The organism is Isoptericola sp. NPDC055881, from assembly GCF_053615895.1.
The window spans coordinates 1-53391 of record NZ_JBSHCR010000027.1 but is presented as its reverse complement, the minus strand read 5'-3'; the positions used below and the strand labels follow the sequence as shown (position 1 = coordinate 53391).

The window sequence follows — 53391 nt, the reverse complement described above, 5'->3', positions numbered from 1 at the left end:
TTTTTTTTTTTTTTTTTTCTCCCTCGGGGGTGGGGTTGCCTACCCCCCCCGGGGGGGGGGGGGGGGGGGCCCCCCCCCCCCCCCCCCACGACCGCCCGCCCCGCGGGCACCCGGGACGCGAGACACGCGCCCGGCAGGACGACGAGGGAGTGACCGTGACCTGGCTGGACGACCGATCGATGGCCGTGATCACCGGCGCTGCGGTGGGCGACGCGCTCGGCGGTGCCGTCGAGGGCTGGACCCCCGAGCAGATCGAGGAGCGCCACGGCGGGCGGGTGACCGGCATCGTCGGGCCCTGGTACCCGAACTGGCGGGACGCACGTCCCATCGCGCCGTACCACAAGGGCGACGGGCACATCACCGACGACACCCTCATGACGCGCGCCGTCGTGGAGGTCTACGCCAAGCGTCGCGACCACCTCGACGCGTACGCGGTGGCGGAGGACCTCGTGCCGCTGATGATCGGGGAGCCGCGCTGGATCCCCGAGCTCGAGTCGACGGCGCTGCTGCTGCAGCGTGTCTTCCTCGCCGAGAAGTGGATGGTGGCGCGGCTGCACTACGGTCACGTCGACCCGCGGGAGGCGGGCGTCGGCAACGTGGTCAACTGCGGCGCCGCGATGTACGTCGCACCGGTCGGTCTCGCCAACCCGGGGGACCCGCGGGGTGCGTACGCGGAGGCGATCGACCTCACCGGGGCGCACCAGTCGAGCTACGGCCGCGAGGCCGCGGGCGTGTTCGCAGCGATGGTCGCGGCCTCGGTGACGCCCGGTGCGACGCTCGACGACGTCGTGCACGCGGCGCTCGACGTCGCCCACGACGGGACCGCGGACGCCCTGCACGCGATGGTCGACGCCTTCGACGGCTGGACCACCCCGCCCACCACGGACGAGGAGGAGCGCGAGCTGGGGCGTCTCGTGCGCGACACCGTGGCGCCGTTCGACTCCGTCGGTCCGGCCTACCGGCAGATGTCGATGGACGCCCGCCGCCCGTCGCGGACCAAGTCGATCGAGGAGCTGCCCGCCGCGCTGGGCATGCTGCTCGGGCACCGCGGCGACTACCGCGGCGCGGTCCTCGCGGCCGTGAACTACGGGCGCGACGCGGACTCGATCGCCGTCATGGCGGGTGCGGTCGCCGCCGGCCTCGGCGGCAGCGACGTCGTCCCCGCCGTGTGGCTGGACGCGATCGAGGAGGCGAGCCGGATGGACGTCCGCGAGACCGGGCGCCTCATGGCCTCGGCCGCCGCCGACATCGTCCGCGCCGACGCCGAGCGGGCCAAGGCTCGTCTCGCCGGCATCGACGCGCTCCGTCTCGATGCCGAGGTCGAGGGCGCCGAGGTCCGGGCATGAGGCTCACCTGGGCACAGCCGGAGGACCTGCTCGCGCACGAGCTCGTGCAGTCGACCGCGGAGGGCAAGGAGACCGCGGACGTGCGCGCCCGCTGGGTGGCGGCCGGAGGGGACCCAGCCCCCGCGGTGAGCGGAGCCGGTCCCGCGGCCGCGTCGCCCGCGCTGCGGGCCCTCGCCCGCACCCTGCTGGACGAGCTGGACGCCCGCCCGGCCCCGGACGCACCGCACGAGCCGGACGACTGGGACGCGATCCTCGCGCTGCTGCCTCCGGCGCCGAGGCTTCCGCGGCGGCCCCGCGCCGGCACGGCGCTGGAGGAGCGCGTGCGGGGAGCGTGGACGGGCCGCGCGGCGGGCTGCCTGCTCGGCAAGCCCGTGGAGAAGATCCCGCGCGAGGGCATCGAGGAGATCCTGCGAGCGACCGGCCGCTGGCCTCTGGACCGCTGGTTCACCGCGGTCGGGCTGCCCGACGACGTCGCGGCCCGCTGGCCGTGGAACCGTCGCTCCGCCCCCACCTCGCTCGAGGAGAACATCCACGGGATGCCGGAGGACGACGACCTCAACTACCCGATCCTCGCGCTGGAGCTCCTCGAGACCCGGGGGCGCGCGTTCACCACGGACGACGTCGCGCAGCTCTGGCTCGACCTCATGCCCGCGGGCCGGTCCTTCACGGCCGAGCGCGTGGCGTACCGCAACGTCCTCGACGCCCGCCCCGTGCCCGAGACGGCCACGCACCACAACCCCTTCCGGGAGTGGATCGGCGCCCTCATCCGCACCGACCTGCTCGGCTGGGTGGCGCCCGGCGACGTGCGCGAGGCCGCCCGGGCGGCCTGGACCGACGCGCGGCTCAGCCACACACGCAACGGCGTCTACGGCGCGATGTGGGCGGCGGCGCTCGCGTCCGCCGCGATGGTGTGCGACGACGTCCCCGCGATCCTCGACGCGGGCGACGCCGTCGTCCCGCCCGACAGCCGGCTGGCCGCGGCCCTCCGCCTGGGACGTGCGCTGGGCGCCGCCTCTGACGGCGGCGAGGCCGCCGTGCGGGCGGACCTCGACCGGCTGCACGCCACCTACGGCGACCTGCACTGGGTGCACGTGCTGCACAACGCCGCCGTGATCGCCTATGCGCTCGAGGCCGGACGCGGCGAGTTCGGCGCGAGCGTCTCGATCGCGGTCACCGCCGGCTGGGACACCGACTCGGCGGCCGCCACCGTCGGTGGCGTGGTCGGCGCCCTGCGCGGCGTGGACGGCATCGGGGCGCGCTGGACCGACCCCCTGGACGGGCGGATCGCCACGTCGCTGCCCGGGGGCGAGCGCCGCATCGACGACCTGGCCGCGCGCACGACGGCGCTCGCCCGTGCAGCTGCCCACGACCCCGCCGGCGACGCCGCGGGCGCGAAGGCCGCGCCGTGAACGCCGCGGGTCGTGTCGTCGTGGTCGGCTCCGCCAACGTCGACCTGGTCGTCGACGTGCCCCGGCACCCGGGTGGCGGCGAGACCGTCCTGGGCGGGGACCTGCGCCGCAGCCCCGGTGGCAAGGGGGCGAACCAGGCCGCGGGCGCCGCGCGCGCCGGGGGAGCGGACACCTCGTTCCTCGGCGCCGTCGGGCGTGACGACTCCGCCGCCCTGCTCCTCGCCTCGCTCCGCCGCTCCGGCGTCCGGACCGACCTCGTGTGGCGCCTGGACGTGCCCACCGGCACGGCGCTGATCACGGTCTCCCCGGACGGCGAGAACGCCATCGTCGTCGCCCCCGGGGCGAACTCGCACCTCGCGGTCGAGCGGCCGCAGGCCGAGCGGATCGCAGCGGCGGACGTCGTCGTGGCACAGCTCGAGGTCCCGGTCGACGTGGTCCTGGCGGCGGCACGGGAGCGGCGGCCGGGGGTGCCCCTGGTCCTCAACGCCGCGCCGTCGCGCCCCCTGCCGGACGCGCTGTGGGACGCCGTCGACGTCCTCGTCGTGAACGAGCACGAGGCGGCGGACCTGGCGGGCGACGCGGGGGCCGCGGCGGACGGCGACCCGGAGGCGCTCGCGGCCGTGCTGCTGCGCCGCGTGCCGGCGGCCGTCGTCACCCTGGGCGGCGCGGGGAGCCTGGTGGCCCGCCGGGGCCGGCCGCCGGTGCGCGTCCCCGCGCACCGGGTCGAGGTCGTCGACACCACCGGCGCGGGCGACGTGTTCTGCGGCGTGCTCGCAGCGGCCCTCGCCCGCGGGGAGGACCTGGTCGCCGCCGCACGGTTCGCCGCTGCGGCCGGCGCCCTCGCCGTGACCCGCCGGGGCGCCCAGGACGCCGTCCCTGCGGCGTCCGAGGTCGTCGCCCTCGCCGCCGCCGGCCCGGGCTGAGCCCGGGCGCCGCCCCTCCCGAGACCCGTCGTAGAGAGCAGCCATGACGTACACGTTCGACCCCCTCGTCCCGCGGCCGATCGACCGGCCGACCGACGTCCCCCTCGACATCCCCCTGAGCGCGGACCAGAGCGTCGCGCTGGACGAGGCGAAGATCTTCGTCGGCCCGGCCGACCCCGCCGACCGCCCGGCGTGGCGGGAGCGGCTGACCGCCTGGCGGGCGGACGCCCGCGAGCGCCACGGCTACACCGGTGCGGCGTACGACCGGCCCGAGGCGGCGTGGGCGGCGCGCTGCCGGACGGTCGCGCAGGTGTGGCTGTGGGACGAGCTGCTGTACTCGTTCGCCGAGCACCGGTTCACGCCGGAGCGGTTCCTCGTCGACGCGGCCGAGCGGTTCGCCGGGCTCGACGCGGTCGTGCTCTGGCACGCGTACCCGGTGATCGGCATCGACGACCGCAACCAGTGGGACTTCTACCGCGACGTGCCGGGCATCGTCGACCTGGTCTCGGCGTTCCACGACGCCGGCATGCGCGTCTTCGTCGACTACAACCCGTGGGACACCGGCACGCGCCGGGGCGACGACGACCTCACGGAGCTGGCCGCGCTGGTCCGCGACCTGGGCGCGGACGGGGTCTTCCTCGACACCCTGAAGAAGGCCGAGCCCGAGCTCGTGGCCCGGCTGGAGGCCGCCCGCCCGGGCATCGTGCTGGAGGGCGAGTCGAAGCTGCCGGTGGAGCGCATCGAGGACCACCAGTCGTCGTGGGCGCAGTTCTTCGCCGACTCCCCGGTGCCGGGAGTGCTGCGCGCGCACTGGTACGAACGGCGGCACATGCAGCACCACGTGCGGCGCTGGCACCGGGACCACTCCGAGGAGCTGCAGTCGGCGTGGCTCAACGGCGTGGGGGTCATGGTCTGGGAGGTCGTGTTCGGGGTGTGGGTCGGCTGGTCCGCCCGTGACGCCGCGACCGTGCGCCGCATGGTGACCGTGCAGCGCGCCGCGGCCGACCTCCTCCTGACCGGCGCGTGGACCCCGCTGGCACCGCTGTCGTCCGACGCCGACGCGGCGGGCGTGTACGCGTCGCGGTGGGAGGCCGAGGGCGTGACGCTGTGGACCCTCGTGAACCGCGGCGAGACGGACTACACGGGTCCGTTGCTCGACGACGATGCCGCCGCGCGCGTCGTCGTCCCGGCACGCGGTGTGGCCGCCCTGGTGCGCACGGCGCCCGGCGCGGTGCTCCCGCCGTGGGCGGCACGGCTGCGCGCCGTCGTCGAGGGGCTCGACGGCGAGGGCGGTGACCGGCACGACCCGGACGGCCGCTTCCCGCACCGGGTCGCGCGCCGGCTGCGCCCGGAGGCCCCGCCGGGGATCGCACCCGCCGCCGGTGCGGGGCCGGAGGCGGACGCCGTCGTGCTGCCGGCCGGACCGTACGCGTTGACGGTGCGGTACCGCGCCCGTGAGACGGGCATGTACCAGGGTGCCCCGTACGTCGACGAGTGGAAGCCGCTGCCCCCGCGCCTGCACGACGCACGCACCCTCCAGAGGGACGGTGAGCTGGTCACCCCGGTCGCCGTCGCCGCCCACGAGGTGACCAACGCCCAGTTCGCGGCGTTCCTCGACGCGACCGGCTATCTGCCGGCCGAGCCCCACCGGTTCCTGGCGCACTGGAAGGACGGGCGCCCCGTCGCCGGCACCGAGGACCACCCGGTCTCCTTCGTCGACCTCGACGACGCGCGGGCGTACTGCGCCTGGCGCGGCGGCCGCCTGCCCACCGAGGACGAGTGGCAGCTCGCGGGCGGCGAGGCCGTCTTCGGGCGCGCGGCGCGCGCGGTGTGGGAGTGGACCGAGAGCGAGCACAGCGACGGCCGCACCCGCTACGTCATGATCAAGGGAGGCAGCGACTACCGCGCCGAGGGGTCCGACTGGTACGTCGAGGGCGGCCGGCACGCGCCCGACCGGGCGGTGAAGCTGCTGCTGCCCGGCCTGGGCCTGGCACGCGGCGCCACGGTCGGCTTCCGGTGCGCCTGGGACCTGCCCGACGCCCTGGTGGACACCACGGAGGTGACCCGATGACGGTCTCGCGCGACCCTGGCGCCGGCGCGCTCGCCGGCCTGCGCGTCGTCGACGCGTCGACCCTGTTCGCCGGCCCGATGGCCGCCATGCACCTGGGCGACATGGGCGCCGACGTGGTCAAGGTGGAGCACCCGGCGAAGCCGGACCCGTCGCGCACGCACGGGGCGGCGAAGGACGGCGTCAACCTGTGGTGGAAGACGCTCGGGCGCAACAAGCGCACCGTCACGGCGAATCTCGGCAGCCCTGGCGGGCGAGAGGTGTTCCTGGCGCTCGCGGAACGGTCGGACGTCGTCATCGAGAACTTCCGCCCGGGCACCCTGGAGCGGTGGGGTCTCGGTTACGACGAGCTCGCGGAGCGCAACCCGGGTCTGGTGCTGGCGCGGGTGAGCGGCTTCGGCCAGATCGGCCCGTACCGCGCACGGCCCGGCTTCGGCACCCTCGCGGAGGCGATGAGCGGCTTCGCGGCGATGACCGGGGAGCCGGACGGGGCGCCCACCCTGCCGCCGTTCGGGCTGGCCGACGGCGTGGCCTCGCTGGCGACGGCGTTCGCGGTCATGGTCGCGCTGTCCACCCGGGAGCGCACGGGTCGCGGGCAGGTGGTGGACACGGCGATCGTCGAGCCGATCCTCGCGATGCTCGGCCCGCAGATCACGCGGTGGGACCAGCTGCGCACCGTGCAGCCGCGCACGGGGAACCGGTCGGCCAACAACGCCCCACGCAACACCTACCGCACCCGCGACGGTCAGTGGGTGGCGGTGTCGACGTCGGCACAGTCCATCGCGGAGCGGGTGATGCGGCTGGTGGGCCGCCCGGAGCTCATCGAGGAGCCGTGGTTCGCGCGCGGGGTCGACCGGGCGCAGCACGCCGACGAGCTCGACGAGGCGGTGGGCGGGTGGATCGCCGCGCGCACCCGCGACGAGGTGGTCGCCGCCTTCGAGCAGGCGCAGGCCGCGGTGGCCCCGATCTACGACGCGCGCGACATCGTGGACGACCCCCAGTTCCGTGCCCTCGGCACGATCCACGAGATCGACGACCCGGAGCTCGGACCGCTGCTCATGCAGGGGCCGCTGTTCCGCCTGTCCGGCAACGACGGCGTCATCCGGCACACCGGCCGGGCGCACGGCGCGGACACCGACACCGTCCTCGGTGAGCTCGGGTTCGACGCGGAGCGCATCGCCGCGCTGCGGGCGCAGGGGGCGGTATGACCACGTCCGGCGCGGTCCCGCGGCCTTCAGCCGCTCCACCGCTCGCTCTCCTGTACGTGCCGGCCGACCGGCCCGAGCGCGTGGTCAAGGCGCTCGCGTCAGGAGCCGACGCGGTGCTCGTGGACCTCGAGGACGCCGTCGCGCCGGCTGCCAAGCCCGCCGCCCGGGAGAACCTCGCCGGGCTCCTGAGCGACCTCGACGGACCGGCTCCCCAGGCTCCGTCCGGCGGACCGGCCGTACAGGTGCGCGTCAACCATGCGGGCACGCCCTGGCACGCCGACGACGTCGACGCGGTGCGGGCGCTTCCCGTCGGGGTCGGGGTGCGGGTGCCGAAGGTCGAGTCGGCGGACGAGGTGCGCGCGCTCGCCGCGGCACTGCCCGGCCGTGCTCTGCACCTGCTGCTCGAGTCGGCCCTCGGGGTCGAGCGGGCGTTCGACCTCGCCACGGCGTCGCCGCAGGTCGCCTCCCTCGCGCTCGGCGAGGCGGACCTCCGCTCCGACCTGCGGGTGGACGACGAGGCGGGCCTCGCGTGGCCGCGCAGCCGGGTCGTCGTGGCCGCGCGTGCTGCGGGGCTGCCCGCGCCCGTCATGTCCGCCTACACGCACGTGCGCGACCTCGACGGGCTCGACGCGTCGTGCCGGGCAGGGCGCGCCCTGGGGTTCTGGGGCCGCACGGCGATCCACCCCGCCCAGCTCGCGACCATCCGCACGGCGTTCGCTCCGGCGCCGGACGAGGTCGCGCGTGCCCGCGAGGTGGTGCGTGCCGTGGCCGAAGCGACCGGCGCGGGCACGGGGACGGTCGTGCTGCCCGACGGCACGTTCCTCGACGTCGCGATGGTCGAGCGTGCCCGCTGGACGCTCGCGGTCCACGCCCGGGCGGGCGAGGCGCTGCCGGGCCCCCGGGAGCCGCGCTGACGGTCGGGGCTCGCCCGGTCAGAGCTGCTTGGGGAACGACAGGACCACGGCGGTGGCGACGACGAACAGGACGATCGCCGCGCCGAGCAGCCCGCGCCGCGCGGTGTGGTGGGCCAGCTTGGTGCTGAGAGCCGCGAACAACGCGACCGACGCGAACAGGATCGACGTCAGCACGTAGTTGTCGCCGTTCTGGTTGGCGTGCCGTGCCGTGGCGGACAGCGACTCGGCGAGCTGCAGCTGGTCGTCCGCGCGCTCCTGCGCCTCCAACCGGTACTGCGGCATCAGGAACGGCGTGCGGGGTGCGGTCTTGTCGTGCAGCGGGTCCGTGGCGATCCAGGCGTCGAACGCCGGGACCATCTCGGGCCGGAACCGGCCGTACAGGAACGCGGACTCGGTGCCGTCCTGCGGTTCGTACGTGCCGTCGTCGGCGAGCCCGGAGTCCCTGCCGGCGCGCTTCTCCGAAGCGACGGCGTCGATCCAGGAGGCGAACGCCGTGACGTCCATCGTCGTGAGCTGGCCGGCCTGCGTGGAGGCGCGCGTCGACTCGGCGCGGGCCGCCGACGCGGCGGCATAGCTGTTGGCCTGCACCCCGGACCACTTGGTGCTCTGGAACGCCGACCATGCCGTGACGACGGTGGCGAGCGCCAGCAGCACGGTCGCGACGAGCTCGACACGGCGGCTCACCGTGGAACCCGAGCCCGGCTCCGGCGCGCGCGCCGGGACGGGGGCGGGGGCGGGGGGCGTGGCGGGACTCGCCGGTGCGTCCTCGGTCGGGTCGTCCCGGGTCTCGGCCATCGTGTCCCCCTCGTGCGACCGCTGTCGTCTCCTGGCACATCGTGGCGGATGACCTGGAGTTTCGCTTCCTGAGCGCGGGTCGCGCCTCACCCCTCCCCGGCATGCGCCTGGCACCCAGCGGTGCGAGAGTGTGCCGCATGAGGAGAACGGGCGGCGGTGAGCCGTCGGTGTGGGCCGTGGGCGGCACGGCGCTCGCCGCGGCCCTCCTGATCATGGCGGGCCTGTTCCAAGGGTTCGAGGGGCTCGCCGCCCTGCTCGACGACGACTTCCTGCTGCGGCCCGACGGCTACGCGTTCGCCCTCGACCTCACCGCCTGGGGCTGGATCCACGTCCTGCTCGGGGTGGCCCTGGCGCTCACCGGGGTGTTCCTCCTGCGGGGGAGCCCCGTGGCCGCGGGCGTGGCGATCGCCGTCGCCGGCCTCAGCGCCGTCTCGAACTTCCTCTTCCTCCCGTACTACCCGCTGTGGGCCGTGCTCGTGATCGCCCTGGACGTGTTCGTCGTCTGGGCGATCCTGCGCACGACGACGAGCGGGTGGGCTTCCCGCCCGCAGACCGACTGAACGACAGAGAGGCAGGACATGGATTCCACCGGACCCGTGGAGCTCGTGCTGATCGAGTTCCCCCAGACGGACTTCAAGGGCGAGGTGATCGCCGAGCTCGGCCGGCTCGTCGACGCCGGCACGATCGACGTGCTCGACGCCCTGCTGATCCGCAAGGCGCAGGACGGCACGATCGAGTGGCTCGAGGCCACCGAGGGCGGCGACGACGAGCTCGCCCGCATCGTCGGTGAGCCCGCAGGCCTGCTCGGGGCGGAGGACGTCGACGACATCGCCGAGGACCTCGCCCCCGGCGCAGCGGTCGGCATGCTCGTCTTCGAGCACCTGTGGGCGCGGGGGCTGACGGGTGCCCTGCGCGGCGCGGGCGGCCGGCTCCTCGACTGGACCCAGGTGCCCCCGGCGGCCCTCGAGGCCCTCACCGCAGAGATCGAGAAGGAGAACTGAGATGCCCCCCATGCGACGGATGGGACGCCCCGGGCTCATCGGCACGATGGCTCGCACGGCCGTGATCACCGGCACCGCACAGGCCACCAGCCGGGCGATGAACCGGCGCGCGGCCTCCCGGGAGGAGCAGCGGTACGCCGCCGACCAGTACAACGCCCAGCAGCAGCAGCAGGCCTACGAGCAGCAGCAGGCCCAGCTGCAGGCCCAGCAGGCGCAGCTGCAGGCGCAGCAGGCGGCGCAGGTCACGCAGGCCCCGGCCCAGGACGACCTCATCGCCCAGCTCCAGCGCCTGGGCGACCTGAAGACCGCAGGCGTGCTCTCGGACGCGGAGTTCGCGGCGGCCAAGGCCAAGCTCCTCGGCTGAGCGGGTGCCGCACGAGGACGGGGCCGGACGCGTGCGTCCGGCCCCGCCCTCGCTCGTCCTGCCCCGTCCGGGGCTCCCGGGGGACGACGAGAGCAGGACGACGAGAGCGGGACGACCCGCAGGAACGGAGGACCGGTGAGCGACGCCACGGCAGCACCACCCGTCATGTGGCGACCGTACGCCCGGCTGCTCGCGGTGTCGGCGCTGCTCGGCATCGTCATCTCGGTGGCGGCCTTCGCCTTCCTCGCGCTGCTGCACCTCATGACCCACGCCGTGTGGGAGGAGCTGCCCCACGCGTGGGGCTTCTCCGAGCCGCCCTGGTGGTGGCCGGTCCCGTGGCTCCTCATCGGTGGCGCAGGTGTCGGGATCGCGGTCCGCTCCCTGCCGGGCCACGGCGGACACGCGCCGGTGCAAGGGCTCAGCATGGGCCCCGTTCCCGCCTCGCACGTCCCGGGCATCCTCCTCGGGGCGCTCGCAGGCCTGCCGCTCGGCGCGGTCCTCGGCCCGGAGGCGCCCCTCCTCGCCCTGGGCTCGGCGCTCGCCCTGATCGTCGTCGGCCCGTGGCGCGCGTCGCTCAGCGACCCGGCGCGCAACGTCCTCGCCCTGGCAGGCGCTGCCGCCGCGATCTCCGCGATCTTCGGCAGCCCCGTCGTGGGCGCGGTCTTCATCGTGGAGGCGACCGCGCTGGCCGGCGTCGCCGGGCAGAACCTCGCACGGACCGTCCTGCCGGCCGTCCTGGCGTCGGGCATCGGTGGGCTGGTCTTCACCGGGGTGGGCCAATGGACCGGGCTCGAGATCGCCTCCCTCGCCCTGCCGGGCATCCAGGGCCCGGCCCGCCTCGACCTGGCCGACGTCCTGTGGACGATCCCCCTGGCGGTGGTCGTCGCCGCCGCCGTCCGCGGTGTGCGCGGCCTGGGCGGTGTGGTCGCCCGGTGGTCGGCCCCTCGCCCGTTCGTCGGTGCCGTGGTCGGCGCCGTGGCCGTGGCCCTGTGCGCCTCCGCGTACGCGCTGCTGACCGGGCGCTCGCCCGAGGACGTGGTGCTCTCCGGCCAGGGGCTGCTCGGCCCCCTGGCCGCGGACCCGGCGGCCTGGGGGGTCGGTGCCCTCCTCGCCCTGCTCGTCCTCAAGGGGCTCGGGTACGCCGTGTCCCTCGGGAGCCTGCGCGGCGGGCCGATCTTCCCCGCCGTGCTCCTCGGGGCGGCGGCGGGCGCCCTCCTGGGCGACCTGCCCGGGTACGGGGCCGTGCCGGCGCTCGCGGCGGGCATGGCCGCGGCGACCGCCGCCTCGCTCCCGTTCCCCGTGTCGGCGTCGGTGCTGGTCGTGCTCCTGCTGGGCTCCGCGGCACCGCCGCTGACCCCGGTCGTGCTGCTCGCCGCCACGGTCGGGTACGTCACCGAGCACTATGTGCTGGGGCCGAGCCGCCACGCCGAGCAGCACGCCCCGGCGCACTGACCCGGTCCTGCGCCGGCTACTCGCCCGTCACGCCGTCCAGGGCCTCGCGCAGCAGGTCGGCGTGACCGTTGTGCCGTGCGTACTCCTCGACCAGGTGGACCAGGATCCAGCGCAGGCTGAACGTGCCCTCGCCGGGGCGCCGGGACTCGACGACGGACGTGCGGTCGAGAGGACCCGGGGCGACGGGGGCGTCGAGCGCGGCGTCCAGCGCCCGGTCGGAGGCCGTCACCGCGGTGTCGAAGAGGGCGCGCAGCTCCTGCGGCGTGTCGTCGGCGGCGCTGTGCCACTCCCAGTCGGCGTCCGCGGCCCAGTCGGCGGTGTCGAACGGCGCGAGCGCCGAGCCGCCCTCGAACACCTGGAGGAACCAGTTCGACTCCACGTAGGCGAGGTGCTTGAGCAGCCCGCCCAGCGTCATGGTGCTCGGCGGCAGCGGCGTCCGCAGCTGCTCGGCGGTGAGCCCGCCGGCCTTCTGGCGCAGCGTGTCGCGGTGGTAGTCGAGGAAACCCCGCAGGGTCGAGACCTCGTCGCCGCGCAACGGCGGCTCGACGCGGGAGTCCTCGACGGCCGTGGTCGGGGCCGCGGGCAGGCGGAACGCCCCGGCGGCGAGGGCCGAGCGGACGGCCGCGGCGGTGTCCGCAGGTCCCTCGGCGCTCGTGTCGCGCACGTGCGCCTCGAGCTCGGCCAGGTCGGCGAAGGCGGCGTGCACGCTCCGCACCGCGTCCGGGTCGCGCAGCTCGGCGTCGGCGCGCGCGGTCGCCCGGTCGAGGGTGACGTCGAGGGCGGGGCGCAGGACGACGTACGCCAGGTCCCAGCCCTCGCGGGCGGCGGCGACGCGGAACGGGGCCAGGAACCACGGTCCGACGACGCCGTCCAGGACGACGTCGTACCCGCCGCGCGCGTACGCGCTCGCCGCACCGACGACCGCCGCGGCGACGGTCCCGTTCTGCCGCTGCGAGCCGGCCAGGTAGGGCGGCACGAAGCCCGTCGCGATCGACCGGTAGAAGGTGTCGGTCGTGAGGTTCACGGTGGGGCGGGCCACGTCCGCGGCGAGCAACGCCGCCACGGTGGTCTTCCCGGCGCCCGGCGGCCCGGTGAGGATGGTCACGGTCACGCGGCGACCCTACCGGTCGGTGTCCGCCGCGATCCCCGCGAGCTCCCGGGCGCGCAGCAGCACGGCGTCGAGCATCGCGGGGGTGAGGCGCCCCGTGAACGTGTTCTGCTGCGAGACGTGGAAGCAGCCCAGCACGGTGAGGGCGGGCACGTCCTGGCTCCCGGTGCCGCCCGTGCCGCCCGTGCCGCCGGTGCCGCCGGTGCCGTCGGCGACCCGCGTCAGCGTCACCTCGGCGCCGTGCGCGAACCGTGGCCGGGGGCGCGGCACCTGCCAGCCCTGCTCCGCGAGCGTCGTCAGCAGCGCCTGCCAGCCGATCGACCCGAGCGCGACCGCCACCCGGACGCCGTCGCCGACGAGCTCGACCTCGCGTGCGAGGTACGGCGCGCACCGGCGCCGCTCCTCGGGGGTCGGCTTGTTGGCCGGGGGAGCGCAGCGCACGGGCGCCGTGACGCGCACGCCCCGCAGCGTGAGGCCGTCGTCGGCCGCCACGGACGTGGCCTGGTTCGCGAACCCGGTGCGATGCATGGCCGCGAACAGGAAGTCGCCGCTGCGGTCGCCGGTGAACATCCGCCCCGTGCGGTTGGCACCGTGCGCGGCCGGGGCGAGCCCGACGACGACGACAGGCGCCGCCGGGTCGCCGAACCCCGGCACCGGGCGGCCCCAGTAGACCTCGTCGCGGAAGGCGGCGCGGCGCTCCCGGGCGACCTCCTCGCGCCAGGCGACGAGCCGCGGGCACGCGCGGCACTCGACCAGGTGGGCGTCGAGCGCGGACAGCGTCGGGGCGGTGCGGGCGGCGTCCGGGTAGCCGGGGTCGTCGGGAGGACGTGGGTCGTCGGGGGAGCGCGGGGCGTCGGAGGGCACGGGCCCATCGTGACCCGTGGGTGGTCGGTCCGCGTGCCGGCGCGTGCCGACGCGTCCGGACACGCGAGGGCCCGCCTCCCGGGGGACCGGGGGCGGGCCTGGCGAGCGTGCGGCGGTCAGACCGCCGGGTTGAGACGACCGCGGGCCGGCGTGGTGGCTGCGGCGGCCGGGACCGTGGCGGTGGCGACGGCGGGGGCTGCGGCGAGGCTGCGCAGCGACCAGCCCATGAGGCCGAACAGGACGCCGAGGCCCATGACGAGGGCGCTGACGCCGTAGGCGACGACCGAGGTGAACAGCGAGGCCCGCAGGAACGAGGCGTTCATGGCCGTGGCGCGCAGCGGGTCGTCCTGGCCGAGCTGGGCGTAGGTCTGGCCGCCGGTGGCCTCGAGCGCGTGCTTGTCGATGACCTGCGCCTGCGCGTAGGCGGTGAGGGGGCCGTCGACGGTGGCGCCACCGAGGAACGCGGCGTCCTCCGAGACGGTGATGTCCTGGGCGGCGAGCTGGCTGCTCACGGTGGCCCACGTCGCGGCGCCGGCACCGATCATCAGGATGCCGGCGATCAGCGCGACGAGGCCGACGATGCGAACCGGTCGCTGGGTGGTGCGGGTGGTGGTCATGGTCCCCTCCGGGTGCCGGGTCGCGGGGTGCGCGGCCGGTCTGGTCGACGCCGGGTCCGGCGCTGTCTCTATGGTAAGACCACAGGACCTGACCAGCACCGGCGTTGCTCGTGAAATCCTTCACAAGGTTGCCGGAGGTAACGATCGTCGCGGCGGACGCCCGCCTGGCCCAGCTCGCGCCGGGTGCCGGCCCGTGGTGGCCTTGACGGAGGTCGAGCCGGCGGGGTGCCGGCAGGGTGGCCACGACGAGGAGGACGACATGACGGAGAGCTCGGGCCGGGGCGGCCTGTTCGACAAGGCCAAGGACGCGCTCCAGGGCCTCGTGACCGACGAGAACATCGACAAGGTCGCCGACGAGGTCAAGAAGCGCACGCCGGAGAGGGTGGACGGCTACGTGGACAAGGCGGCCGAGGAAGCGAGGAAGCGCACCTGACGGCCGCGCGTGCCGGGGCGGCGGGCGGGACGCGGAGCGCCTCGTCGTGGTAGCCGGTCCGGATGAGTACGATCGAGGGGCGCCACCCGCAGGTGGCGCCCCTCGGCCGTGCCAGCGCGTTCCCGCGCGGGCCGGCCGCGTCCCACCGTCGTCGAGCACCGCTCGGCGCCACCGACCACCAAGGAGCACGCCCGTGTCCGACGTCGCCTCGCCGATGCCACCGATTTCCGACGACACGCAGGACGCGGTGACGGTGCAGACGCCGACGACGGGCACGGAGCTCTTCGCGGGCCGCAAGGACGTCGTGGTCATGCGCGTGGACGGCGAGCTGCTCGACCTTTCCCGCGACCTCGCGGAGGGCACCGTGGTCGAACCCGTGACGATCGGCTCGCCCGACGGCCTCGCCGTGCTGCGGCACAGCGCCGCGCACGTGCTCGCCCAGGCCGTGCAGCAGGTCAACCCCGACGCGAAGCTCGGCATCGGCCCGCCCGTGACCGACGGCTTCTACTACGACTTCGACGTCGAGACCCCCTTCACTCCCGAGGACCTCAAGGCGCTCGACAAGGCGATGGCGCGCATCATCAAGGAGGGGCAGACCTTCCGCCGCCGCGTCGTCACCGAGGAGGAGGCGCGCGCGGAGCTCGCGGCCGAGCCGTACAAGCTGGAGCTCATCGGCCTCAAGGGCGGCTCGTCCGACGAGGACGGGTCCTCGGTGGAGGTCGGCGGCGGCGAGCTGACGATCTACGACAACGTCCGCGGTGCCGGGCGCGAGAGCGAGACCGTCGTCTGGAAGGACCTCTGCCGCGGTCCCCACCTGCCCAGCACCCGGCTCATCGGCAACGGCGTGCAGCTCATGCGCAACGCCGCCGCGTACTGGCGCGGCAGCGAGAAGAACCCGATGCTGCAGCGCGTGTACGGCACGGCCTGGCCCAGCAAGGACGAGCTCAAGGCGTACCTCGAGCGGCTGGCGGAGGCAGAGCGCCGCGACCACCGCAAGCTCGGCGCCGAGCTGGACCTCTTCTCGTTCCACGACGAGGTCGGCTCCGGCCTGCCGCTGTTCCACCCCAAGGGTGGCGTCATCAAGCGGGAGATGGAGGACTACGTCCGCCGGCGCCACATCGAGGAGGGCTTCGAGTACGTCGGGACTCCTCACGTCACCAAGGACGGGCTGTTCCACACCTCGGGCCACCTGCCGTACTACGCCGACACGATGTTCCCCGAGATGGACCTCGAGGGCTCGAAGTACCGCCTCAAGGCCATGAACTGCCCGATGCACAACCTGATCTTCTCCTCGCGCGGGCGGTCGTACCGCGAGCTGCCGCTGCGGCTCTTCGAGTTCGGCACCGTCTACCGGTACGAGAAGTCGGGTGTCGTCCAGGGCCTCACCCGCGTGCGGGGGCTGACTCAGGACGACTCGCACTCGTACGTCACCCCCGAGCAGGCGCCCGGCGAGGTCAAGCACCTGCTGAACTTCATGATGAGCGTCCTCACGGACTTCGGGCTCACCGACTTCTACCTCGAGCTGTCCACGCGTGACGACTCCAAGCCGGACAAGTTCGTCGGCTCCGACGAGGACTGGGCGACCGCGACGAAGGTGCTCGAGGAGGTCGGCCGCGAGACCGGCCTCGAGCTCGTGCCGGACCCGGGCGGCGCCGCGTTCTACGGGCCGAAGATCTCCGTGCAGACCAAGGACGCCATCGGCCGCACCTGGCAGATGGGCACCGTCCAGTACGACTTCAACCAGCCGGCGCGCTTCGGCCTGGAGTACACCGGGCCGGACGGTACCAAGCAGCAGCCGGTGATGATCCACTCCGCGAAGTTCGGCTCGATCGAGCGGTTCATGGGCGTGCTCATCGAGCACTACGCGGGGGCGTTCCCGGCCTGGCTCGCGCCGGTCCAGGTGCTCGCCGTCCCGGTCGCCGAGGCGTTCGACGACTACCTCAAGGACGTGGTCGCCCAGCTCAAGGCCCGCGGGATCCGCGCGCAGGTGGACCTGTCCGACGACCGCTTCGGCAAGAAGATCCGCAACGCCTCCAAGGAGAAGGTCCCGTTCGTGCTCATCGCGGGCGGCGAGGACGTCGAGGCCGGCGCCGTGTCGTTCCGGTTCCGTGACGGCACCCAGGAGAACGGGGTGCCCGTGGCCGAGGCCGTCGAGCGCATCGTGGCCGCCGTCCGCGACCGCGCCCAGGTCTGAGCGGCGCAATGACGGGAGAACACGCCACGACGGAGGGTGCGGGCGGCTTCGGCCCGCCCGAGGACAGCATGCAGCGCCTGTGGACGCCGCACCGCCTGGTCTACATCGGCGGGCAGGACAAGCCCGCCGACGGCTCGGTGGAGCAGTGCCCGTTCTGCCGCATCCCGACGCTCGACGACGAGTCCGGCCTCGTCGTCGCCCGGGGGACGGAGTGCTACGCGGTGCTCAACCTGTACCCGTACAACTCCGGCCACCTCATGGTGCTGCCGTACCGGCACGTGTCGTCCTACGTCGACCTCACCGGGTCCGAGACGGCCGAGCTGGCGGCGATGACGCAGACTGCGGTGCGCACGCTCACCGCGGCGTACGGCCCGGCGGGGTTCAACATCGGCATGAACCAGGGCGACGTCGCAGGGGCCGGCATCGCGGCGCACCTGCACCAGCACGTCGTTCCGCGCTGGCTCGGGGACGCGAACTTCCTGCCCGTGGTGGGGCAGACCAAGGCGCTGCCCGAGCTGCTGGCCGACACCCGGGCCAGGCTCGCCGCGGCCTGGCCCGGTGACGCGCCGGACGGAGGGCGCTGATGCTCGGAGGGCTGCGGGCCACGATGCAGCGCCTGTTCACCCCGCCCGCCCGCCTGCTGCTGCGCTGGGGCGTGTCGCCGGACGCCGTGACGATCACGGGCACCGTGATCGTCTGCGTCCTGGCCCTCACCCTGCTGCCGACGGGTCACGTGCTGCTCGGCAGCGTCCTCATCGGGCTCTTCGCCCTCGCCGACTCCCTCGACGGCGTCATGGCGCGGCTGTCGGGCCGCTCCGGGCCGTGGGGGGCGTTCCTCGACTCCACGCTCGACCGGCTGTCCGACGGCGCGGTGTTCGCGGGCATCACGCTCTGGTTCGTGCTGCACCCGGACCTGCCGTACGCGACCTGGGGGCAGGTGGCCGCGCTCGCGTGCCTGGTGCTCGGCTCCGTGGTGCCGTACGCCCGCGCACGCGCGGAGAGCGTCGGCGCGACGGCCGCCGTCGGCATCGCGGAGCGCACGGACCGCCTCGTGGTCGCGCTCGTCGCGGTCGGCTTCACCCAGGTCGGCCTGCCCGTGGTGGTGGCCGAGGCGGCGCTGACCCTGCTCGCCGTCGCCAGCCTCGTCACCGTGGTGCAGCGTGTCGCGACCGTCCGCAGGCAGCTCGCGCCGGCACCGGCCGGCCCCACCGACAGTCCCGCCCCGGAGGTCTGATGCGGATCGACGTCGCCCGCCTGTACACGTTCGCGTGGCGCCACGCGCCGAAGGTGCCCGAACCCCTGCTCCGCGCGGTGTTCACCGCGGTCGCCGACCTGACGTGGCTGCGGCGCACCGAGGGGGTGCGGCGGCTGGAGGCGAACTACGCCCGGGTGCGTCCCGACCTCGACCCGCCGGAGCTGCGCCGGCTCACGCGCGCCGGCATGCGTTCCTACATGCGGTACTTCCGCGAGGCGTTCACCCTCCAGGGGTCGACGCCCGAGCAGATCGCGGCGCGCGTCCGGCTCGAGGGCTACGAGCACGTGTCGGGACCCGTCGGGGACGGGCTGTCCGTCTCCCTCGCCCTTGCGCACCTCGGCAACTGGGACCTCGCCGGGGCGTACGCGACGCCGCACATCGCGCCCGTGCTCACCGTCGCCGAGCGGCTCCAGCCCGAGGAGCTGTTCGTCGAGTTCGTCGAGTTCCGCCGCTCCCTCGGCATCGACGTGCTGCCCCTCGGCGACCCGGACGTCTTCCGCAACCTGGTGCGCGGGGCCACCAAGGGCGGCTGCATCGTCCCCCTGCTGGCGGACCGCGACCTGGCCGCGACGGGCGTGGAGGTGGACCTCTGCGGGCACCGGGCCCGCGTCGCCGCCGGCCCCGCCACCCTCGCGCTGGTCGCGAAGGTGCCGCTCGTGCCCGTCGGCATCACCTACGAGCGCCTGACGGGGGAGCGGCGCCGCGCCGCGGGCACGCCCTGGGGGATCGTCATCCGCTTCTACCCGGCCGTCCCGGTGCCGGACGACTCGGGGCTGCGGCGCCACGAGCTGGTCGCCCGCATGACGCAGGGCTGGGTGGACGCCGTCGCGCGGACGCTGCAGGAGTCCACGCAGGACTGGCACATGCTGCAGCGGGTGTTCGTGGACGACCTCGACGCCGCGCGGTACGCCCGCACCCAGGCCGAGGCGGGCGAGCGATGAGCGCGCCCGAGCACCCCCTGACCGCGTCGCGGCCGCTGCGGGTCGGGATCGTGTGCCCGTACTCGTTCGACGCCCCGGGCGGGGTGCAGTTCCACGTGCGTGACCTGGCCGGCGCGCTGCAGCGCGCGGGGCACGAGGTGTCCGTGCTGGCCCCCGCCGACGACGACACCCCGGTGCCGGACGTCGTGACGTCCGCCGGCCGCGCCATCCCGGTCCGCTACAACGGCTCCGTCGCACGGCTCACCTTCGGGCCGCGCGCGGCCGCACGCGTCCGCCGCTGGCTCGAGGCCGGCCGGTTCGACGTCCTGCACCTGCACGAGCCCATGACGCCCAGCCTCTCGATGCTCGCGCTGTGGGTGGCGGAGGGGCCGGTGGTGGCCACGTTCCACACGTCCCAGGAGCGTTCCCGCGCGCTGCAGGTCGCGTTCCCGCTGCTGCGGCAGTCCCTGGAGAAGATCGCGGCCCGGATCGCGGTGTCCGAGGACGCTCGCCGCACCCTCGTCGACCACGTGGGCGGCGACGCCGTCGTCATCCCGAACGGGGTCTACGTGGACACCTTCGCGCAGGCCGCGACCGCCGAGCGCTGGCGCGGCACGCCCGAGGCGCCCACCATCGCGTTCCTGGGCCGCCTCGACGAGCCGCGCAAGGGCCTGGAGGTGCTCGCCGCCGCCGCGCCGCGCGTGCTGGAGCGGGTCCCTGGTGCGCGCTTCCTCGTCGCCGGCAAGGGGGACGCCGGGCGGGACGCCGCGATCGAGGCGCTCGGCCCGCTGGCGGGCTCGTTCGAGTTCCTCGGGGGCGTGAGCGACGAGGACAAGGGGTCGCTGCTCGCCTCGGCGGACCTGTACGTGGCGCCGCAGACGGGCGGCGAGAGCTTCGGCATCGTGCTCGTCGAGGCGATGAGCGCCGGGACCGCGGTCGTCGCCAGCGACCTCGGGGCGTTCCGGCGCGTGCTCGACGAGGGCGCCGCCGGGCGGCTCTTCCGCACGGGCGAGGCGGACGACCTGGCGCGCGCGATCCTCGAGGCGCTCGACGACCCGCAGGACACGGCCGTCCGGCGCGACCGGGCCGCGGCGTTCGTGCGCAGGTTCGACTGGTCGGCGGTGACCGCGCAGGTGCTCGCGGTGTACGAGATGGCGGTCGCGGCGGGCGAGGCGCTGGGCACCCCGGTCGCCCCGTCGCGCGCCGAGAGCGCGGTCGGGTGGCTGCGCACCCGCCGTGCCGTGGGGGGTGAGGGCGCATGAGCTGGTCCGAGCTCGCGCTCGTCGTCCTCGTCGTCGCGGCCGTGGTGGTGTGGCTCGCGTGGGTCTCCGCCTCCCGCCTGGACCGGCTGCACCGCAAGGTGGTCGCGTCGCGCATCGCGCTCCTGGCCCAGCTGGTCCGCCGGGCGGGCGCGGCCGTGGACCTGGCGTCGTCCGGTCTCCTCGACCCCGCGGGGGCGGTGCTGGTCGCCGACGCGGCGTTCGCCGCCGTGGAGGACCCCGTCCCGTCGGGCCCGACCGGCGCGGAGCTCGCGCTCGACGGGCTCGCGCCCGGACGCGAGCGCGCCGAGAGCGAGCTGTCGTCCACGCTGCGCTCGGCCCTCGGGGACGACGAGTCCCTCCGCGAGCTGCGCGCCGCACCGGACGGGGACGCCCTGGTGGGCCGCCTCGCGGCCGCCTGGTACCGCGCGCAGCTCGCACGGCGCTTCCACAACGAGGCGGTCCTGCAGGCACAGCGGGCGCGTCGTACCTGGTACGTGCGCCTGCTGCGGCTCAGCGGTCACGCGGCCCTGCCGCGCACCGTGGAGCTCGACGACCAGATGCCGGCAGGCCTCACGAGCAGCTGACCGCGCGCCCTAGGATGGAACCGGCGTGACAGCGGTCACGCCGCATCCTGCGACACGAGCGAGGCGCGAGTTGAGCGAGACCACCGGCAACGGCCAGATCCCCGCGGGCGAGGTGGGCACGGCCCGCGTCAAGCGAGGGATGGCCGAGATGCTCAAGGGCGGCGTCATCATGGACGTCGTCACCCCCGAGCAGGCCAAGATCGCCGAGGACGCCGGCGCCGTCGCCGTCATGGCCCTCGAGCGGGTGCCGGCCGACATCCGCGCACAGGGCGGCGTCGCCCGCATGAGCGACCCGGACATGATCGACGGCATCATCGACGCCGTCTCCATCCCCGTGATGGCGAAGGCGCGCATCGGGCACTTCGTCGAGGCGCAGGTGCTGCAGTCCCTGGGCGTCGACTACATCGACGAGTCGGAGGTGCTGACCCCCGCCGACTACGCCAACCACATCGACAAGTGGCGCTTCACCGTGCCTTTCGTGTGCGGTGCGACGAACCTCGGTGAGGCCCTGCGCCGCATCACGGAGGGCGCCGCGATGATCCGGTCCAAGGGCGAGGCCGGCACCGGTGACGTGTCCAACGCGACCACGCACATGCGCCAGATCCGTGGCGAGATCCGCCGCCTGACCTCCCTGCCCGAGGACGAGCTCTTCGTCGCGGCCAAGGAGCTGCAGGCGCCGTACGAGCTCGTGGCCGAGGTGGCGCGGGCCGGCAAGCTGCCCGTCGTGCTGTTCACCGCGGGCGGCATCGCCACCCCGGCGGACGCCGCGATGATGATGCAGCTCGGCGCGGAGGGCGTCTTCGTGGGCTCCGGCATCTTCAAGTCCGGCGACCCGGTCGCTCGTGCCAAGGCGATCGTGCAGGCCACCACGTTCCACGACGACCCCGACATGCTGGCCAAGGTCTCCCGCGGCCTGGGTGAGGCCATGGTGGGCATCAACGTCGAGGCCGAGCCGGCGCCGGTGCGCCTGGCGGAGCGGGGCTGGTGACGCCCGCCCTCGGCGACGACTGGGTGGTCGGCCCCGACGGGCTGCGGCACCGCCGCGCGGCCCGCGTCATCGTCCTCGACGACGCGGACCGCGTCCTGCTGGTGCGCGGCCACGACGCCGACCAGCCCGAACGCTCCTGGTGGTTCACCGTGGGCGGCGGCATCGACGCGGGCGAGAGCGAGGTGGACGCCGCCCTGCGCGAGCTGCGGGAGGAGGCGGGCCTCGCTCTCGCCCCGGGCGACCTGGTGGGGCCGGTCCTCACCCGTGCCGGCGTCTTCCGGTTCTTCGCCGAGACGTGCCTGCAGGACGAGGTGTTCTTCCTCGCGCGCGTCGACGGCGGGCACGTGCCGACCGCGGAGGGGTGGACGGCCGAGGAGCGGGACGTGCTCGACGAGATGCGCTGGCTCACGACGACCGAGCTGCGTGCCGAGACCCGCGAGGTGTTCCCCACCGCGCTGCCAGACGTCGTCGATGCCCTGGCGGCCGGGTGGGACGGCACCGTGCGCCACCTCGGCACGCAGTACGACGACGAGCCCTCCGACCCCGAGGAGCTCGGCGCGCTCTGACGGCGAGCGCCCGGAGCAATCACCGGTTACGGTGACAGGGTTCACCGATCCGCACACCGAGGTGCGGGAGCCGCGTGCAGCGCGCGGCGTGCATCGGGAGACCGGGGGGACCTCGACGTGAACCGACTGACGAAGGCTGCCATCGCCGTGGGGGGTGCGGCCGTCCTGCTGGTCGGCGGCGCCCAGACGATCGCGTACTGGACCGCGGAGGGGACGGCCACCGGGACGGACGTCACCGCCGGAACCCTGACGATGTCGGACGGCGCGTGCGGCGACTGGACCCTCGACGGCGGCGGGGCCGTCACCGACGGCATCGTGCCGGGCGACACCGTGACGACCACCTGCACGCTCGCGGTGGGAGGTACCGGCGACCACCTCGCGCTCGGGGACATCACGGTCTCCTCCCCGACGTGGTCGGAGGACAACGCCCTCACCGGTGCGCTCGACCTGAGCCTCACCTCGGCGACGCTCGGCGGCGAGACCCTGACGCTCCCGCTGACCGACCCGGTGCCCGTGGGGGAGACGGACTCGCTCGTCGTCAACCTCGAGGCGGCCTTCGACACGGCCGCGGCGAACGACACGCAGGCGCTGACCGCCGCGCTCGAGGACGTCACCGTCCAGGTCACGCAGGCGCACGTCGTCCCCGCTCCCTGAGGCGGCGGTGGCCGCGGCACCTCCGCGTCCGGCGCGCGTCGTGCGACGCGTCGTCGGGCGCGGCCTCGCCTGGCTCGTCCTGCTGCTGGCCGGCGGGGCGCTGCTGCTCGTCGTGGTGGTCCCTCGCCTGGGCGGCGCGACACCCTACGGCGTGGCGACGGGCTCGATGCGGCCCGGCCTCGACGTGGGCACCCTCGTGGTGGTGCGTCCGGTCGACGTCGCGGAGATCACGACCGGCGAGGTCGTCACCTATCAGCTGCGCTCGGGCGACCCGACGGTGGTCACCCATCGGGTGGTGGGCCTCGGTACGACAGCGGCGGGGGAGCGGACGTTGGTCACGCGCGGCGACGCGAACGATGTGGCCGACCCGCTCCCGGTGCGTGCCCCGCAGGTGCGTGGCGTCCTCTGGTACGCGGTCCCGGAGCTGGGGCGCGTGATGGGCCTCGGGACGCCGGACGAACGTCGGGCCCTGACGACGGCGGCCGCGGCGTGCCTGCTCGGGTACGCCGCGTGGCTCGTCGTCGGGGAGGTGCGAGAGCGACGGGGGCAGCAGGACCAGCAGGTGCAGCGAGGTGCCCGCACCGGCGGACCGCCGCCGTCCGCAGGCCTGGCGACGTGGTGGCCGGCGGCGGACGCCGAGACCGGCGACCCGCAGCGCGGCGTCCCGCGAGACCCGGCGCAGGAAGACGTCCGGTGACACGCCCACGCGCCGTCGCCGCAGCCGCGCGGACGCTGAGCGCCGCGATCGCCGTCGGGGCGCTCCTCGCCGTGGGGTCCGGCCCGGTCGCGGAAGCCCACGAAGCAAGAGCTGCGGTGTCGAATGCCGCGGTGCCGAGGGCCGCGGTGCCGGGGGCCGCGGTGCCGGGGGATCGGGGCGACGAGCCAGGCGGCGTCGCCCTCAGCCTGGACGGCAGGCGCTGGACGGACGGCCTCGACGCAGCGCTGTTCACCGGGGAGCCGTGGGTGCCGGGCGAGACACGACGCGCCGTGCTGCTCGTGCGCAACGACGGCCCGGGAGCCGCACGAGCCCGGGTGGCGGCCGCTCTCGGCGGGCGACCGGACGGCCCTGCAGCCGCGCTCGCCGATGCTCTGCGGGTGCGCGTCCGGCCGGCCGGGGGTGACTGGGCCGAGGCCGGCCGGCCGGCCGCTGTCCGCCTCGCGGAGGCGCAGGTGCTGCCCGTCGCGCTCGAGGTGACGCTCGCCCCGTCGGCCGGCAACGAGGTCCAGGGCGCGTCGGTCCCGGTCGACGTCGTGGTGACGCTCGCGGGTGAGGCTGACGCGGGTGGCGGCACCGACGGCACCGACGGCAGTGATGGCGCTGAGGACCCTGACGGCGCTGACGGCGTTGCCGGAGGCGGCGGCGCGGACAAGGACGGCGACGTCGCGCCCCCCGGCGACGTCCCGACAACCGGCGTGCTCCCGCGCACCGGCGGGGTCGGAGCGGGGCTCGCAGTGATCGCCGTGCTCGCCGTGGCGGCGGGCGCGCTCCTGCGGGTGGCGTGGGCGCGAGGCGGCGGGGACCGTGCCTGAGCCGGGACGCCGCGGCGCGCGCCTCCGCCGGGTCGCGACCCTCGTCGTCGTGGCGATGGTCTGCGCGCTGGCGGGCGGGGGCGTCGCCTGGGGCTGGTGGAGGACCGCCGGGACCGCGACGGCGCCCACGGCCCGCCTCACGGCCGGCACCGTCGACGTGCAGGTCGTAGGCCTCGGGAACGGCCTGGTGGGCCGCGGCGGCACCGTGACGCTGTCGGCGCTCACGCTGACGGGCGCGGTGCCGGGCTCCGGGGCGTCCGAGGTCGTCACCGTGCGCAACGGCGGCTCGCGCGCCGCCACCGTGAGCGCGACGGCGTCCCGGACCGGGACGCTGGGCACGGCCTTCACCACCAGCGCGTCCTTCGGCGCGGCCGACACCGGGTCCGGGTGCGGCGCAGGGACCGGCGGTACGGCGACGATCCCGGCCGGCGGGACAGCCGCGCTGTGCCTCGCCGTGAGCCTCTCGGCGACGGCGCCGTCGACCACCCAGGGGCAGAGCGGCGGGATGTCCGTGGTCCTCGTGGCGGCGCTTCCCGGCACGTCGTGGACGGACACGGGCACGGTGCTGAGCGGCTCGGTGGGCGCGGCCACCGTGCCCGCGCCCACGCTGAGCTGCGGCCTGCTCGGCATCACGTCGGTGACCTTCACCTGGACGGCCGTGACCACCGCCACGCGGTACCAGTTCGGGTACGGGCCGGGCGGCGCCACCACGGCACAGGTCGCGGCCGGGACCACGACGTACCAGGTCACCGGGGTGGCCACGAACGCCATCGCCCGGGTCCGCGCCGAACGAGTCTTCACGGGTGGCACCACCTGGTCCTCCGCGTGGTCCAACACGCGCCGGTACACGATCACGCTGGGACTGCTGGGGACCTGCACCTGAGCGGTCGGGGAGCCGCCCCGGGCGACGGCTCTACACTTCCCCGGTGACCACCACGATCGGCGTCCTCGCCCTGCAGGGAGACGTCCGCGAGCACGCCGCCGCGCTCGAGCAGGCGGGGGCCCGCGCTGTGAGCGTGCGCCGCCCGGCGGAGCTGGCGGCCGTCGACGGGCTCGTGCTGCCCGGCGGCGAGTCGACCACGATCGACAAGCTCCTGCGCCTCTTCGAGCTCGCCGACCCGCTGCGTCACCTCGTCGCGCAGGGGCTGCCCGTGTTCGGGTCCTGCGCCGGCATGATCCTGCTCGCCGACCGTATCGAGGGTGGCACCGCCGACCAGCGCACCATCGGCGGGATGGACGTCGTCGTGCGGCGTAACGCGTTCGGCCGGCAGGTGGACTCCTTCGAGGCGGACCTGCAGGTCGCGGGCATCTCCGACGCCCCCGAGGGGCGCCCGGTGCGCACCGCGTTCATCCGCGCCCCGTGGGTCGAGTCCGCCGGCCCGCAGGTCGAGGTGCTGGCGCGGATCCCCGACCGCTGGGCGGACGGCTCCCAGGTGGGCCCCGCCGCCGGTAAGATCGTCGCAGCACGTCAGGGACGGCTGCTCGCCACCGCGTTCCACCCGGAGATCACGGGGGACGCGCGCGTGCACGAGTTGTTCGTCCGGCTCGTCCAAGCATCGCGAAGGAGTTAGGGAGCGCATGTCAGGTCACTCCAAGTGGGCCACGACCAAGCACAAGAAGGCGGCCATCGACGCCAAGCGTGGCAAGCTCTTCGCGAAGCTGATCAAGAACATCGAGGTCGCCGCGCGCACCGGGGGCGGCGACCCCGCGGGCAACCCGACCCTGTTCGACGCCATCCAGAAGGCGAAGAAGTCGTCGGTCCCGAACGACAACATCGACCGCGCGCTCAAGCGGGGCTCCGGCGAGGGCGCCGACGCCGTCGACTACCAGACGATCATGTACGAGGGCTACGGCGCCAACGGCATCGCCGTGCTCGTCGAGTGCCTCACGGACAACAAGAACCGTGCCGCCTCCGAGGTGCGCCTCGCCTTCACGCGCAACGGCGGCAACCTGGCAGACCCCGGCTCCGTGTCGTACCTGTTCTCCCGCAAGGGCCTCGTCGTCGTGCCGAAGGCCGACGGCGTCACCGAGGACGACGTCATGCTCGCCGCCCTCGACGCCGGCGCCGAGGAGGTCAGCGACGAGGGCGAGGTCATCGAGGTCCTCTCCGAGGCCACCGACCTCGTCGCCGTGCGCACCGCCATCCAGGAGGCCGGGATCGAGTACGACTCCGCCGACTCCATCTGGCACCCGTCCATGCAGGTCGAGGTCGACGTCGAGGGCGCGCGCAAGATCCTGCGCCTCATCGACGCGCTCGAGGACAGCGACGACGTGCAGAACGTCTACGCGAACTTCGACGCCTCGGACGAGGTCATGGCGGCGCTTGACGAGGACTGACCGCCTCGTTCTTGCAGCTCGTGGCTGGGGCGGGCGGGTCGGGTGGGACGTGTCGCGAGGCGCGCCATCCGGCCGCTCGTTCCTCGCGGCCTCCCGCCAGGCCCGGCCAGCCTCGCGACACGTCCCACCCGACCCGCCCGCGTCGCTCCGCCGCGTTCGCTCGTGGCGGGTCCTCCTCGTGGTGGGAGGAGGCTGGGCGTGATCTGTGTCCCGTGCGGGGCCGTCGTCGCGCCTGCGCGGGGGTGTCCGCGGTGCGTGAGATGGTGACCGCGTGCGAGTGCTGGGGGTGGATCCGGGGCTGACCCGGTGCGGGGTCGGCGTCGTCGACTCGTTGCCGGGACGCAGGGCCCGGATGGTCGACGTCGGGGTCGTGCGCAGCGAGCCCGAGCTGAGCGTGGACCTGCGCCTGCTCTGTATCGCGCAGGGGCTCGACGAGTGGCTCGAGCGGACGGTGCCCGACGTCGTGGCCGTGGAGCGCGTGTTCGCCCAGAACAACCGCAGCACCGTCATGGGCACCGCGCAGGTGGCCGGGCTCGCGATGGTCGCCGCCGCGAAGCGGGGCGTGCCCGTCGCGATGCACACCCCCAGCGAGGTCAAGGCTGCCGTCACCGGTTCCGGCCGCGCCGGCAAGGAGCAGGTGCAGCGGATGATCGCGCGCATCCTCGGCCTGGAGGAGCTGCCCCGCCCGGCCGACGCCGCGGACGCCCTCGCCCTCGCCGTGACCCACCTCTGGCGTCCCTCAGGGGCGCTGCAGGGTGGCGAGCGGAACGAGCTCACCCCCGCGCAGCGTGCCTGGGCGGCAGCGGAGCGCACCGCCCGCACCACCTCGCACCGCGGCGCACCGTCCCGCACCACCCGCTGACGACGGCCCCGCCCGGGGAGGACGCGCGGTCCTGCCCGTGTCGCCGCCCGGAGTGTCGGGCCCGGTTGTTACAGTGACGCCTCGTACGGGTGTTCGACGCACGGCCAGCTCGATGGAAGGACCTCGGTGATCGCCTCCCTGACCGGCACAGTCACGCACGTGACGCTGGAGCGGGCCGTGCTCGACGTGGGCGGGGTCGGGTACCTCGTCCACGCCACCCCGGGCACCCTCGCCGGACTACGGGTGGGGGAGCGCGCGCAGCTGCACACCACGCTCGTCGTCCGGGAGGACTCGATGACGGTGTTCGGGTTCGCGGAGGCGGACGAGCGCGAGGTGTTCGAGACGGCGCAGTCGGTGTCCGGGGTCGGCCCGCGCATCGCCCTGGCGATGCTCGCCGTGCTCACCCCCGACGCCCTGCGGCGCGCCGTCGCGACCGAGGACCTCGCCGCGCTGCGCCGGGTGCCCGGCGTCGGGCCCAAGAGCGCGCAGCGCCTCGTGCTGGAGCTGTCGGGCAAGCTCGGCGCCCCGGCCGCGGCCGGACCCGGCGACGTCGTCCAGGACGAGGCGCCCGTCGCGAGCGGAGACCCCGCGCGCGACCAGGTGGTCGACGCGCTGGTCGGCCTGGGCTGGGCGGCGAAGGTCGCCCAGGACACGGTCGAGCGCGTCCTCGCGGACCGCGCCGACGACGGCCCGCTGGACGTCGCGGCCACGCTGCGGGCGGCCCTTCGCTCCCTCGGCGGACGACGTGGCTGACCCCTCGGAGCCGGAGTACGGGGGAGAGCGCCTCGTCACGTCCTCGGCCGACGACGTCGAGCGGGCGGCCGAGGCGGCCCTGCGCCCCAAGAAGCTCGACGAGTTCGTCGGTCAGCGCGTCGTGCGCGACCAGCTCTCCCTGGTGCTCCAGGCGGCCCTGGCGCGCGGAGCCGCCCCCGACCACGTGCTGCTGTCCGGGCCGCCCGGGCTGGGCAAGACCACGCTGGCCATGATCATCGCGGCGGAGCTCGGTACGTCGCTGCGCGTCACCAGCGGCCCGGCGATCCAGCACGCGGGCGACCTGGCGGCCGTCCTCTCCTCGCTCGAGGAGGGTGAGGTCCTCTTCATCGACGAGATCCACCGCCTCGCGCGCCCTGCGGAGGAGCTGCTGTACGTGGCGATGGAGGACTTCCGTGTCGACGTCGTCGTCGGCAAGGGCGCCGGCGCCAGCGCCATCCCGCTCGCGCTGCCGCCGTTCACGGTGGTGGGAGCCACCACGCGCTCCGGCCTGCTGCCCGCGCCGCTGCGCGACCGGTTCGGTTTCACCGGACACCTCGACTTCTACGACGCCGCGGAGCTGGAGCGCGTCATCCTGCGCTCGGCCGGGCTGCTCGGCGTCGACCTGCAGCACGCGGCCGCGCACGAGATCGCCGGCCGGTCACGCGGCACCCCCCGCATCGCGAACCGGCTGCTGCGCCGCGTCCGCGACTGGGCGCAGGTGCGCGGTGACGGCCTCCTGGACCTGCGGGCCGCGCGAGCCGCCCTCGAGGTGTACGAGGTCGACCCGATCGGGCTCGACCGCCTCGACCGCTCCGTGCTGGACGCCGTGTGCCGCCGGTTCGGCGGCGGGCCGGTCGGCCTGGGCACCCTGGCGATGACCGTCGGCGAGGAGCCGGACACGGTCGAGACCGTCGCCGAGCCCTACCTGGTGCGCGAAGGGCTGCTGGGTCGTACCCCGCGCGGCCGCGTCGCCACCCCGGCCGCGTGGGAGCACCTCGGCCTCGAGCCCCCGCCCGGGGCGTGGGGCGCCCCGCTGGGGGGCACGCTGTTCGACGACGCCGCCGGGAGCGGCGAGCAGAGCACCTAGACTGGTGGTGCCCGGCCGCCGACGGTCCGGGCCGGAACTCGACGGGTGCCGTGCTCGTTGGGGCCCGTACGCACAGGTTCATGGGCAGACCTGGACCTGTGCCCGGCGCGCCGACCGGCGCGCCTCGACGCCCGCTGTCGAGCAGCGACCGCCGGGCAGCGACAGACAAGGACGCTCCGTGGACTTCTCCATCATCATTCTCTTCGTGGTCCTCGCCGGCCTCATGTTCTTCATGAGCTCGCGGTCGCGGAAGCAGCAGCGTGCGCAGCAGGAGTTCCGGTCGCAGCTCGCGCCGGGCCAGGAGGTCATGACCGGGTCCGGCCTCTTCGGCACGGTGGTGGAGATCGACGAGGCGAACGACACCGTCACCATCGAGTCGACCCCGGGCATGCAGACCCGCTGGCTCCGTGCCGCGATCGCGAAGCGCGTCGACGCGCCGGTCGAGGAGACCGCCGACGAGGCGGCCGAGACCGACGTCACAACCGACTCCGCCGCGACCGGTACGATCACCTCCGGCGACGGTCACATCGACGTCCCCGACGACCTGTCGAGCCTGGACACCGCGCAGCGGGAGTACCGGGAGCGCCAGCGTCGTGACGAGGGCGAGGCCGGCGGCAGCACGAAGTGACAGCAACAGCGACATGGGACGGCGGGCGCTCGCGCCCGGCGGCCTGACGACGCGCCGGTCGGGGTGATCCCGGCCGGCGCCCTCACGCGCCGGCTTCCCGGCGGCGCGCAGACGGGAAGAGACAGAAGTTGGCGAACTCACGCACGAAGCGGTCGCGTCCGGCGCGCACCCTCGTGGTCTTCACGATCCTGACGATCGTCCTGCCGTTCCTCGCGCTCGGGGCCGGCGTCTTCTGGGACGCCAAGTCCGACACCAACCCGGACGGTGCGAGCTTCGCGCCGGGCCTGGCGCTCGACCTGCAGGGCGGCACGCAGCTGATCCTCTCGGCGAACACCACCGACGGGTCCGAGGTCACGTCGGAGACGATCGACGAGTCGATCAACGTCATCCGGCAGCGCATCGACTCCTCGGGCGTCTCCGAGGCGGAGATCACCGCGCAGGGGTCTCAGAACATCGTCGTCGGCATCCCCGGCGAGGTGTCGCAGGAGACCATCGACCTGATCTCGCAGCCCGCCCAGATGCGCTTCCGCCCGGTGCTGACCTACGCCGCCGGGACGCCGACGCCGGAGCCGTCCGCCTCGCCGAGCGAGGACGCGGCCAAGGACGGCGCGACGTCCGACGACGCTGCCAAGGACGGCGCCACCAAGGACGACGCGACCGCTGACGAGAGCACGGACACGACCCCGAGCGGCAAGGGCGCCGGTGCGGCGGTCACGCTGCCCGCGGACCTCGCGGCGGACACCGACCCGACGGCCACCCCGACCGCGACGGCGACCGCCAAGGCGGCCGACGGTGCGTCTTCGGACCCCTCGCCGTCGTCGACGCCGGCCGAGGGCGACACCGCCGCGTCCGACCCGAGCGACCTCGCGCAGATCACGCCGGAGATCCAGTCGCAGTTCGAGAAGCTCGACTGCACCGACCCGGACAACCTCAAGGGCGGCGGCGGGGACGACCCCGACAAGCCCCTGGTGACCTGTGGCGAGGACGGCACAGTCAAGTACATCCTCGGCCCGATGGAGGTGGACGGCGTCCACATCTCGTCGGCCAGCTCCGGTCTGGTCCCGGGCCCGAACGGCACCACCACCAACGAGTGGGGCGTCTTCCTCAACTTCGACTCCGAGGGCACCAAGGAGTTCCGCGAGACCACCACGCGTCTCTCGGGCCTCGAGCAGCCGCGCAACCAGTTCGCGATCGTGCTCGACGGCCTGGTCGTCTCGGCCCCGTCGGTGAGCAACGCGATCACGGACGGGCGGGCGCAGATCTCGGGAAGCTTCACGCGCGACTCCGCGGCGACCCTCGCCAACCAGCTCAGCTTCGGCGCCCTGCCGGTGCAGTACACGGTGGAGAGCCAGGAGGTCATCTCCGCGACCCTCGGCTCCGAGCAGCTGCGCAACGGCCTCATCGCGGGCCTCATCGGCCTCGCGCTCGTCGTCGTGTACTCGCTGCTGCAGTACCGGACGCTGGGACTGCTCACGGTGGCGTCGCTCGTCGTCGCCGGTGTGATCACCTACCTGTCGATCGCGCTGCTCTCGTGGGGGATGGGTTATCGACTCTCCCTCGCGGGCGTCGCGGGCCTGATCGTGGCGATCGGCTTCACCGCGGACTCGTTCATCGTGTACTTCGAACGCATCCGCGACGAGCTGCGTGACGGGAGAACTCTGGCCTACGCCGTCCAGCGCGGCTGGTCCCGTGCGCGGCGCACGGTGCTCGCGGCGAAGGCCGTCAACCTCATCTCGGCCGTCATCCTGTACTTCCTCGCCGTCGGCGGCGTGCAGGGCTTCGCGTTCACGCTGGGTCTGACGACGATCATCGACGTCGCGGTCGTCTTCTGGTTCACGCACCCGATGATGGAGGTCATCACCAAGATCCCGTTCTTCCGGGACGGTCACCTCTGGTCGGGCCTGTCGCCCGAGCGGCTGCGCGCCGGCTCCGGCCCGCGGTACGTGGGCGCCGGCAAGGTCCGCGCGGCGCAGCCGGCCGTGGCCGGCGACGTCCCGACGGCCAAGGCTCCCGCGGACGCGCCGATCCCGGCGGAGACGGGGGCGCCTGCGGCGGCCACCACGCCGGAGCCCGTGCACAGCGGAGCGCGGCAGGCTTCCGCTCCGGCGACGGACGCCTCCGGGCGCCGCCTGACGATCGCGGAACGCCGCGCCGCCGAGCGGCGCGCGGCGGCCCAGGAGTCGGATCCCGGGGACGACGCGGGACCAGATGACGGCACGTCGCCCACGGCGACCGGCGAGAACTCGTCCGGAACGAATGAGGAGAGCCGCTGATGGCCGGCATGAACTTCGCCCAGTGGGGCAACGACCTCTACACGGGTCGCCGGTCGTACCCGATCGTCCAGCGCCGGGCACGCTGGTTCACGGTCGCCGGCGTGCTCGCGATCGCCTCGATCGCCGTGATCCTCATCAAGGGGCTCACCCTGGGCATCGACTTCCGGGGCGGCACCGAGTTCACGGTGAACGACGCCTCGTCGACCGAGCAGCAGATCGCGATCGACGTGGTGCACCAGGTGCTGCCGGACGAGGAGCCCCGCGTCGCGATCGTGGGCGGCTCGTCGGTCCGCGTGCAGACCGAGGAGGTGACGACCGAGCAGGAGTCGCAGATCGTCACCGATCTCGCGTCGGCCTACGACGTCGACGAGTCGGCGGTCACGACGTCCTTCGTCGGCCCGACCTGGGGGGCGGGCGTCTCGACGCGTGCCCTGTGGGGCACGGTCGTCTTCGTCCTGGCGGCCGCCCTGTTCATGGCCGTGTACTTCCGCGCCTGGCGGATGTCCGTGGCGGCGATCGTGGCGATGCTCGGCGACCTGCTCATCTCGGCCGGCGTCTACGCGGCGATCGGCTGGGAGGTCACGCCGTCCACGATCATCGGCTTCCTGACGATCCTCGGCTTCTCGCTGTACGACAAGATGGTCGTCTTCGACAAGGTCCGCGAGAACACGGCCGACGTGCTCACGCAGACCCGGAGCACCTACGCCGAGCGCGCGAACCTTGCGGTCAACCAGACGCTGGTCCGGTCGATCAACACGTCCGTCGTGGCCCTGCTGCCCGTGGCGAGCATCCTGTTCGTCGGCGCGTTCCTGCTGGGTGCGGGCACGCTGCGCGACCTGTCGCTGTCCCTGTTCGTCGGCATCGCCGTCGGCGCGGCGTCGTCGCTGTTCCTCGCCACCCCGCTCGACGTCGCGCTGCGTGAGCGCGAGCCGCGCATCGCCGCGCACACGAAGGCGGTGCTCGAGGCCCGAGCCGGCCTGGTCGCCGAGGGCGGCCACGAGGCCGAGGTCGATGCCTACACGACCGGCTCGGCCCAGCTCGTGCCGGGGCAGCACCAGGGCAACCAGGCCCAGCCGCGCCGCAAGCGCGCGCGCTGAGGCGGGGGAAGGCCAGGATGACGGATTCCGCGACCGGCGCAGGCCGGCCCGACGACATCGTGCTCGACGGGCTGCGGGGGCTGGGCTCGGGACGCGCCGCGGAGATCCGCGCGCTGATCCGGGACGTGCCCGACTACCCGCACCCGCCCGTGGTGTTCCGGGACATCACCCCGTTGCTCGCGGACGGCCGGGCGCTGGCGGACGTCGTGGAGGCGTTCGCGCACCTGGTCGACGCGGACGGCGGCGTCGACGTCGTCGCGGGCATGGAGGCGCGTGGCTTCCTGCTGGGGGCGCCGCTCGCGACACGTCTCGGCGTGGGCTTCCTGCCGCTGCGCAAGGCGGGCAAGCTGCCGCCGCCGGTGGAGCGCGTGTCGTACGAGCTCGAGTACGGCTCGGCGTCCATCGAGCTGCGCACGGGAACACTCGAGACGGGTGCGCGTGTTCTTCTCGTCGACGACGTGCTCGCCACCGGCGGCACGGCGCGCGCGGCCGCCGAGCTGGTGGAGCGCTCGGGCGGTCAGGTGGTCGCCCTCGCGTTCCTGCTCGAGCTCGCCGGCCTGGGAGGACGCGACCGGCTGCCGGGCCGGACGGTCGAGGCTCTGCTGCGCGTGGAGTCGTAGACTTGCCGTCCCGGCCGTCGGTAACCCCGCGGTGGTTGCGGAAGGAGGCGCAGATGAGCGACGAGACGAAGGTCGCGCGCGCCGCTGCCGCGCCACAGGGGTCGGCGTCGCAGAGCGGCGCCTCCTCGAACCGCGGCGCGGGCTCGGGGCTGCGCGTGCGCAACCGCCTGGTGCGGCTCGGCGTACGCGGTGCCCCGCCCACCACGCCCGCCCTGGAGCCGGTGCTCCAGGCCGTGCGGACCAACCACCCGAAGTCGGACCTGTCCGTGCTGGAGCGTGCCTACGCGACGGCTGAGCGGTGTCACCGGGGCCAGGAGCGCAAGTCTGGCGACCCGTACATCACGCACCCGGTCGCCGTGGCGACGATCCTCGCCGAGCTCGGTTTCGACGGCGCGACCCTCGCGGCCGCGCTGCTGCACGACACGGTCGAGGACACCGACTACGGTCTCGACGAGCTGACACGCGAGTACGGCGAGGAGATCGCCATGCTCGTCGACGGCGTCACCAAGCTGGACAAGGTGAAGTACGGCGACGCCGCCCAGGCCGAGACCGTGCGCAAGATGGTCGTGGCGATGGCCAAGGACATCCGCGTGCTGGTCATCAAGCTCGCCGACCGGCTGCACAACGCCCGGACGTGGAAGTACGTCTCCGGCTCGTCGGCACAGCGCAAGGCGCGCGAGACGCTGGAGATCTACGCGCCCCTGGCCCACCGGCTGGGCATGAACACCATCAAGTGGGAGCTGGAGGACCTGTCCTTCCAGACCCTCTACCCGAAGGTGTACGACGAGATCGTGCACCTGGTGGCCGAGCGCGCCCCCGCTCGCGAGGAGTACCTGTCGGTCGTGCGCGAGCAGATCTCCGCCGACCTGCGCAGCGCGAAGATCAAGGCCACCGTCACGGGGCGGCCCAAGCACTACTACTCGATCTACCAGAAGATGATCGTGCGCGGGCACGACTTCGCGGAGATCTACGACCTCGTCGGCACGCGCGTCCTCGTGGACACGGTGCGGGACTGCTACGCGGTGCTCGGCGCGCTCCACGCGCGCTGGAACCCGGTCCCGGGCCGCTTCAAGGACTACATCGCGATGCCGAAGTTCAACCTGTACCAGTCGCTGCACACGACGGTCGTGGGCCCGGGCGGCAAGCCGGTCGAGATCCAGATCCGCACGCACGACATGCACCGCCGCGCGGAGTACGGCGTCGCGGCGCACTGGAAGTACAAGCAGATGGCGGCCGGGGTCAAGACCGGCGCGACCGACGACCCGCGCGCCAACGACATGGCGTGGCTGCGCCAGCTCGTGGACTGGCAGCGCGAGACCGCGGACCCGAGCGAGTTCCTCGACTCCTTGCGCTACGAGATCGGTGGCGCGGAGGTGTACGTCTTCACGCCGAAGGGCGAGGTGATGGCGTTGCCCGCCGACGCCACGCCCGTCGACTTCGCCTACTCGGTGCACACCGAGGTCGGGCACCGCACGATGGGCGCGCGTGTCAACGGCCGGCTCGTCCCGCTCGACTCGACGCTGCAGAACGGCGACACGGTCGACATCCTCACCTCCAAGGCGGAGTCCGCCGGGCCGTCGCGCGACTGGCTCGCCTTCGTGAAGTCGGCGCGCGCCCGCAACAAGATCCGCCAGTGGTTCACCAAGGAGCGGCGCGAGGAGGCGATCGAGCAGGGCAAGGACGCCATCACGAAGGCGATGCGCAAGCAGAACCTGCCGATCCAGCGTCTCCTCAGCCACGAGGCGCTCGTGGGTCTGGCGAACGACATGCGCTACGCCGACGTGTCCGCCCTGTACGCGGCCGTCGGTGAGGGGCACGCCTCGGCGCCGCACGTCGTGGACATGCTGGTCAAGTCCTTGGGCGGCGAGGAGGGTACCGAGGAGGACGCGGCCGAGGTCGCGCGCCCCGGGCGGCCCACACGGCGCGGCCGGACGGGCGACCCCGGCGTGGTGGTCAAGGGCGTCGACGACATCTGGGTGAAGCTGGCCAAGTGCTGCACCCCGGTGCCGGGGGACGCCATCGTCGGCTTCGTGACCCGCGGCGCGGGCGTGAGCGTGCACCGTGCGGACTGCGCCAACGCCGAGCAGCTGACGAAGGCCCAGCCGGAGCGCATGGTCGACGTGAGCTGGACGACCGGCGCCAACACGATGTTCCTGGTGCAGATCCAGGTCGAGGCGCTCGATCGCTCCCGGCTGCTCTCCGACGTCACGAAGGTGCTGTCGGACTACCACGTCAACATCCTGTCGGCCACCGTCACCACCTCGACCGACCGGATCGCGCTGTCGAAGTTCGTCTTCGAGATGGCCGAGCCCGGGCACCTCCAGCAGGTGCTCACCGCGGTGCGCAAGGTGGACGGCGTGTTCGACGTCTACCGCATCACGGGGACGAAGGCGGCCGAGGTGCATCAGGCGCAGGATTCGGCGAACAGCTGAGCGCGACAGCGGTCGCGGGTCGTTCGGTGACTGGTGATATCGACCTCTTTGCTGCTGCAATTCGACACTGAAATACGTGCCGACATTCCTCCTAGGTACGCGCCCGCCGTCTGGCAGAGTTGCTCGTGTTCGGGTGACTGACTGTCGGATGACCTCCGTCGAGCACCTCTCAGTCAAGCCCGATAGCGCCTGCCTGATGTCGTGACGGAGGATCGATGAGACCGCCTTTTACCCCGGGCGACGGGGTGCATGAAGAGATCGTGCTCGCGTCTCGCATCCAGAGCACGCCGTTTCGGCGCTGGCAGCGACGCGTGAAAGTGGCGGGTGTCGCTCTGCTGGTGGGATCGTCTGCGTGCTGCATCGTGCTCGCGGTCTTGGCGAACCTGTGATCACTGCAGGGGTCGAGTGCGTCTAGCGCAGGGTGCTTCCCGCGAGTTGCCGATCACCAGCCTTCTTGCGGTGTCGGCGGTAACGTCGGGGCATGACGCTGCCGCTCGAGCCGCCGGTGCTGCCCATGCTCGCCAAGTCGGTGCCGGACGTGCCGGACCAGACCGAGGACGGCGCCGGATGGGTCTACGAGCCGAAGTGGGACGGCTTCCGCGCCCTCGTGTTCCGCGACGGCGACGACGTGCGGATCGACTCCCGCAACGCCCGCCCGATGCAGCGCTACTTCCCGGACGTCGTGGAGGCCGTGCGCGCAGCACTGCCGGAGCGGTGCGTGGTCGACGGTGAGATCGTCGTCGCCCGGCCGGGGGACGGCACCGACGGGACCGCCGCGCACCTCGACTTCGACGCCCTCGGCCAGCGCATCCACCCGGCCGAGTCGCGGGTGCGGCTCCTCGCCACCGAGACCCCGGCGAGCCTCGTCGTCTTCGACGTCCTCGCCCTGGACGACGAGGACCTGAGCGGCCGGCCGCTGCGCGAACGGCTCGCGGTCCTGGACGGTCTCGGCCTCGACGGCCCCCAGGTGCACGCCACGCCCCGCACGCAGGACGCCGCCGTCGCACGCGACTGGTTCGCGACGTTCGAGGGTGCCGGGCTGGACGGCGTCGTCGCGAAACGGCTCGACGAGCCGTACCAGCCGAACAAGCGTGCTCTGCTGAAGATCAAGCACGCCCGCACGGCCGACGTCGTCCTGGCGGGCTACCGGCTGCACAAGACGTCGACCGCCGAGAAGCCCCTGATCGGTTCGCTGCTGCTGGGTCTCTACGGCGAGGAGGGGGACCCCGAGAGCCTCCAGTTCATCGGCGTCGCCGCGTCGTTCCCCGCGGCGCGCCGTGCCGCGCTGCACGCCGAGCTCGCGCCCCTCGTCGTCGAGCCCGGCAGCGAGGCCGCCGCCCAGCACCCGTGGGCCGACTGGCAGGACCCGGCGGTCGCCGACGGCAGCGCGGGGGAGCGACGCCCCGGCGCGCAGTCACGGTGGAGCGCCGGCAAGGACCTCTCCTTCACCCCGCTGCGCGTGGAACGCGTGCTGGAGGTCGGGTACGACCACATGGAAGGCAGCCGGTTCCGCCACACCGCGCAGTTCAAGCGCTGGCGGCCCGACCGCGAGCCCACCTCCTGCACGTACGCCCAGCTGGAGGAGCCGGTCGGCTACGACCTGGCGAGCCTCCTGCCGGGTGCCCCCGGCACCGCTCGCCCCAGGACGTGACGGCGCACCGACCGCGCCGATGAGTCGCGGCGGTCAACGGCGTCTGAGAGACGGTAACGACCGCGAGACACCGGGAGGCAGACATGGGGACTCTGAGGTACGGGCTGATGAGCTGCTCGCTGGACGGCTACGTCGCCGACGGCGACGGCCGGTTCGACTGGGGCGCACCCGACGAGGAGGTGCACGCGTTCATCAACGACCAGGTGCGGGACGTGCGGACGTTCGTCGTGGGGCGGAACATGTTCGAGACGATGCGCGTGTGGGACACGTGGCCGCCCGGCCAGGGCGAGGCGGAGGACGAGTTCGCCGAGATCTGGCGGGGCATCGACAAGATCGTCTGCTCCGACAGCCTGGGCACCGTCGACGCGCCGCGCACGACGCTCGAACCACGCCTGACCCCCGAGCGGCTCGCACAGATCGTGGCGGCCACCGACGGCGTCGTGGAGATCTCCGGGCCGACGACGGCGGCCGGGGCGCTGCGAGCAGGCCTGGTCGACGAGCTGACCGTGCGGGTGGTCCCGTACGTCGCCGGTTCCGGTCTGAGCCTGCTGCCGGGCGGCATGCAGACGTCCCTCGTCCGCGCCGACTGCCGACCGCTCGGCGACGGCTCGGTCTTCCTCAGCTACACGCGCCCGTGACGGCTGCGCCCGCTCAGGCGCGCTTGCGGTCGGTGTCCCGGCTCGGCTGCACCCGCTTCGGCTCGCCCGGCATCTTCGGGTACTCCGGGGGATAGGGCAGGTCGCCGAGGCCGTGCTCCTCCTCGTCGCGGCGTGCCAGATCGAGCGCGGCGTCGAGCGAGCAGTCCAGCGCCGGGTCACGGTCGGCGCGCAGGGCGGCGAAGAGGTCACCTCGCTCGGCGAAGCGTGCGGGCACGGTCGTCACGTCGAAGTCGTCCGGGTGGACCTGGCCGACCTCGTCCCACTCCAGAGGCGTCGAGACGGTGGCGCGCTTGTTCGCGCGCACCGAGTACGCCGACGCGATGGTCCGGTCGCGGGCCATCTGGTTGTAGTCGACGAAGATCTTGACGCCGCGCTCCTCCTTCCACCACTTCGTGGTGACCTGGTCGGGCATGCGGCGCTCCAGCTCGCGACCGACGGCGATCGTGGCGCGTCGCGCCTGCTGGAACGACCAGCGCGGTTCCAGCGGCACGAAGACGTGCAACCCGCGTCCTCCCGACGTCTTCGGGTACCCGGTGAGCCCGAGCTCGCCGAGGAGGTCGCGCAGGTGCGGGGCCACGGCGGCGGCGTCCTCGAACGAGGTCCCCGGCTGGGGGTCGAGGTCGATGCGCAGCTGGTCGACCGCCTCGACGTCCTCCCGGCGCACCGGCCACGGATGGAAGGTGAGGGTGCCGAGGTTCGCCGCCCAGGCGACGACGGCGAGCTCCGTCGGGGCCACCTCGTCCGCCGTCCGCCCGCTCGGGAAGGCGATCGTGGCCGTCTCCACCCAGTCCGGCGCCCCCTGCGGGAGGCGCTTCTGGTAGAAGGCGTCGCCGCGGTTGTCGGCCCGCGTGGCCATCACCGCCTCGGGCCACCACCCCTTGGGCCAGCGCTCCAACGTCGTGGGTCGGTGCAGCAGGGCACCCAGGATGCCGTCGCCGACGGACAAGAAGTACTCGACGAGCTCGCGCTTCGTGATCCCGGGACGGTCCGGCAGCTCGGGGAAGACGACGCGGTCGGGGCTGGAGACGCGCACGGCGCGTCCGGCGGCGTCGAGCTCGACGGCGGGTGCGGCGGAGGCCATGCGCCTCAACCTAGGCCAGCGGGGCGGCCGGCGCACGGAGGGACGGGTCGGGGCCGACCGTGTGCCCGCCCGACCGGGCGCGGGCGAGCACCCGCCGGGCCCGGGGCCGCCCGACGACACGGGCCCGCCGCTCCAGCAGCCGGGCGGCGTCGTGCAGGTCGAGCCCGCACGCCGCGGCGAGCGTGCGCGCCAGGTCGGCGGCCGCCTCGTCACCAGGGACATGGAGGGCGATGTCCACCACCGTCCGGAGCGGGGCCGTCACGCACGCGCGGCCCGGCTCAGGACCCGGCACGACTCCCGGGTCGACCCCCGGGTCGAGACCCAGGTCGACGCGCAGGTCGACGCGCAGGTCGACGGTGTCGCCGCGCAGCAGCGGGGCCTGCCACACGAGACCGGCGCCCCAGATCTCGGGTCGGTGGCCGCCTGCGGGGTACGTGACGTCAAGACATCCCGCCGCCTGCGCCGCCAGGGGGCGCCCGGCGTGCACCCAGGCCGCGCTGCGACCGGCGAGCACGCCGCCGGTCGGCAGCTCGGCCGCCAGCACGGCCGCCCGCAGGGACGGCGTCACCGGCGTCCCCGCCGGTACGGCGGCGTCACCGCGGAGCACCTCTAGGGCGCCGTCGCGCACCAGGACGTCCCACGCCGCGCGCCCACCGACGTCGTGCGGACGCACCAGGGACCGTGCGGCACGGCCGGGCGGTGCGAGCAGGGATCCCAGGCGGCGGGTGCCGTCCGGTCGTCTGGCGTCGCGTCTGGTGCCCGGGCCCGAGGGAGGCGCGGACGCGGTGGCCGAGCGGGGGACAGGGGACAGGACGGCGAAGGGGCCCACGACCGGAAGGTATCCGGTCGCGGGCCCCGTCGCGGGCGGCCTGTGGACGGCCGCGGCGCGCAGCGTCAGCCGCGGGTCTCCTCGGCCGCGCGGACCACCTGCTCGAGCCATGCCCGGCGCGCGGCGAGGGCTGCCTCGGCGTCCTCGATCCGGCGGGCGTCGCCGGACTCGCGCGCCTTCGCGAGGTCACGCTCGAGCCCCTCGATCGCAGCCTCGAGCTGCGCCGCCGCGCCTTCGGCCCGGGCACGGGTCTCGGGGTTGGTGCGGTCCCAGCGTGCCTGCTCGGCGTTGCGGACCGCGGTCTCCACGGCCCGCATCCGCCCCTCGACGCGCTGCACGTCACCGCGAGGAACCTTGCCGGCGTCCTCCCAGCGCTCCTGCAGGTCTCGCAGCGCCGCCTTGGCCGCAGCCAGGTCGGACACCGGCAGCAGCGCCTCCGCCTCGACGAGCAGCGCCTCCTTGACCTGGAGGTTCTGCGCGTACTCGGCGTCGATCGCCGCGTTCTCCGCGTCGCGGGCGCCGAAGAAGGCGTCCTGCGCGGCCCGGAACCGGGCCCACAGGGCGTCGTCGTCCTTGCGGCTGGCGCGGCCGGCGGCCTTCCAGCGCGTCATGAGGTCGCGGTAGGCCGCCGCGGTGGCGCCCCAGTCGGTGTGGCTCTGCAGGGCCTCCGCCTCGGCGACGAGCTTCTCCTTCTCGGCCTTGGCCGTGCTGTTGCGCTGCTCGAGGTCGGCGAAGAAGTGCCGCCGCTCGCGGTCGAACGCCGTGCGGGCGTGGCTGAACCGCTTCCAGAGGGCCTCTTCGGTCGGACGGTCGATGCGCGGGCCGTTGCGCTGCGCGTCCTTCCACTGGTCCAGGAGCGCGCGCAGCTCTTCGCCCGCGGGACGCCACTGCATCTTCGCGGGGTCGGTGCCGGCGATCTTCTCGGCCGACTCGACGATCGTGGTCCGTGCCGCGACCGCCTCCGCCTTCGCGGCCGCACGCTCCTGCTCGAGCGCGGCACGACGCTCCGCCGCACGGCCCTTGAGGCCCTCGACGCGGGCGCGCAGGGCGTCCAGGTCGCCGACGGCGGCAGGCTCGCCGGTCTCCTCGGCCAGCTTCGCGAGGGTCTGGTCGATCTCGCGCACCGACAGGTCGGCGCTGTCCAGGCGCGTCTCGAACAGCGCGACCTTGGCGTCGAGGTCGAGGTACCGGCGCACGTACAGGCTCATGGCCTCGGAGGCGCCCACGCCGGGGAACTGCCCGACCTGACGCTCGCCGGCGGCCTCCCGCACGTAGACGGTGCCGTCCTCGTCCACACGGCCGAACGCCTCGGCCGCAGCCGCCTGGGCGGCGTCGTGCGCGGGCGGCGCGACGGGCGCCGCGGGCGTGGTCGCCTCGGCCGCCGGGACGTTCGCGGGCGTCGGGGCGCCGGGCCGGCGCAGCGCGGACGGCTTCGGAGCGCCCGCGAGCCGGGACGGCTTCGGCACGGCCGAGGGCTTCGGCGCCGACGGCGCGTCCGCAGCCGCGTCAGCAGCCGCGGCCGGGGCGGAGGCCGGGGCGGAGGCCTCGGGCGCCGACCCGGTGGTCTCCGGGCTGGGAGCCGGCTCGGTCGCGGGCTCGGGAGCGGGCGCCGAGACGGGGGCCTCGGGCGTCGCGTCCGAGGCCTCGGGGTCCGGTGCGGCGGTCTCGGCCTCTGTGGCCTCCGCGACCTCTGCCTCGGCCGTCTGCGCCTCGGCGGGCTGCTCGTCGGCGGCCGGCGTCGGCGGGGTCGCCTCGTCCGGGGTCGTCTGCGATGGAGTCTCGGCCGTCTCCTCGGTGCCGGCCGGGGTGTCCTCGGGGCCGGTCGAGCCGGGGGTGCTCTCGCTCACTGGGTCTCCACTCCTTCGATGATGACGGGGTGCACGGGCGGGCCGTCGCCGGTCCCGTTCGTCTCACCCGCGTCAGCGACTGCCTGGACGGCGTCCAGGCCGGACGTGACGGTGCCGAGCACCGTGTACCCGCCCGCGGTGTCGGACGGGATGGTCGAATCCTTGTACACGACGAAGAACTGCGAGCCCATCGACTCGCCGTCGCCGCCGCTGCGCGCCATGGCCACGGTCCCGGCGGGGTACACGTTGTCCGCCGGCGCGTTCTCGATGGGGCCGTACGAGTAGCCGGGGCCGCCCGTACCGGTCCCCGTGGGGTCGCCGCACTGCAGCACGTAGATGCCCGCGGTGGTGAGCCGGTGGCACGGGGTGTCGTCGTAGTACCCGCGCTTCGCCAGGGACACGAAGCTCGCGACGGCCTGCGGTGCGGCGGCGCCGTCCAGCTCGAGGGCGACCGGCGACTCGGTGCCGTTCGCGCACAGGTCGAGCGTCGCGGTCCACGTGCGGTCCTCGGCGGCCGCGGGGGCCGGCAGGTCGCCGCCCGAGCGGGCGTCGGTCGACGCGGCGGGGCAGTCGCCTGCCGCCTGCGGCGTGGGGGAGGCCGCGGGGCCGGCCGCACTGCCGAGGTTCGCGACGACGAAGCCGCCGCCGACCAGCGCGAGGACGGCCACGATCGCCACGATCGCGAACGTCCGCTGCCGGCGGGCGCGTGCCTGCACCTGCACCTGCCGCTGCTCCCACTTCTCCTGCCGCTTGCGGGCGTACTCCCGCTCGCGCTTGGTGGCCGCCACCCTGGGGAACCTCCTCGGTCGTCCCGTCGCCGCACGGGAACTTCCGCGCGCGGGGGACAGTCTAGAGGCCGGGACGCAGGTCACACCCGCAGGGCCGACGGCGGTCGTCGGGTGCCCGCTAGCGTGGGCGCCGTGCGGATCCTTCTCGTCGTCGCCCCGGTCTTCGCGACCAACTGCTGCGTGGTGGTCGCCGGCCCCACCGGCCGCGACGCCGACTGCGTGGTCGTCGACGCCGGGGCCGGCACCGCCCCGGAAGTCGAGCGGCTGGTCACCGAGCGCGGGCTGACGCCGCGCGCCGTCCTCGCCACCCACGGTCACGTGGACCACACCTGGGACGCGGCAGCGCTGTGCGCACGCTACGACGTGCCGCTACGCCTGCACTCCGCCGACGCCTACCGGCTCACCGACCCGTTCGGCACGCTCGGCGTCGACGGCTCCGACCCGGGCGTGAGCGGCGCGCTCGCGCAGGCGCTCGCCGGCACCGGGAGGCAGGCCGACGACTACCGGGTGCCGGCGGCGGTGGAGCCGTTCGACGGCTCGAACGTCGACGTTGTGGCGGGCGGGGTCCGCCTGCGGGCGCTGCACGCGCCGGGGCACACCGAGGGCTCGACGTTGTTCGTGGCCCCCGGCGTCGTCCTCGCGGGCGACGTGCTGTTCCCGGGCGGGGTGGGCCGCACCGACCTGCCCGGCGGCGATCCCGCGATCATGGCGCGCACGCTGCGCGACGTCGTCGGACGCCTCGACCCCACGCTCGACGTCGTGCCCGGCCACGGTCCCACGACGACGGTCGGCCACGAGCTGGCGACCAACCCGTACCTGCGCTGACGCGCTCGCCGGCGTCCGTGGCCTGCGGACGGCCGCACCACGGGACCTCGCCGTCTGGGAAGATGTGCACCATGGCACGCCCCACCCCCCTCTCCGGCTTCCCCGAATGGCTCCCCGACGGTCGCGTCGTGGAGCAGCACGTGCTCGACACCCTGCGCCGCACCTTCGAGCTGCACGGGTTCGCCGGCATCGAGACCCGCGCGGTGGAGCCCCTCGACCAGCTGCTGCGCAAGGGAGAGACCTCGAAGGAGGTCTACGTGCTGCGGCGGCTGCAGGACGAGGCCGGCGCCGAGGGGGTCGCGGACCGCTCCGAGAAGCAGCTCGGCCTGCACTTCGACCTCACGGTCCCGTTCGCGCGCTACGTGCTCGAGAACGCAGGCCGCCTCGCGTTCCCCTTCAAGCGCTACCAGATCCAGAAGGTGTGGCGCGGCGAGCGCCCCCAGGACGGGCGCTTCCGCGAGTTCGTCCAGGCCGACATCGACGTCGTCGGTGCGGGCGAGCTGCCGTACCACTACGAGGTCGAGCTGCCGCTGGTCATGGCCGAGGCCCTCGGCGCGCTGCGCGACGTCGGCGTCCCCGAGGTCCGCATCCTGGTGAACAACCGCAAGGTCGCCGAGGGCTTCTACCGCGGCCTGGGCCTCGAGGACGTCGAGGGCGTGCTGCGCCAGGTCGACAAGCTCGACAAGGTCGGCCCGGAGTCGGTCGCCGAGCTCCTGCAGGCCGAGCAGGGGGCCACTCCCGAGCAGGCGAAGGCGTGCCTCGAGCTCGCCGCGATCGCGGGCGAGGACGTCGGGGTGGTCGAGCGCGTCCGGGCGCTCGCGGCCTCCTACGGGGCGGGCACCGAGCTGTTGGAGACCGGGCTGGGCGAGCTCGCCGCCCTGATCGAGGCGGCCGCCCGCCGGGCGCCGGGCGTCGTCGTGGCGGACCTCAAGATCGCGCGCGGCCTGGACTACTACACGGGTTCCGTCTACGAGACCGTCCTGGTCGGCCACGAGCAGCTCGGTTCGATCTGCTCGGGCGGCCGCTACGACACCCTCGCCTCGGACGGCAAGAACACCTATCCGGGCGTCGGCCTGTCCATCGGCGTCTCGCGCCTCGTCTCGCGCCTGCTGTCGGCTGGCCTGGTCGCGGCGACGCGAGGCGTCCCCACCGCGGTGCTGGTCGCGGTGAGCGACGAGGAGCACCGCTCGCAGTCCGACGCCGTGGCGACGGCGCTGCGTGCCCGCGGCATCCCGGCCGACGTCGCCCCCACCGCGGCGAAGTTCGGCAAGCAGATCAAGTTCGCCGACCGTCGCGGCATCCCGTTCGTCTGGTTCCCGGCCGGACCGGGTGCGGAGGGCGAGCCGGTCGCCGACGCGCTGGCGGGCCAGGTCAAGGACATCCGCTCGGGCGAGCAGGCGGACGCCCACGCCGGGTCGTGGGCGCCGCCGGCCGAGGACGTGCACCCGCGCGTCGTCCCCGCGGCGGCGGGCTGAGCGCTCTCAGGCCTCGATGAGCGCCACGACGTTGCCGGCGGGGTCGCGGAACCACGCGATGGTGGGTCCCTGGCGCGGGTCGTCGCTGCGCACCACGCCGTCGGCGTCCTGCGCGAAGCCGGGATAGCGCACGAGGTCGACCCCCGCCCCCTGCAGGTCCGCCGCCGCGGCGGCCACGTCGGGCACGACGAGGTTCAGGACCGTGTGGGCGGCCGGCTCGTGCGCGTCACCCTTGGGATAGACGAACACGGGCGTGCCACCGGTCACGTCGAGCTCGAGACCCATCGGCGTGCGCCGCGCCTCCAGCCGCAGGACGTCGCGGTAGAAGGACTCGGCCGCGTCGAGGTCGTCGACGGAAAAGCTGCTGAACGCGCGCTGCACGGTGAACACGGGACACACTCCTCAGGATCTTGTCGGGCCGGGCGGTCCCCGGCCCTGCGGGGTGGACCGCCGGGGGCGGGCGAACTGATCGCGAGCTGCCTGCGGGGGTTGTCCCCCGTCCACCCTGAGGCTCCCCTGAAAATCACCCTGATTCTGCGCCTGACCTGGCCGGACGGCCCTCAGGTGCCGCTACGGTGACGCTCGTGAGCATCTACGTCGTCCTGTCCCGCAGCAGCACCGTCCTGTCCCGGACGATCCGCCTGGCGACGCGGGACGAGTACACCCACGCGGCCCTGGCGCTCGACGCCGACCTCGAGCTCATGTTCAGCTTCGGACGGCGGCGCGCAGCCAACCCGTTCGTGGGGTGCTTCAAGCGTGAGCGGCTCGACGACGACCTGTACCGCGACATGCCAGAGCTGCCCGGCGTCGTGCTGGAGGTGCCGGTCACCCCCGCGCAACGGGAGCTCGTCTGCGGACAGGTGTCCGAGTTCCTCCTCGACAGCCACACCTACACCTACAACGCCCCGGGGCTCGTGAGCGGGCTGTTCGGCCGCGGCTCCGAGGACGACCGGCGGTTCTTCTGCTCGGAGTTCGTGTACCAGGTGCTGCACGGCGCCGGGGTCTGCGACCTGGGCCTGCCGCGCTGGAAGGTGCGCCCCCAGACGCTGCTGCAGGTTCCGGGGAGCGTCGCCTTCCGGGGCGACCTCAAGCGGTACGTCGCCCAGCGCGGGCCGGTGCCGGCCGCCTCGCTGTCGTTCCGCTGGCCGGTGCCCGCCTGAGGGTCCCGCCGCCCGCGGGTGTGACCCGCCCGTCGGGATGCACCCAGCGCGGCGTGGGACCGTGGGGACATGCCGACACGAGTCCTCCTGCACGTGGGTGCACCCAAGTCCGGGACGACGTACCTGCAGTCGCGGCTGCACGCCAACCGACGCGAGCTGCGTCGGCACGACGTGCACTACCCGACCGGGCTGCTCGGTGAGCCGAGGCTGCACTACTGGGCGGCCCTCGACGTCACCGGCACCGACCACGGGGTCGATCCGCGCCGGGTGGACGGCGCGTGGGACCGGCTCGTGCGTCGGGTCCGCCGCACGCGCGGCGACGTCGTCCTCAGCCACGAGGTGCTCGCGAAGGCCACCGACGAGCAGGCCGCCCGCGCGATGGCGGACCTCGTCGCGACCGGGGCGGAGATACACGTCGTGCTCACGGCCCGCGACCTCGCACGCGAGCTCGCCAGCGGCTGGCAGGAAGCCCTCAAGTTCGGCGCCCGCACCACCCTGCGCTCCTACCTCGACGCGGCCCGCGAGGGACGGACCGCGTTCATGGCTGCCTTCGACCCGATCCGCGTGCTCACGGCCTGGGGCGCCGGGCTGCCCGCCGCGCAGGTGCACGTCGTGACCACGCCCCCGCCGGGCGGCGCGGCGGACCTGCTGTGGCCCCGGTTCCTGGCGGCCCTCGACGTCGACCCGGCCTGGGCGCCCCGCGAGGCCGACCGTGCGAACGCGTCGGTGGGGGTGCCGGAGGCGCAGGTGCTGCGCCGCCTCAACCGGCGACTGGGCGCGGACGCGAAGCGCGGCGGCGACCTGTCGCCCCTGGTCGACGGGATCGTCGTCGGGGACGCGCTCGCCCCGCGGCGCTCGCCCGGCATCACCGTCGGCCCGGACGACCACCCGTGGGTGGCCGAGCGCAGCGCGGCCTGGGTCGCGTGGCTGCGCGAGCGCGGCGTCACGGTGCACGGAGACCTGGACGACCTCTTGCCCCCGCCGCCGGCCGAGGACTGGACGGACCCCGACGCTCCACGGCCGCGCCAGGTGGCCGACGCCGCCCTGGACGTCGTGGAGGTGCTCCTCGCCGAGGTGCGCGACCGGCCGCTGCCGTGGCGCGAGCGCGTGCGGCGGGCGGTGCGACGCGCTCAGGGCTGACGACCGGGGCGCTGGACACCGGCTCGAACATCTGTTCGAATGATGGGGTGAGGTGGGATGGACAGGCGATCGCAGCGGACGACGGCGCGCTCCCCGGGCTGGAGCGGGCCAGCCTGGCACGCCTCGGCCTCGTGCGCACCGTCCGGACACCGGAGTTCCGGGACTTGGTGTTCCACGAGGTGATGGCGAAGAGCGCGCTCACCAAGGTGCCTGCCGCGTCGCGCATGCCCTTCGGGTGGACGATCAACCCCTACCGCGGCTGCAGTCATGCCTGCCGCTATTGCACCAGCCCCGACACGCTCGTCCTGATGGCCGACGGCCGCCAGAAGCCGATTCGCGACGTCCGAGTAGGCGACAAGGTCGTGGGTACCGTCATCCTCGGCGCATATCGGCGGTATGCCGAGACGTCGGTCGCTGCCGCGTGGCGCGTGGTCAAGAGGGCGTACCGCGTGACGTTGGCCGACGGGACGGAGATCGTCGCGAGCGGTGACCATCGCTTCCTCACGAGGGAGGGCGGGTGGAAGCATGTCGCGCGGCCGGGGCGGGGCGCGCCACAGCGTCCGTACCTGACGACGAACAACGCACTGATGGGGTTCGGCCTGGGCATGCCGACGACCGCGCGGTCCGAGCCGGGCGAGTCTCGTGAGTACCGCCTCGGCTACCTCACCGGCATGATTCGCGGCGACGGGATGCTCCTCGCCAAGGCCTATCCGACGGCCGACGGGCGAACCCGGCGCGTGACGCACTTCCGGCTCGCGCTGACCGACGCGGAAGCTCTGAACCGCTCGGCCGAGTACCTCGTTCTCGAGGGGATCGAGCTCAAGCGGCGGCCGTTCAGTCCGGCGACGACGACGAGGCGTGCCCTGGACTGCATCTACTCGGGCCGTCGTGCGGACTACGAGGCGATCAACCGCATCATCAGGTGGCCCGACGAGCCTGCCGACGAGTGGAAGCGCGGGTTCCTCGCAGGCATCTTCGACGCCGAGGTGTCGTGCTCGCGAGGCGTCCTGCGCATCGCCAACGGCGACGAGGAGATCCTCGCTCGATCGTGCGCCTACCTGGACGACCTCGGTGTGCCGAACGTTCGGGAGCGAGCGCGTGCGAACGGCGTCGCCACCGTACGGGTCACCGGAGGTCTCGCGGCCCGTCGCCGCTTCTGCCACGCCGTCGGCCCCGCGATCACGCGCAAGCTGACCATCGTCGGCGACGCGGTCAAGACCTCCAGCGACCTCAGGGTGCTGAGCGTCGAGGACCTCGGCATCGAGCAGGAGATGGTCGACATCACCACTGGCACCGGAGACTTCATCGCGAACGGCGTCGTCTCGCACAACTGCTTCGCCCGGCCCACGCACGAGTACCTCGACCTGGACGCGGGCCGGGACTTCGACTCGCAGGTCGTCGTGAAGATGAACGTCGACGCCGTGCTGCGCACGGAGCTGGCGCGCCCGTCGTGGCGGAGGGAACCCGTGGCGCTGGGCACCAACACCGACCCGTACCAGCGGGCCGAGGGCCGGTACCGCCTCATGCCCGGGATCATCAGGGCGCTCGCGGACTCGGGGACCCCGTTCTCCATCCTCACCAAGGGCACGCTGCTGCGTCGTGACCTGCCGCTCATCACCGACGCCGCGCAAAAGGTCGAGGTCGGGCTCGGCGTCTCCCTCGCGTTCGCCGACGAGGAGCTGCAGCAGGCGGTCGAGCCAGGGACTCCGACGCCGCGGGCGCGGCTCGACCTGATCCGGGCCGTGCGGGCGGCGGGGCTGCCGTGCGGTGTGATGGTGGCCCCGGTGCTGCCGTGGCTCACGGACTCCCGCGACCACCTGCGTCGCCTGCTGGACGCCGTCGCGGACGCCGGGGCCACGGGCGTCACGGTGATGCCGCTGCATCTCAAGCCGGGCACGCGCGAGTGGTACCTGCAGTGGCTCGAGCGGGAGCACCCTCGCGTGGTGGCGGGGTACGGACGGGTCTACGCCCGCGGCACCTATGCCCTGGACGCCTACCGGCAGTGGCTGTGGGACCGGGTCGAGCCGATGCTCGCGGAGCACGGGTTCGGGTCCTCGGGCCATCGGGCGCGGTCGGGAGCGACCGGCCGGTTCGAGGACGAGCTGCGCCCGCACGACGAGGGTGACTACCCGGCCGGCTCGATCGTCGAGCACCGGGCCGTCGAGCACCGCGCCGCACCGGGTGTGCCCGCCGTCTCGCAAGAGGCGCTGTTCTGAGGGTGCGCGACGCGGTCGGGTCCCCTCGTGGACAGGTTCAGGGCAGGGGAGCGACCCGCACGATCTGCGTCCGCGCGATCGCCCGGTCCCGGACGTCGAGCCGCGCCGTGCGGTCGGGGTCCGCCATGTAGGCGGAGAGCGCGGCGTCGTCCGGCATCTCGATCACCTGGACCTCGGTGGGGCCGCCGTCCGCCGCGCCCGCGTCGAGGGCGCGCACCCGGGACACGACGCGCCCGCCGTGCCGAGGGACCAGGGCGAGGACCTCCGACTCGTAGGAGGTGAGCAGGTCGGCCTCGCCCTCAGCGGCCCAGAGCAGGACGCACAGGGTGACGGCGGGCTGACCGTCGGACGCGGGGCGCGGCTCGCCCGCCACGGCGCTCACTTCCCGTCGACGAGGCGGGCCGGGAAGCCGCCGGTGGCGACCGGGCCCCAGCGCTCGATCGTGATCCGCACCACGCTCTTTCCCTGGCGCAGCATCGCCTCGCGGTACTCGTCCCAGTCGGGGTGCTCCTTGCCCGCGGCCGCGCGGTAGTACTCGACGAGGGGCTCGACCGAGTCGGGGACGTCGATCACCTCGGCCGTGCCGTCCACCTGCACCCACGAGTCGTCGAAGTCGTCACCGAGCGCGAGGAAAGACGCCTGCGGGCGGCGCCGGAGGTTCACGGCCTTCGCCCGGTCCGGGTAGGTGGACACGACGACGCGGCCGGCGTCGTCGACGCCGAACGTCACCGGGCTCAGCTGGGGCGTCCCGTCGCCCCGGGTGGTGACGAGCACGCCCTGGTGGCGGTCGCGCAGGAGACCGAGCAGCTCGTCGCGGGTGACGCGGGTGGTGGTGGCGATCTTCGGGGCCATGGGGAGTTCTCCTCTGATGATGGAAGGCGTGGTTGCCGCGGTCCGGTGCCGGGTCGGCACGTCAGGGGCCGGCGGGGACGGGCGCGTCGTCGGGCGCGTCGGTGGCGTCGATCGCGTCGCCGGGAAGGGGGCCGGGCGCGCTCAGGAGCCACTCGGTGGCGAACAGGACCTTGTCGGTGAGGCTGAGGATCGCGTCGCGGATCTCGACGTGCGGTGTCGAGAACGCGAGCCGAGCGACGGCCTGCGCACCGGGGGCGGGCGCCCAGTAGTCCACGAGCAGGAGCGGCACGTCCTGGCCGCCGAGCTCGGCCGACCCCGTGGCCACACGGACGTGCCGCAGGAACGGGCCGGACAGCGTCTCGGTCGTGGTGAGCTCTTCGCCGGGCGCGAGCCGCGGGTGCAGCCGGTCGTGGATGCGCTGGAGGTGGCTGACGCCGCCCGCCTCCGGGCCGAGGTCGTGCCAGTACAGCGTGAGGTTGAGCGCGAGCGCGGCGTCCTTGCCCGGCAGCACCAGGTAGGCCATGACCTGGCCACCCGCGGCGGCAGCCTTGGTCGCGACCGCCGTGAGCTGTTCGCGCAGGTCGCGCCGCAGCCCGGCCCCGCGGTCGCCCAGGGCCGCGCCCTGCTGCTTGACGATCGCGCGGATCTGCTGGTCGCGCAGCGCCTCGTCGTCGAGCTCGATCAGCGCCCAGTGGTCCGGGAGGTTGAGCTCGATGCCGATGCCGCGCGAGCCTCCGGGCTCGTCCACGCTGGCCATCGCGTGCAGGCCCTCGATGCCGATGCCGGCACCCGAGGTGTCGACCAGTCCGGTGGCGTCGGCGTCGGCGTTGTCGCCGTGGCCGAGCGCGTCGGTGAGGTCGGTCACGTCCAGGGTCATCGCGTGCGGGGCACCGGGATCGACGACGACCCGGTCGAGCACGGCGCCGTGCCGGTGCAGGAACGGCACCAGGGAGTCCCGCCGGCGGAGGCTGAAGGCGCGCACGGGGTCGTCGGCCAGGTACCGCTGGAGGGAGTCGGTGGTGGAGAAGAGGCACAGCGCGTAGGGCCGTGCCGAGCCGTCGGGGGCGGGGAAGACCCGTACCTGAGGGGTCCCGTCCTCGCGGTGGACGATCGGGACCAGGACCGGGTCGTCCCGGAGGGCACGACCGACGGCGCCCCGGTCGGCGGCGGCGAGGGCGAGCACGAGGGACGGCGAGCCCGCGCCGAAGCGTGACGTCGCTCCGGGGCTGCCGGGACCTGCGGGCACGGTGGGGGCGGGCGAGTCGTCCGTCATGGCCGATCGGGTCTCCTGGGTCGGGGACAGGGATGTCAGTAGAGCTCGCCGACGTTCTCCTCGTACCAGGCGCCGAGCTCCTCGGCCGTGACCCCCGGCGTCAGCTCGAGGTCGAAGGAGTACATCGAGTCGGACGCACGGACGGCGACATCGGCGGGGACGATCGAACGGAACCAGACGGCGACGTCGACTCCGGCCTGCGAGCTGCCGTCCACGGAGACGCCCCAGCCGCCGGCGGCGAACCACACCTCGACCTGGCGGTCCTCGTGCTCGAAGGTCCACCCGAGGTCGCGCATCTCCGACCCCTCCGACGGCAGCGACGTCGCGGCGATGCCGGGGATCTCCGCGAAGCGGGTGGTCAGGAACTCACGAGACGCCTCCCAGGACGAACGGTCCTCCAGGTAGGCGAGCATCTCGGCCATCGTCGTCTCCTCGTCGTGGCACGGTCCGGGCTGTCGGCCCGGCGCGGGTCGGTCGGTGGGTCGGTCGGTGCGGGGTCGTCCCTCGGGCCGGTGGCCTAGGGCGAGAGGATCACGCTCCCGGGGATGCCGAGGTCCGACAGCATCGTCGAGAAGTACGCGGCCCCGTCCGGGTGGTTCACGATGATCCGCAGGTCGGTGAACGAGGTTGCCGGGTCGCCGATCACAGCACCGTACCGGCTGATCTCGTCGACGGTGGAGGCGTTGATGAAGTCCGGTGCGGTGCCCGTGTACGGGCTGCTGGCGGCGTTCTCGATGTACTTGGCGTCGACCAGCGTGGTGCCGTCGATGCCGTCGGCCCAGACGCTCTTGCCGCCACCCGACACCTGAAACTCGATCAGCCCGGTGTGGGCCCGCTGGTAGTCGTAGGCGCGGGAGGTGAGGGTGCCCGGCTTCGCGTACTGCATCGGGGTGGTCCGCATCCCGCGGACGCCTCGCGCGGCGTGGGCGGCGGAGTTGTGGACGAGGACGGGCAGCTCGCCGGCCAGGACGTAGTAGTTGTGGTGCGTGGCGACGTGGAAGTTGTAGACCGTGACCGGGCCGTCGGGGTCGTGCTCGTCGCGGTGCTCGAT

Annotated in this window: 54 protein-coding genes; 40 read left to right on the top strand and 14 right to left on the bottom strand. The window is 74.1% G+C overall.

Annotated elements, in window-relative coordinates; genetic code table 11:
- The first annotated feature begins 155 nt into the window (after positions 1-155).
- From ACWGKI_RS10455 to ACWGKI_RS10430, 6 genes are read left to right on the top strand one after another with little or no spacing between them, the layout of a single operon-like run.
- Positions 156-1346, top strand: a complete 1191-nt coding sequence (locus ACWGKI_RS10455; protein WP_380242998.1) for an ADP-ribosylglycohydrolase family protein — start codon at positions 156-158, stop codon at positions 1344-1346.
- Positions 1343-2755, top strand: coding sequence for an ADP-ribosylglycohydrolase family protein (locus tag ACWGKI_RS10450; protein ID WP_452186748.1), 1413 nt, complete (start codon positions 1343-1345; stop codon positions 2753-2755). Before ACWGKI_RS10455 ends, ACWGKI_RS10450 begins: the two co-directional genes overlap by 4 nt.
- Positions 2752-3678: a ribokinase gene (locus ACWGKI_RS10445; protein ID WP_452186746.1), complete on the top strand. Its 927-nt coding sequence runs from the start codon at positions 2752-2754 to the stop codon at positions 3676-3678. Before ACWGKI_RS10450 ends, ACWGKI_RS10445 begins: the two co-directional genes overlap by 4 nt.
- 43 nt (positions 3679-3721) lie before the next feature.
- Complete coding sequence (locus ACWGKI_RS10440) at positions 3722-5749, top strand: formylglycine-generating enzyme family protein (RefSeq protein WP_452186744.1); 2028 nt, start codon at positions 3722-3724, stop codon at positions 5747-5749.
- A complete protein-coding gene (locus ACWGKI_RS10435; RefSeq protein ID WP_452186742.1) occupies positions 5746-6954 on the top strand; it encodes a CaiB/BaiF CoA transferase family protein in 1209 nt (402 codons plus the stop codon). Before ACWGKI_RS10440 ends, ACWGKI_RS10435 begins: the two co-directional genes overlap by 4 nt.
- A complete protein-coding gene (locus ACWGKI_RS10430; protein ID WP_452186740.1) occupies positions 6951-7868 on the top strand; it encodes an HpcH/HpaI aldolase/citrate lyase family protein in 918 nt (305 codons plus the stop codon). The genes ACWGKI_RS10435 and ACWGKI_RS10430 overlap by 4 nt, the downstream gene beginning before the upstream one ends.
- 18 nt (positions 7869-7886) lie before the next feature.
- Here the strand turns inward: ACWGKI_RS10430 and ACWGKI_RS10425 are convergent, their stop codons facing one another.
- Positions 7887-8663: a hypothetical protein gene (locus tag ACWGKI_RS10425; RefSeq protein WP_452186739.1), complete on the bottom strand. Its 777-nt coding sequence runs from the start codon at positions 8661-8663 to the stop codon at positions 7887-7889.
- 137 nt (positions 8664-8800) lie between these two features.
- Between ACWGKI_RS10425 and ACWGKI_RS10420 the strand changes: the two genes are divergently transcribed.
- The 4 genes from ACWGKI_RS10420 (at position 8801) to ACWGKI_RS10405 (ending at position 11480) form a co-directional block, all read left to right on the top strand.
- Positions 8801-9223 carry a DUF7144 family membrane protein gene (locus tag ACWGKI_RS10420; RefSeq protein ID WP_452186737.1) on the top strand — a complete coding sequence of 141 codons (423 nt, stop codon included), beginning with the start codon at positions 8801-8803 and terminating at the stop codon, positions 9221-9223.
- Positions 9224-9241: 18 nt separating this feature from the next.
- Positions 9242-9664, top strand: coding sequence for a DUF6325 family protein (locus ACWGKI_RS10415; protein WP_380243014.1), 423 nt, complete (start codon positions 9242-9244; stop codon positions 9662-9664).
- A 1-nt stretch (position 9665) separates the two neighbouring features.
- Positions 9666-10028 carry an SHOCT domain-containing protein gene (locus ACWGKI_RS10410; protein WP_380243016.1) on the top strand — a complete coding sequence of 121 codons (363 nt, stop codon included), beginning with the start codon at positions 9666-9668 and terminating at the stop codon, positions 10026-10028.
- Positions 10029-10163: 135 nt separating this feature from the next.
- Complete coding sequence (locus tag ACWGKI_RS10405; protein ID WP_452186735.1) at positions 10164-11480, top strand: chloride channel protein; 1317 nt, start codon at positions 10164-10166, stop codon at positions 11478-11480.
- Positions 11481-11496: 16 nt separating this feature from the next.
- Here ACWGKI_RS10405 and ACWGKI_RS10400 read toward each other — a convergent pair whose 3' ends face one another.
- The 3 genes from ACWGKI_RS10400 to ACWGKI_RS10390 form a co-directional block, all read right to left on the bottom strand.
- Positions 11497-12591: a DinB family protein gene (locus ACWGKI_RS10400; RefSeq protein ID WP_452186733.1), complete on the bottom strand. Its 1095-nt coding sequence runs from the start codon at positions 12589-12591 to the stop codon at positions 11497-11499.
- Positions 12592-12600: 9 nt separating this feature from the next.
- Complete coding sequence (locus tag ACWGKI_RS10395; protein ID WP_452186731.1) at positions 12601-13452, bottom strand: uracil-DNA glycosylase; 852 nt, start codon at positions 13450-13452, stop codon at positions 12601-12603.
- A gap of 116 nt (positions 13453-13568) precedes the next feature.
- Positions 13569-14069, bottom strand: a complete 501-nt coding sequence (locus tag ACWGKI_RS10390) for an aromatic ring-opening dioxygenase LigA (RefSeq protein WP_380243025.1) — start codon at positions 14067-14069, stop codon at positions 13569-13571.
- Between the two features lie 259 nt (positions 14070-14328).
- Here ACWGKI_RS10390 and ACWGKI_RS10385 point away from each other — a divergent pair, with 259 nt between their 5' ends.
- The 25 genes from ACWGKI_RS10385 (at position 14329) to ACWGKI_RS10265 (ending at position 38833) form a co-directional block, all read left to right on the top strand.
- Positions 14329-14502, top strand: coding sequence for an antitoxin (locus tag ACWGKI_RS10385; protein WP_380243027.1), 174 nt, complete (start codon positions 14329-14331; stop codon positions 14500-14502).
- A gap of 214 nt (positions 14503-14716) precedes the next feature.
- Positions 14717-16696: a threonine--tRNA ligase gene (gene thrS / locus ACWGKI_RS10380; RefSeq protein WP_452186750.1), complete on the top strand. Its 1980-nt coding sequence runs from the start codon at positions 14717-14719 to the stop codon at positions 16694-16696.
- Positions 16697-16704: 8 nt separating this feature from the next.
- Positions 16705-17280: an HIT family protein gene (locus tag ACWGKI_RS10375; protein WP_380243029.1), complete on the top strand. Its 576-nt coding sequence runs from the start codon at positions 16705-16707 to the stop codon at positions 17278-17280.
- Positions 17280-17930, top strand: a complete 651-nt coding sequence (pgsA, locus tag ACWGKI_RS10370) for a phosphatidylinositol phosphate synthase (protein WP_452186728.1) — start codon at positions 17280-17282, stop codon at positions 17928-17930. Before ACWGKI_RS10375 ends, pgsA begins: the two co-directional genes overlap by 1 nt.
- On the top strand, positions 17930-18892 hold the full coding sequence (locus ACWGKI_RS10365) for a phosphatidylinositol mannoside acyltransferase (protein ID WP_452186726.1): 963 nt from the start codon (positions 17930-17932) through the stop codon (positions 18890-18892). Before pgsA ends, ACWGKI_RS10365 begins: the two co-directional genes overlap by 1 nt.
- The gene (locus ACWGKI_RS10360) at positions 18889-20133 is read left to right on the top strand and encodes a glycosyltransferase family 4 protein (RefSeq protein WP_380243036.1); all 1245 of its coding nucleotides are present in this window, start codon (positions 18889-18891) and stop codon (positions 20131-20133) included. The genes ACWGKI_RS10365 and ACWGKI_RS10360 overlap by 4 nt, the downstream gene beginning before the upstream one ends.
- Positions 20130-20717, top strand: a complete 588-nt coding sequence (locus ACWGKI_RS10355; RefSeq protein ID WP_452186724.1) for a hypothetical protein — start codon at positions 20130-20132, stop codon at positions 20715-20717. Before ACWGKI_RS10360 ends, ACWGKI_RS10355 begins: the two co-directional genes overlap by 4 nt.
- 70 nt (positions 20718-20787) lie before the next feature.
- A complete protein-coding gene (pdxS, locus tag ACWGKI_RS10350; RefSeq protein WP_380243040.1) occupies positions 20788-21705 on the top strand; it encodes a pyridoxal 5'-phosphate synthase lyase subunit PdxS in 918 nt (305 codons plus the stop codon).
- Positions 21702-22271: an NUDIX hydrolase gene (locus tag ACWGKI_RS10345; protein ID WP_380243042.1), complete on the top strand. Its 570-nt coding sequence runs from the start codon at positions 21702-21704 to the stop codon at positions 22269-22271. The genes pdxS and ACWGKI_RS10345 overlap by 4 nt, the downstream gene beginning before the upstream one ends.
- 117 nt (positions 22272-22388) lie before the next feature.
- A complete protein-coding gene (locus ACWGKI_RS10340) occupies positions 22389-22925 on the top strand; it encodes an alternate-type signal peptide domain-containing protein (RefSeq protein WP_380243044.1) in 537 nt (178 codons plus the stop codon).
- 40 nt (positions 22926-22965) lie between these two features.
- The gene (locus ACWGKI_RS10335; protein ID WP_452186722.1) at positions 22966-23622 is read left to right on the top strand and encodes a signal peptidase I; all 657 of its coding nucleotides are present in this window, start codon (positions 22966-22968) and stop codon (positions 23620-23622) included.
- Entirely contained in the window at positions 23619-24455 is an 837-nt protein-coding gene (locus tag ACWGKI_RS10330) for a hypothetical protein (protein ID WP_452186720.1), read from the top strand. Before ACWGKI_RS10335 ends, ACWGKI_RS10330 begins: the two co-directional genes overlap by 4 nt.
- Complete coding sequence (locus ACWGKI_RS10325) at positions 24448-25338, top strand: hypothetical protein (RefSeq protein ID WP_452186718.1); 891 nt, start codon at positions 24448-24450, stop codon at positions 25336-25338. The genes ACWGKI_RS10330 and ACWGKI_RS10325 overlap by 8 nt, the downstream gene beginning before the upstream one ends.
- A gap of 43 nt (positions 25339-25381) precedes the next feature.
- A complete protein-coding gene (gene pdxT / locus ACWGKI_RS10320) occupies positions 25382-26026 on the top strand; it encodes a pyridoxal 5'-phosphate synthase glutaminase subunit PdxT (protein ID WP_380243052.1) in 645 nt (214 codons plus the stop codon).
- Between the two features lie 7 nt (positions 26027-26033).
- On the top strand, positions 26034-26792 hold the full coding sequence (locus tag ACWGKI_RS10315) for a YebC/PmpR family DNA-binding transcriptional regulator (RefSeq protein ID WP_380243054.1): 759 nt from the start codon (positions 26034-26036) through the stop codon (positions 26790-26792).
- 271 nt (positions 26793-27063) lie between these two features.
- Entirely contained in the window at positions 27064-27654 is a 591-nt protein-coding gene (gene ruvC, locus ACWGKI_RS10310; protein ID WP_380242072.1) for a crossover junction endodeoxyribonuclease RuvC, read from the top strand.
- A gap of 126 nt (positions 27655-27780) precedes the next feature.
- A complete protein-coding gene (gene ruvA, locus ACWGKI_RS10305; RefSeq protein ID WP_380242074.1) occupies positions 27781-28407 on the top strand; it encodes a Holliday junction branch migration protein RuvA in 627 nt (208 codons plus the stop codon).
- Entirely contained in the window at positions 28400-29494 is a 1095-nt protein-coding gene (gene ruvB, locus ACWGKI_RS10300) for a Holliday junction branch migration DNA helicase RuvB (RefSeq protein WP_452186715.1), read from the top strand. The genes ruvA and ruvB overlap by 8 nt, the downstream gene beginning before the upstream one ends.
- A gap of 178 nt (positions 29495-29672) precedes the next feature.
- The gene (gene yajC / locus ACWGKI_RS10295; RefSeq protein WP_380242079.1) at positions 29673-30122 is read left to right on the top strand and encodes a preprotein translocase subunit YajC; all 450 of its coding nucleotides are present in this window, start codon (positions 29673-29675) and stop codon (positions 30120-30122) included.
- Between the two features lie 128 nt (positions 30123-30250).
- A complete protein-coding gene (gene secD, locus ACWGKI_RS10290; protein WP_452186712.1) occupies positions 30251-32395 on the top strand; it encodes a protein translocase subunit SecD in 2145 nt (714 codons plus the stop codon).
- On the top strand, positions 32395-33492 hold the full coding sequence (gene secF, locus ACWGKI_RS10285) for a protein translocase subunit SecF (protein ID WP_380242084.1): 1098 nt from the start codon (positions 32395-32397) through the stop codon (positions 33490-33492). The genes secD and secF overlap by 1 nt, the downstream gene beginning before the upstream one ends.
- A gap of 17 nt (positions 33493-33509) precedes the next feature.
- Positions 33510-34112: an adenine phosphoribosyltransferase gene (locus ACWGKI_RS10280; RefSeq protein WP_380242085.1), complete on the top strand. Its 603-nt coding sequence runs from the start codon at positions 33510-33512 to the stop codon at positions 34110-34112.
- A 53-nt stretch (positions 34113-34165) separates the two neighbouring features.
- The gene (locus ACWGKI_RS10275) at positions 34166-36544 is read left to right on the top strand and encodes a RelA/SpoT family protein (protein WP_380242087.1); all 2379 of its coding nucleotides are present in this window, start codon (positions 34166-34168) and stop codon (positions 36542-36544) included.
- 481 nt (positions 36545-37025) lie between these two features.
- Positions 37026-38195 carry an ATP-dependent DNA ligase gene (locus ACWGKI_RS10270; protein ID WP_380242090.1) on the top strand — a complete coding sequence of 390 codons (1170 nt, stop codon included), beginning with the start codon at positions 37026-37028 and terminating at the stop codon, positions 38193-38195.
- Between the two features lie 83 nt (positions 38196-38278).
- Entirely contained in the window at positions 38279-38833 is a 555-nt protein-coding gene (locus ACWGKI_RS10265) for a dihydrofolate reductase family protein (RefSeq protein ID WP_380242092.1), read from the top strand.
- Between the two features lie 13 nt (positions 38834-38846).
- On the opposite strand, the gene ligD is transcribed toward ACWGKI_RS10265, so the two are convergent.
- From ligD to ACWGKI_RS10245, 4 genes are all read right to left on the bottom strand, one after another.
- Positions 38847-39935 (bottom strand): non-homologous end-joining DNA ligase, encoded by a 1089-nt coding sequence (gene ligD / locus ACWGKI_RS10260; RefSeq protein WP_380242094.1) that lies wholly within the window; start codon positions 39933-39935, stop codon positions 38847-38849.
- Positions 39936-39945: 10 nt separating this feature from the next.
- On the bottom strand, positions 39946-40608 hold the full coding sequence (locus ACWGKI_RS10255) for a hypothetical protein (protein ID WP_380242096.1): 663 nt from the start codon (positions 40606-40608) through the stop codon (positions 39946-39948).
- Positions 40609-40829: 221 nt separating this feature from the next.
- Positions 40830-42611, bottom strand: a complete 1782-nt coding sequence (locus tag ACWGKI_RS10250) for a DUF349 domain-containing protein (protein ID WP_380242098.1) — start codon at positions 42609-42611, stop codon at positions 40830-40832.
- On the bottom strand, positions 42608-43399 hold the full coding sequence (locus ACWGKI_RS10245) for a peptidylprolyl isomerase (RefSeq protein ID WP_452186708.1): 792 nt from the start codon (positions 43397-43399) through the stop codon (positions 42608-42610). The genes ACWGKI_RS10250 and ACWGKI_RS10245 overlap by 4 nt, the downstream gene beginning before the upstream one ends.
- 132 nt (positions 43400-43531) lie before the next feature.
- Here ACWGKI_RS10245 and ACWGKI_RS10240 point away from each other — a divergent pair, with 132 nt between their 5' ends.
- Positions 43532-44224, top strand: a complete 693-nt coding sequence (locus ACWGKI_RS10240) for an MBL fold metallo-hydrolase (RefSeq protein ID WP_452186706.1) — start codon at positions 43532-43534, stop codon at positions 44222-44224.
- A 71-nt stretch (positions 44225-44295) separates the two neighbouring features.
- A complete protein-coding gene (hisS, locus tag ACWGKI_RS10235; protein WP_452186704.1) occupies positions 44296-45699 on the top strand; it encodes a histidine--tRNA ligase in 1404 nt (467 codons plus the stop codon).
- A 6-nt stretch (positions 45700-45705) separates the two neighbouring features.
- Here the strand turns inward: hisS and ACWGKI_RS10230 are convergent, their stop codons facing one another.
- On the bottom strand, positions 45706-46089 hold the full coding sequence (locus ACWGKI_RS10230; RefSeq protein WP_452186702.1) for a VOC family protein: 384 nt from the start codon (positions 46087-46089) through the stop codon (positions 45706-45708).
- 194 nt (positions 46090-46283) lie between these two features.
- Here ACWGKI_RS10230 and ACWGKI_RS10225 point away from each other — a divergent pair, with 194 nt between their 5' ends.
- The 3 genes from ACWGKI_RS10225 to ACWGKI_RS10215 all read left to right on the top strand — a co-directional run bounded on the left by ACWGKI_RS10225 (position 46284) and on the right by ACWGKI_RS10215 (position 50215).
- Positions 46284-46859 carry a hypothetical protein gene (locus ACWGKI_RS10225; protein WP_380242108.1) on the top strand — a complete coding sequence of 192 codons (576 nt, stop codon included), beginning with the start codon at positions 46284-46286 and terminating at the stop codon, positions 46857-46859.
- Positions 46860-46928: 69 nt separating this feature from the next.
- Positions 46929-47999, top strand: a complete 1071-nt coding sequence (locus ACWGKI_RS10220) for a hypothetical protein (protein WP_452186700.1) — start codon at positions 46929-46931, stop codon at positions 47997-47999.
- A 47-nt stretch (positions 48000-48046) separates the two neighbouring features.
- The gene (locus ACWGKI_RS10215; protein ID WP_452186698.1) at positions 48047-50215 is read left to right on the top strand and encodes an intein-containing Rv2578c family radical SAM protein; all 2169 of its coding nucleotides are present in this window, start codon (positions 48047-48049) and stop codon (positions 50213-50215) included.
- A 37-nt stretch (positions 50216-50252) separates the two neighbouring features.
- Here the strand turns inward: ACWGKI_RS10215 and ACWGKI_RS10210 are convergent, their stop codons facing one another.
- From ACWGKI_RS10210 to ACWGKI_RS10190, 5 genes are all read right to left on the bottom strand, one after another.
- Complete coding sequence (locus ACWGKI_RS10210; RefSeq protein ID WP_452186696.1) at positions 50253-50588, bottom strand: hypothetical protein; 336 nt, start codon at positions 50586-50588, stop codon at positions 50253-50255.
- Positions 50589-50593: 5 nt separating this feature from the next.
- The gene (locus ACWGKI_RS10205; protein ID WP_380242118.1) at positions 50594-51067 is read right to left on the bottom strand and encodes a PPOX class F420-dependent oxidoreductase; all 474 of its coding nucleotides are present in this window, start codon (positions 51065-51067) and stop codon (positions 50594-50596) included.
- Positions 51068-51128: 61 nt separating this feature from the next.
- Complete coding sequence (locus tag ACWGKI_RS10200) at positions 51129-52340, bottom strand: SseB family protein (protein WP_452186694.1); 1212 nt, start codon at positions 52338-52340, stop codon at positions 51129-51131.
- A 35-nt stretch (positions 52341-52375) separates the two neighbouring features.
- Complete coding sequence (locus ACWGKI_RS10195) at positions 52376-52762, bottom strand: hypothetical protein (protein ID WP_380242122.1); 387 nt, start codon at positions 52760-52762, stop codon at positions 52376-52378.
- Between the two features lie 95 nt (positions 52763-52857).
- Positions 52858-53391 (bottom strand): hypothetical protein (locus ACWGKI_RS10190; RefSeq protein ID WP_452186692.1); only part of this gene is annotated, 534 nt, incomplete at its 5' end.

Excerpts from the sequence above, each read along its gene's own strand:
- thrS (WP_452186750.1), top strand. The coding sequence starts at position 14,717 with ATGCCACCGATTTCCGACGACACGCAGGACGCGGTGACGGTGCAGACG.
- ACWGKI_RS10195 (WP_380242122.1), bottom strand. The coding sequence starts at position 52,762 with ATGGCCGAGATGCTCGCCTACCTGGAGGACCGTTCGTCCTGGGAGGCG.
- ACWGKI_RS10205 (WP_380242118.1), bottom strand. The coding sequence starts at position 51,067 with ATGGCCCCGAAGATCGCCACCACCACCCGCGTCACCCGCGACGAGCTG.
- ACWGKI_RS10425 (WP_452186739.1), bottom strand. The coding sequence starts at position 8,663 with ATGGCCGAGACCCGGGACGACCCGACCGAGGACGCACCGGCGAGTCCC.
- ACWGKI_RS10375 (WP_380243029.1), top strand. The coding sequence starts at position 16,705 with ATGACGGGAGAACACGCCACGACGGAGGGTGCGGGCGGCTTCGGCCCG.
- ACWGKI_RS10410 (WP_380243016.1), top strand. The coding sequence starts at position 9,666 with ATGCCCCCCATGCGACGGATGGGACGCCCCGGGCTCATCGGCACGATG.
- ACWGKI_RS10275 (WP_380242087.1), top strand. The coding sequence starts at position 34,166 with ATGAGCGACGAGACGAAGGTCGCGCGCGCCGCTGCCGCGCCACAGGGG.
- pgsA (WP_452186728.1), top strand. The coding sequence starts at position 17,280 with ATGCTCGGAGGGCTGCGGGCCACGATGCAGCGCCTGTTCACCCCGCCC.
- ACWGKI_RS10440 (WP_452186744.1), top strand. The coding sequence starts at position 3,722 with ATGACGTACACGTTCGACCCCCTCGTCCCGCGGCCGATCGACCGGCCG.
- ACWGKI_RS10270 (WP_380242090.1), top strand. The coding sequence starts at position 37,026 with ATGACGCTGCCGCTCGAGCCGCCGGTGCTGCCCATGCTCGCCAAGTCG.
- ACWGKI_RS10355 (WP_452186724.1), top strand. The coding sequence starts at position 20,130 with ATGAGCTGGTCCGAGCTCGCGCTCGTCGTCCTCGTCGTCGCGGCCGTG.
- ACWGKI_RS10415 (WP_380243014.1), top strand. The coding sequence starts at position 9,242 with ATGGATTCCACCGGACCCGTGGAGCTCGTGCTGATCGAGTTCCCCCAG.
- ACWGKI_RS10450 (WP_452186748.1), top strand. The coding sequence starts at position 1,343 with ATGAGGCTCACCTGGGCACAGCCGGAGGACCTGCTCGCGCACGAGCTC.
- hisS (WP_452186704.1), top strand. The coding sequence starts at position 44,296 with ATGGCACGCCCCACCCCCCTCTCCGGCTTCCCCGAATGGCTCCCCGAC.
- ACWGKI_RS10385 (WP_380243027.1), top strand. The coding sequence starts at position 14,329 with ATGACGGAGAGCTCGGGCCGGGGCGGCCTGTTCGACAAGGCCAAGGAC.
- ACWGKI_RS10265 (WP_380242092.1), top strand. The coding sequence starts at position 38,279 with ATGGGGACTCTGAGGTACGGGCTGATGAGCTGCTCGCTGGACGGCTAC.
- ACWGKI_RS10280 (WP_380242085.1), top strand. The coding sequence starts at position 33,510 with ATGACGGATTCCGCGACCGGCGCAGGCCGGCCCGACGACATCGTGCTC.
- ACWGKI_RS10220 (WP_452186700.1), top strand. The coding sequence starts at position 46,929 with ATGCCGACACGAGTCCTCCTGCACGTGGGTGCACCCAAGTCCGGGACG.
- ACWGKI_RS10360 (WP_380243036.1), top strand. The coding sequence starts at position 18,889 with ATGAGCGCGCCCGAGCACCCCCTGACCGCGTCGCGGCCGCTGCGGGTC.
- secF (WP_380242084.1), top strand. The coding sequence starts at position 32,395 with ATGGCCGGCATGAACTTCGCCCAGTGGGGCAACGACCTCTACACGGGT.
- ACWGKI_RS10420 (WP_452186737.1), top strand. The coding sequence starts at position 8,801 with ATGAGGAGAACGGGCGGCGGTGAGCCGTCGGTGTGGGCCGTGGGCGGC.
- ACWGKI_RS10315 (WP_380243054.1), top strand. The coding sequence starts at position 26,034 with ATGTCAGGTCACTCCAAGTGGGCCACGACCAAGCACAAGAAGGCGGCC.
- ACWGKI_RS10365 (WP_452186726.1), top strand. The coding sequence starts at position 17,930 with ATGCGGATCGACGTCGCCCGCCTGTACACGTTCGCGTGGCGCCACGCG.
- ligD (WP_380242094.1), bottom strand. The coding sequence starts at position 39,935 with ATGGCCTCCGCCGCACCCGCCGTCGAGCTCGACGCCGCCGGACGCGCC.
- ACWGKI_RS10200 (WP_452186694.1), bottom strand. The coding sequence starts at position 52,340 with ATGACGGACGACTCGCCCGCCCCCACCGTGCCCGCAGGTCCCGGCAGC.
- ACWGKI_RS10435 (WP_452186742.1), top strand. The coding sequence starts at position 5,746 with ATGACGGTCTCGCGCGACCCTGGCGCCGGCGCGCTCGCCGGCCTGCGC.
- ACWGKI_RS10430 (WP_452186740.1), top strand. The coding sequence starts at position 6,951 with ATGACCACGTCCGGCGCGGTCCCGCGGCCTTCAGCCGCTCCACCGCTC.
- ACWGKI_RS10390 (WP_380243025.1), bottom strand. The coding sequence starts at position 14,069 with ATGACCACCACCCGCACCACCCAGCGACCGGTTCGCATCGTCGGCCTC.